Raw genomic sequence first — 52,516 nt, 5'->3', positions numbered from 1 at the left:
CCCGCGCAGCGGGCGGTATGCTCTTCTAGGTTTTGGTTTTTAATTATGCCGAACTACTTAATTATTTCAGCCTAAACAAATTTGGTAAAATTGTATTTAGACAATGCTACTGAAGGCTAGTCACGCTATGTATCAGCCAATTCATCCGCGATCGCCCCTAGAGACAATGCCAACGATGTACGATTTACCAAGTGAGTTGGTGGGAGAGTCTGGTTTTCCTGACGAATTTCATTGCATACAGGCGAATTTACTCAGTGAGACCTGCCAGCCTGTTGGCTATTCGCCAGAAGAGATGCTGCTCGCAAGCGATCTCAATCTCTATTACGACCCCAGACATACTCAATGGTACAAGCGTCCTGATTGGTATATGGTTTTGGGTGTACCGAGGGCTATTCAACAGCAGGAGTTGAGGCTGAGTTACTTAATCTGGCAAGAAGGTGTTACGCCTTTTTTGGTTGTGGAGTTGCTATCTCCAGGCACTGAAGAAGATGACCTAGGACAAAGGCTTAGAGAGGTCAATCAGCCCCCGACTAAGTGGGAGGTCTATGAGCGGATTTTGCGCGTTCCTTACTATGTTATTTACGATCGCTACGAAAATAATCTGCGCGCCTTTGAGATTTCAGTGAACGGATATAAGGCGATCCCATTAACCGAGGGACGTTTTTGGATTGAAAGTTTAGGGATGGGATTGGGACTCTGGCAAGGGGGTTATCAAGGAACCGAAGGGCTTTGGTTGCGGTGGTATAACCAAACTAGTTGGCTGCCAACCCTAGCAGAGAAAGCTGAGGCAGCTAGCCAACGAGCTGATAAGTTGGCTGCTTACCTGCGATCGCAAGGTATAGATCCTGATAATTTATAAGTAGCTACAATTAAATATAAAACCCAGAATCAAAAGCTATAGCGCACGCGCAACGTGCGCTATAGCTTTTGATTCTGGGTTTTAATTATGCCCAGCCACTTGGGATTTACAGCGCTTCGCGCTCAAACCCAAAGCAAGGAAATTTTTGAAAGCGTTGCGAAGCAACGCTTTCAAAAATTTCCTTGTGGTTCGTTTGAGTGGTAATTGCTGTAAGTTTACTTATGCTTAGATACTTAGCTATAGCCACTAGCCGTTCAGCACCTCGATCGCCGCTTTTACACCAGCGCCGTAGGTAAAATTACTATAGCCGAGGGCAGAGATGGAAGCTTCCAATGCACTAATCGCTGTTAAAATATCGCGATCGCCCACAAAGCCAAGATGTCCGATGCGGAAGATCTTGCCATTGAGATGATCTTGACCGCCTGCCATGACAATATCAAATTTCTTCTTGATCGTGGCGCGGATTTTTTCGGCATCAAGTCCTTCAGGGGGAACAACCGATGTGATCGAAGCGCTCGCTGCATCATCGGGAGCTAGTAGCCCCAAATTCAGAGCCTTGATCGCCGCACGAGTAGCATCACGATGGCGAAGATGACGCGCAAAAATATTTTCTAATCCTTCACGTTGCATGATTTCCAACGAAGCTTGTAAAGCCATCACCATATTCACCGAAGTGGTAAAAGGAGTGGAATTTTTAGCCGCATCTTTACGAGCTTTGCCTAAATCTAGATAGAACCTTGGCAAGTTGGCTGTTTTATAAGCTTCCCATGCCTTAGGGCTAACGGCAACAAATCCTAACCCAGGAGGAATCATGTAGCCTTTTTGCGAACCAGAACCAACGACATCCAGTCCTAATTCATCAATGGCGACATTCATTGCCCCCAAGCTAGTCACCGCATCAACGATAATCAAAGCCTTTTCATGGGCTTTCACGTGACGGTTAATCGCAGCTAAATCGTTAAGAACACCTGTCGAGGTTTCGCTGTGGGTGATGATAACCGCTTTGATTTCCTTATTGGTATCAGCTTCTAATTTAACGCGAAAATCTTCAGGATCGAGAGCTTTGCCCCATTCAGCCTTAATGACTTCAGCATTTACGCCATAGGCTTGGCAGACTTCTACCCAACGTTCGCCGAATTTGCCATTGTCTCCCACAAGGACGCGATCGCCTTTGCTTAAGAAATTAATGATGCCTGCTTCCATCGCCCCCGTACCACTTACGGTGAGAATTAATACATCATTAGTAGTTTGGTGCAGCCACTTGAGCTTGGCAGTCACATCTGCCATGACCTTGCTAAAATCGCCGCTACGGTGTCCGATGGGAGCTTTTGCCAGCGCCAACAGAGCCTGTTCAGGCACAGGTGTTGGTCCTGGGATCATTAACATCAACTTATCTTCCATGAGTCGAAATCTTGTAATGCTTGATTAAATACTAGATCTAGTATTGTAACCATTAAACTGTCCCTAGAACCGATTAAAATCTTTAGCGCTTAAATCTAGATATCTCAAAAAGAATGAGATGGTGCTAAACGCTACCTCATTCTTTTTAGATAAGCGTCTGAAATCCTTGCTTGCATTGCAATATATGGCTGTTGACAAACCCCAATATAGAGAAGGACGGCGCAAAGCGCCGCCCTTCTCTATATTGGCTTAGCCATAGCCGCATCACACTTTACCAAAGCGCCTCTAGGGAAAGAGGCAACAATTCGCACTTTTGACTCCTAACCTCACTGAAATAAGGAGATAAATAAGCTTCAAACTAAGCTTCAAACTGTTATGAAATCTAGTTCTTTGTTACAATTATTACTTGGAAATATTCGTAACAACAGATTTAAGGTTTCCGTTGTTACAAATACTCCGAATTTCTGTAGTAACCATACAAGCTCTGCTATGACTGACCTCCAAGTTGATTCTGCCAAACTCTATGAGAACTTGAGTGCAATTTATTTCAAGTTGTCATCTTTGGAGCGACAGATGATTCAAATATTTGCGATCGCCTATGCCCCAATTAATCGCAACGAGTACTTTGATTGCTTAATTCACCTTGGACTTAAGGATAAAGACAATAAACATTTCACAGCCATCAGTGTCAAAGGACATATTGATCGCTTTTTAAAGTTAAATCTACTCACATTGGATCGGACTCAAGGCACACAATGCCATAGTTGTCTGGTCGATATCGTCATGCGGGACGCAGTTAAAACAGGTGAATTTGAGAAAATTGTAAATGTGGTTGAAACCCAAATCCCTGTGCCAACTTATGGTCGCAATGATGCACGTACTTTCAGAAATGAATCCCAGTTTATCCGTGAAGTCAGAATTGGGATCTATCGGCAAGATATGGACTTTGTGCTCAAGCAGTTCGCAGACTTCTACCGCTATGGCTATTCCCAGCAGAAAATTACATTAGAAACGATTTTACATCAAGTTTGCAGTAATCCCTTTGACTATGAATGGTTTCAGACCTTAAAGCTAGAGTTTTATGAGGTCGGATTAGACACGATTTTGAGTAATGGAATGCTGAGGCTAAAACCAACGGAAGAAGCCTATAAGCTCTTACTTAGGGAATTTAAGGGAAATAGCGATCGCTGTACAGATACATTATTACTTGTTTTAGTAGAACAAAGTCTCTTACGTGCCGATTTGCAGACAGCGCAAGCCGCCTACGATCGCCTACCGATTTCTTTCAAAGAATCAAATGATGAACTCCTCGCTTGGTTATATTTCCTCAAAGGCGATCGCGAATTAGCGATCGCTAAGTTTCGCCAGTCACTCAAGATAATTAGAAAAGCCACGGGCAAGCGTCAGGTTTACTTGAGTGGCGAACCTGGACTGTTTTTTATACTGGCGCTGATTCAGGATGGCACAGCGGAGGCTATGCGCGAAGCTGAAGGATATGCCAGCATTATGAATAGACAGACTAACCATTGGTTGCAAACAACCTATAGCAGATTGCAAAAGGTTTTGAAATTTCAACTAGGTGATATCCCTCAAAAAGATCTTCTGAGCAGCGAATACATTCACAATCATACGGAAACTCACTGTTTAGAAGCCTTTTTTAGTACCCTCTGTCTCTATTGGGTCAATCCAGAGAAGGCTAGAATTGAATCACCCAAAATCCTAGAACCATTACTCAAACAAGCAGTCAATGCTGGATATCATTGGTTCTCCATGGAAGCGGCTGAATTACTAGGAGAGCTTGTACCTAATTCTATCCATCGAAAACACGCACAAAAGTTGAGACAGAGTAATCAAATTGCCACCATTGTGAACTTGATTCGACCTCAAGAGACTTGGGAACTAAGTTTGAATGCTTTGTTAAATCTTGGCAAAGCTCCACAGGAACAACCAAAATCAGCTAATGCCTCACCACAACGTTTGGTATGGTTGATTACTTTTAATAAGGGAACCTGTACGGTTCAGCCCAAGGAGCAAAAAATTAATGCTAAAGGAGTATGGAGTGCGGGAAGGAATATCGCCATAAAGCGGCTCAAGGAATCTATCCATGAGTTTCCTTATATGACACCACAAGATATTCTCGTTTGTGCCCATATCCAAGCTTATTCCTATCATGGGTATTACGGTCAAAGTCAATACGAATTTGATGAAGATACCATTTGTGCCCTTGTAGGACATCCCCTAGTGTTTTGGGAAGATTCGCCAACCACAAGGGTCGATATTGTCAAAGGAGAACCCGAACTGCTCGTGAAAGCGGGTCGAGGCGATCGCCTATTTTTAGAATTTTCACCCCAACTAAAAGACGGTCAAAATTTTGTCGTTGTTAAGGAAAGTCCCACCAGATTGAAGGTGACACAGGTAAATGAATCCCACCGGCGGATCACCGAAATTATCGGCAGAAAAAATCGTTTAGAAATCCCCGTCGCCGCTAAAGATCGCGTCCTTGCGGCAATTCATGGCATTTCCTCCATCGTTACCGTGCATTCAGATATTGGCGGAGGCGTGAGTGATGCGGAGGAAGTAGCATCGGATAGCAAACCCCATGTCCATATTTTACCCGCAGGCGATGGATTGAAAGTGGCTATATTAGCCCGTCCTTTCGCCAATGCGGGAGCCTATTATCGTCCTGGAACAGGTGGCACAACCGTACTTGCGGAAATTGACGGGAAGCGATTGCAAACGACTCGCAATCTGAAGGAAGAAAAAAAGCTTGCCAATGAAGTAATCGCCGCCTGTCCGACCTTGGGCAACTACGAAGATAGTGAAAGCGAATGGATAGTTGACGATCCAGAGTTCTGCTTGGAACTACTACTGGAATTGCAGGCTTTAGGCGATCGCATTATTTTGGAATGGCCAGAGGGCGAAAAAATGCGAATTAGCCATCGTGCGGACTTTAATAATTTTCGGATGTCGATCAATCAGAGCCGCGATTGGTTTGCCGCTGAAGGAGAATTACATTTGGGCGATGATAAGGTGTTAAATATGCAGCATCTTTTGGAACTGCTAGATAAAACACCTAGCCGATTTATTCCCATCGGTGATGGTCAATTTATTGCCCTGACCCATCAATTTCGCAAACGTCTAGATGAGTTTCGCCGACTGTCCGAACAACATGGTTCAGAGACAAGATTTCATCCCTTGGCTGCCTTAGCGCTTGAAGATTTTGTCGATGAAATTGACGATCTCAAAGTTGATAAGCATTGGAAGGCTCATGTCAAAAAAATCAAGGAAATGCGGAAGTTTGAGCCGCAGTTACCATCTACCTTGCAGGCGGATTTACGGGATTATCAGGTTGAAGGGTTTGCATGGTTGGCAAGGCTTGCCCATTGGGGTGTGGGAGCTTGCTTAGCCGATGACATGGGTTTAGGTAAAACGCTCCAATCTTTAGCCTTGATTCTTACCCGTGCGCCCCAAGGGGCGACATTGATTGTTGCGCCCACCTCCGTATGTATGAACTGGATTAGTGAAGCGGCCAAATTTGCGCCAACGCTCAATGTCATCGTGTTTGGTTCGGGCGATCGCCAAAAAGTTCTCGATAATCTCCAGCCATTAGATATTGTTATTTGTAGCTATGGTTTACTCCAGCAGGAAGAGGTTGCCGAAAAGCTCGCCAAAGTAGAATGGCAAACCGTCGTTCTCGATGAAGCGCAGGCGATTAAAAACACTGCCACCAAGCGATCGCAGGCAGCGATGAATCTCCAAAGTGGTTTCAAGCTAATCACGACAGGCACTCCAATTGAGAATCATCTCGGCGAACTCTGGAATCTCTTCCGTTTCATTAACCCAGGACTATTAGGTTCCCTCGATAATTTCAATACCAATTATGCCAATCCCATCGAGCGATCGCAGGATCGCGAAGCCCGCAATCAACTTAAAAAATTAATCCAACCTTTCATTCTCCGCCGCACCAAAAACCAAGTCCTACAGGAGTTACCATCGCGTACTGAAGTCACATTACAGGTAGAACTTACTAAAGAAGAACTTGCCTTTTATGAAGCCCTCCGTCGGGAAGCGATCGCCAAGCTCAATAACACCGAAGCCAATGCTGGGCAAAAGCATCTGCAAGTGCTAGCGGAAATCATGAAGTTACGTCGCGCTTGCTGCAATACAAAATTGGTTCGCCCCGATATTCCCTTGCCCAGTTCCAAATTGCAGCTTTTTGGTGAGGTGCTCAACGAATTGCTAGATAACAAACACAAAGCTCTGGTATTTAGTCAATTTGTCGATCATCTCCATCTCATTCGCGACTATCTAGATGCACAAAAAATTAGCTATCAATATCTTGATGGCAGTACTCCCGCAAAAGACCGCAAAAAGCGTGTCGAAGCTTTCCAAGCAGGCGAAGGTGATGTTTTCTTGATTAGCCTTAAGGCGGGTGGCACTGGGTTAAATCTCACGGCTGCGGACTATGTAATCCATATGGATCCTTGGTGGAATCCTGCGGTAGAAGATCAAGCGAGCGATCGCGCCCATCGCATCGGTCAAAAACGCCCCGTCACCATTTATCGACTCGTCGCCAAGGGCACTATCGAAGAGAAAATCGTCGATCTGCACCACCAAAAGCGCGATCTTGCCGATAGTTTACTGGAAGGCACGGATATGAGTGGCAAGGTGACTACCGATGCATTATTGCAATTGATTAATGAAATTTAGACGACGCTCTAAAATCTTCCAGCGCTTTGCGCTTTCAATTTACAGTAATTTTCGATCAAAAGAACCACAAGAAACTTTTTGAAAGTGTTGCTTCGCAACACTTTCAAAAAGTTTCTTGTTTTGGGTTTGAGCGCAAAGTGCTGTAAGTGATCGCCAACATAGGCGATCGCCAGTATATAAGATGGCGGGGACAGGAGGATTCTCCCCCAATCGCATGATTCCTATAAATTTCGCAATGGAGTTTCTTGACCGTAAATAAATTTTTGCTCCAAATTGTTGCCAAGAAACCATAGAGCGATCGCGATCGCCACGACAATCGAACCAATACCTATCACAGTTATATTAGCTGGGGCAAAGAAACTAAGTAAGGGAATAACCGTCCATGCGATCGCCGCGATCGTCATACTTGCGGTTTTGAGTCTGCGGACATTTCGCAAAGCTTGACTGCAACTCGCACATTTAGAAGTATGGGAATGATAGCGATCTAGGAGAACTTCCTTAACTAATGGAGCGGCTAGTTGCTGACCAGCAAATGGGTCGGCTTGATAGCGGCTGACCCATTTCCGTAATTCAGTCACATAGGTATCAGCTGAGGTAGAAAGATAAAAAGCTTTTGCATAATTGGCCCGATCTTCCATCTTGGCAAGGGTCTGTTCGAGATAGCGCTCTTGGTAATGCAAGAAGATCTGGTCATCCTCAAGGATTCCATTTTGTCCGATATGGGAATACCAACGAGGAGTAATTCCAATAAAGAATCGAGGAATAGCCGAACTAAATTGAAAAGGAAATCTTGCAAATAACCGACATTCTCCCTTACGGGTCGGTGTCGCATAGACAGCCGTGATCGTTCTCCCAAATTGTTTAGAAGTAAGATCGTGCCACATCAAAGAAGGCGCAATAAAAGTAGTATCTTGCCTTCCTAACTTCCCTCGTCTCGGTCCTTCTTCCCAAGTGCCTTTAAATCCATATTTTTCGGTTTCGAGAACTTCTAAAAACATCGGCGCGGCATTAGCCCGATTGCCAACGGACTTATGATGGGTAAAGGGAAGATGGCTGGCATCGAGAACATTTTCTAAAAGGGTAATCGCATCGTAGGGAAGATCACGAAAGGTTCCGAAAAGAGTCCATTTATCAGTTTCAGTTTCGAGGGGTTCGATAATGGGGATTTTGACTTGAGGTGCATTTTCGGGTTTACCCGCGTAGATAAATAGCAGTCCTTGTCGTTCCGCTGTCGGCAGGGATGACACACAGGCTCGCTTTGAAGTATGGGCGGTTCCACCTTCAGGTTGCTGCGGTATGCGATCGCAACTGCCATCACCCTTAAAGGCCCAGCCATGATAGGGACATTCTAGTAAGCCATCTTCGGCAATTCTACCTTCCGATAGAGGTACGAGGCGATGCGGACAGCGATCGTCGAAGGCTTGCCATGCATTACTATGGCGATCCCACCAAATGACGAGATCCCGTTCTAGCAAGGTAAACTTGGCAGGTTTGGTTTTATCTAAGTCTTCTAGATAAAAAACGGGATACCATACCTCCTGCCAATCAAAGCGATCTGGATCTCGTCCGCCTGCTGGCAATATTTGGGCGCAATTACTATTCAGGCTATTTAGGCTATTGCTTACAGGATTGGGATCGTCTATCAGTAAGGTATTTGCAGTCATGGTTACAGCCAAACTTTTAACTTCTTATTTTAACATTGTAAAGTTATGTATAGTTTAGCTTGCGATCGCCAATATATTGGGATGTTGGGATGAATTTCATATAAGCCATCCCCAGCATTTCTTACATATTCTTTCCAGATCTCCAAAATACCTCTTGAGAACCTATTAAGATTAAATCTTTATAAATTCTAAGTTTCAGAATTTCTCACAGACATAGCACTATAATCGGCAATAAGTCGTTGAATTATTGAGCATAGAGTCGAGTTGAAAGTCTTAAAATCTCAGAAAACAGATTTCTCACAGATTCTACATAGAAATAATTATGGAATTCCTATCAAATACAGTTGCATTGTCCCGAACGCAATTTGCTTTAACTGCTATTTTTCACATGCTTTGGCCGGTATTAACAACGGGTATGGGCATATTTTTAGTAATCGTAGAAGGACTATGGCTGAAAACTAAAGATCCAGATTATTATCGTCATGCGAGATTTTGGGCAAAGCTTTACGTTCTTAATTTTGGAATTGGCGTAGCCTCGGGGCTACCAATGGAATTTCAATTTGGCACTAATTGGGCTCCATTTTCGGAAGCAGTAGGAGATTTCTTTGGAAGTATTCTCGGCTTTGAAGGTGCAGTCGCCTTCATGCTAGAGGCAGGTTTCCTTGGCATTATGTTATTTGGATGGGAGCGAGTGCCGCCTGTGGTTCATTATTTTGCGACGATCATGGTTGCTTTTGGAGCAAACTTATCAACAGTATGGATTTTAGTGGCTAATTCTTGGTTGCAAACTCCAGCAGGCGGAGATTTCGTTGGCGGTAAATTCATCGTTAACGACTATTTTCAGGCAGTTATGAATCCTTTTGCGCTTAAGAGCATTTTACATATGTTCTTTGGTACTTTAGAGACTTCTCTATTTGTTATTGGTGGTATCAGTGCTTGGTATATCCTCAATCAACGTCAAGTGACTTTTTTTACAAAATCCTTCAAAATAGCTTTAGCGACAGCGATCGCTGTTGCTCCCTTACAAATCTATATTGGACATTTAAGCGCCGAACAGGTTTACCAATATCAGCCCAGTAAACTAGCAGCTATGGAAGCAAAATGGGAAACTTCACCAGCAGGAGAACCAGCCGATTGGAGTTTACTCGCCATCCCCAATAGTAAGACTGAAAGTAATGATTGGGAAATTAGAATTCCTAACGGACTAGGATATATTTTAGAATTCAAGAAAAATCTCGCTGAGCCAGTACTAGGATTAAAGGAATGGAAACCCGAAGATCGTCCGCGCATGGTGGGACTGGTTTATTATTCTTTTAGAATCATGAGTGGGATTGGGTTCTTTTTAGTAGGATTAATGCTATGGAGCGTCATCCAATGGCTAAGAGGTAAATTATCAATGAATGCGATCGCCTCACAGAAATGGCTAATGCGAGGATGGATTTTCGCTGCACCACTGGGATATATTGCCGTAGAATCAGGTTGGATCGTACGCTGTGTCGGCAGACAACCTTGGGTCGTCTATGGACAGATTCGCACCGCCGACGGTGTGTCTAACATACCTGCAAGTAATGTTTTGACTTCTTTATCAATTTTTACGGTCATCTATTCAATTCTCTTCATTTCCACACTTTATTTTGGTAGTCGCATTATTCGGAAAGGTGCAAACTTAGAATTACCAATCCCAGGAGAAGAAATAGTTCTTGCTCCTGCGGAACATATTGAAGATAGCCGCCCTGTGGAAGCAAAATAATAAAAAATCAAGAAAATCAAAAACACTTCAAAACCTATGGAAGCTCTTCAGCACTTTTTACCTCAGGTCTGGTTTGTTATTTTAGGATTATTTTTACTTTTGTATGTCTTACTTGACGGATTTGATTTGGGTGTAGGAATTCTCTCTCTAACTTCCTCTAACGAAGAACGTCGCAGTATGCTGATGACAAGCTTAGGAAATGTTTGGGATGCTAATGAAACTTGGCTAGTTCTAATGGGTGGTGCTTTGTTTGGCGCATTTCCCCTTGCCTACAGCACAATTCTATCTTCTCTTTACATTCCTATCATGGGGATGCTATTTGGGTTGATTTTTCGAGCTGTAGCCTTTGAGTTTCGTGAGCATTCAAATCGTAAATTCTTTTGGAATTTCGCTTTTGGTATCGGTAGTTTTGTAGCCGCACTTAATCAGGGATTTGCTCTAGGAAGTGTTTTACAAGGGATTAAGGTTGATACCAATGGACATTTTATCGGTGGTACATGGGATTGGTTAAGTTGGCAATCATTGTTAGTTGCACTCACTTTAATTCAGGGCTATGTTCTGATTGGTTCTACTTATCTAATTATCAAAACTGAAGGAGAGCTACAGGAGACTCATTACCGCACGGCAAAAATTGCAGCTTGGACTACGCTGGTTGGCGCTGTGATAATTACAGCGATCACGCCAATTTTTTATGAAAGTGCTAGAGCGAGGCTACTGGAGCCGCCACTACTCTATTTATTCGCACTCATTCCGATCTTAGGGATGTTACTGATTTGGCAGTTAATCAGTAGTTTAAATCATAAAGCTGAAGTTGCCCCTTTTGTATGGACTACCTTGCTATTTCTTTTAACATTTTTAGGATTGGGGCTAATCATATTTCCAATTATTATTCCTAATCAAATCACGATTTATCAAGCGGCAGCTTCTCCTAGCGCTTTAGTATTTATGCTAATTTTTGTCGGTTTTCTAATTCCGATTATGCTTTTCTACAACATTTACCAATACATTGTTTTTCGGGGGAAAGTAATAGGTAGTGCTTATCATGATTAAGTAGCTCAGCATAGTTAAAACTCAAAACCAAGTAATTAAAAAACAAAACCAGAGAGCGTGCCGCCCGCAATGTAGGCGGTGCGCTCTTCTAGGTTTTAGGATTACTTATGCTTAGCTACTTAATACTGTCTTGAAGTTATTGCCATGCTTTCATTTTGTCAGGATTCATTAAACCGTAAGGATCGACCATGCGCTTGAAGTTTAGCTGCTCATAGTCAACCGTTTTCATGCCACCATCTTCGAGAATATAGGTATGGGGATTGGCAATGAATACGCCCTGCGCCTCATGATATCGAATGATCTCGTTTAAGCGATCGCTAGTGGTAAAACGCACCACCTGAATCGCCGCAGGGATGACTACTCCATTCACCTTAATAAACTCTAAATGCATCAGCACTTCATCGCCAAAATACTCATGCATCCGTTGGACTAGTTCCAATTGCGGATCGTTCAAAAATAGGCTCTGAAGATAGGTGAGGGAAGAATCGGCGGCGCGAGCATGTAAGGTGGTGTGATTCCAAGAAAATTCGATCAGGCTGATTCCTTTACCTGCATCCCTTGCGCTTTTTTCGTAGCAAATTTCGCCCTTAAAGTCTCGTACGAGGCTCTGAAATGGTTCGCGATCGCTTTCCGCTACGAGCACTAGAGCGCAGTGGGAATCCTTGGGAATGTAGCTCTGGAGGGCATTGAAATAATTAGCAATCGGTGCTGTATGGACGCTAATCATCTTTTTGATAATGCCGTCACTATTGCCGAGGGCTTGCCCAAACCGAGCGGCTGTCATGAAGTCGGGGAAACTCACTACGAATTCATCCCATCCATAGGCTGGAGCTAGGGGAACTTCTAATTCGGTAATAATGCCGTTGGTTCCGTAGGCATGAGCAACCTTTTGGACATCATCGCCCCGCAATTCGATAATTCTGGGTTCATCTTCGAGGGTGACGACTCTTACGGCTCTTAAATTACCGCGATCGCGTAGTTGTCCGTAGAGCACGGAACCAATACCGCCACTACCTCCCGCGATAAATCCCCCAACCGTCGCGCTTCTAAAGGTAGAAGGAATCATTCGCGATTCCCAGCCAATTTCTTGGGCTTTTTTATCGAGGACTGCCATTTTTACGCCCGTTTCTACGCAGGCTAGTCCCGCTTTAATCCATTTGATTTCTTGCATTCGCAGGGTTTCTAAAATAATGCCACCTTTGAGGGGCGTGCATTGTCCGTAGTTGCCCGTGCCGCTGCCGCGCACCGTGAGGGGAATGTTATATTTCACGCAGGCTTTTGCTATTCTCAGTACCTCGTTTTCATTGGTAGGACGAACTACAGCATCGCCAACTTTGCCAGTTAGAAGTGGAACAAGGACTGGACTAAAGTGGGCGAAATCTTCTGATAGTTTCGCAACCTGTTCTGGATTTGTAATTACTTCAATTCCAGATAACTCTTCTAATAAATTTTCTAAAGATATTTGCATATGCACCTATTGTTTCCATCCCACTATTCTAAGCTTAGCAAAACTCAACGAAGATAGCGATCGCACTAAATTATCTCTACAAATGGCGATCGCTAATTTACCAAGGCGATCACCATTTATCTCAACTCAGACAGAGATAACATTCTCATCAGCGTACTTTTGCTTCCCATAACATCTGCATTACATTATCCTTTTGAGTTGTTTATAGACTTCATCGTCGTTCCGTTTGTCAATTAGTAAGATTTCTAGAGTTTCAGATTCAACATAATAAACTATCCGATATTCACCGATATCTGCTCAATGGTAGGGATATCCTTTTAACTTTAGAGAATCTTGGGGATAAGGATTAGAAGTCAATTCTTTGATTTTAGTGGCGACTTGTTTAGCGTGCTTATCTGGCAGGCTTTTTAAGCGTTTGACGGCTTGTCGCGATAGATTAATCTTAAGCATTTAAAATCTCTGATAGTAAAGCCTCGCTTTCTGTGATTCCGACAAAGCCTTCTTGTCTAGCTTGCTCTGCTTTTAAAGCCAAAAATTGATTTTCTAAATCTAAAAACCTTTCAAATTCTTCAATCGACATCATAATTGCGACACTACGCCCTTTTTTAGCTATTTGCACTGGCTCTCTACGGGCTAGGTCTAATAGTTCGCCAAAGCGGTTTTTAGCTTCTGATGCACCTAATGTTTTCATCTTTTCTGCTCCGCATAATGTTGTTAGCTATTATAACTATTTTAGCTATTTTAGCCATGATCGCCTATTACCATTATCAGAGTTAAGTAAGCGAGGAAGTGGCGATCGCTAAATAAATATCCCTTAGTATTCGCGAATGATAAATACTGGTGTGCTTGACTTGGGTTGATTTTGCTTTTGGATGCGAATTAGGCGATCGCTTTCTCTTGCTCGTATTGATGAGAGGCGATTGCGCGATCGATTTCTTCTTGATGCGTAGTGTAATAGAATCGGGCGTTGCTCAAGTCATCTGTTGTCAATGAGGGGAAGTTGCGTAAAAGCTCTGGGGTATCGGCTCCTTGTTGTTGGAGTGAGATGATTGTCCAAACGGGGATGCGGGTATTGCGGATTCTTGCATGACCTCCACATACGCCGATGGTTTTCTGGATTGCGCGAGATTTTAGTTTTTCTTGCAATAGGGCATATTCATCTGGTGCAAGGGATTCGATTACTTGGGCTAAGGATTCTACTAGTTTTGTATTCATAGTTTTACAAATCTCGTTAGATTTCAAGGGAATTTCTTATGTGATTGCCTTGAGCGTTGGCAATGTATTGTACTGGGAGTAGTAGCATAGGTTTAAGTGTTGATGAATTATCTGTGAGTTTTACCTATTATAAGGTTTACTCGTTTGAGGGAGATCGCACTTTTAACCCACCCCATATTGTCGAGTTAGACTATGGTGAAATAATATTTGTCTTGCCAGACAATTTTAGTTAAAGTAAGTAAAACTGAAATAAATCCCAAGGGTGTACATTTGTGCAAAACATTAAAGACTGGCCAATTTTCATTAAAGTTTGTTTTGGTTTAATTACTACAGCTCTTGTTATTGCTGGTGCTACAGAAATTCCTAAACTAAATAAACAACAGAAGGCAGAAGATAACACTTCTCAAAAAAATGCAACAGAACTACTGAATGTTGACATAGTTGTATTGTCGGATGAGGCTACCTCTAAACCTATAGAAAATGCAGAGATTCGGTTTATATCTAAAGGTTCTCCTGAAGTCAGAAGAACCGATACAAATGGATTTACTCAAATTGACATCCCTGTTAGACAAGACATCGAAATTACTATTAGTAAAGAAGGATTCAAGCAATCACGATATACTCTAAGTCTGAGTAATGATCCTAATCGAACTAGAAAGTATTATTTACAACCTCAAAAGAAACCATAGAAAAATGGGTTAATGAAGAATGACTTTTCGAGACTTTCCTCAAACACCTTTATCCCTAAGATATTTGTTGCTTGAACTCTTAGTAAAGCTATTTACCATAGGTATATTCTCAGTTGAAGAAGGTTTAAAAGCTTGGTTTGAACTTATTTTAGTTACTACTGCAATATGTGCTTCTGGTTACTTGCTATGGTGGCAAGTTCCATTATTACTAATAGTAGTCATTTTGAGTCCTATTGCAGCAGGAATGTTTTCTTTGTTAGCACCTGTATATATGAATTCTGAAAACTTTACGGCAAACAATCAATTTGCGTCAACTATCCAGTTCATATCTGAATATAACCTCAAAGAAATATTAAGACTTTCAGGAGATGACTTGGAACAACGATTAAAACAAATTCATGAAGTACAAAAAATTTTTAATGAAAATCCAAAGTTAGTTGAGCAAATCTCCAAACTTCAATTAGCCTTAGATAATATCAATCAAACTCATGATATAGCTGTTACTAAAGTCACACATAATAATAAGATCAAAGAGAGAAAGAGATACGAAGAAGCTGAGTTCAAGAGGAAGGAATGGGAAGATTATCAAGAAAGTTTAAAAAAAGCAGCAGAACTAAAGGCTAGACAAGAAAAGTGGTTAAATGAGCAGCGTAGAAAAGCACAATTTACAGGTGGATGTCCTCCATACAATAAAAAATGTAGGGATGGTTATCCAATTAAAGTAACCATAGACAAAAAAGAAGATGGGTTTGATGGAATTATTTGGAAGCCTTCTGATACAGAGTATGAGGGGATCGAGCCTAAATGGTGCTACGAATCTGTAGAAGAAGCAGAAAAAGAGCATGGCAAATATAAATTTAGGCGACCTAAGAATAGTAGAGGTAAGCCTAGAAAATAATGTTTAATTGTTAATTCTGTGATAATCAATCGTTTATATTCTAGAATAATTGATACATTTATAAAATATTTAACCTAAAGATAATTTTAGACATGAAAAAAGTAATTATCAAAGTAATCCAAAATGGTGATGGGATAGAAGAAACCTTAGAATTAATATTTAATAATCATGAACTTAGTACAGGACAAAAAATCAAAAGTAGAGCGCCAAAATCCATCGAAACCGTTACTAGGTAAGGCTTTAAAGCTTTTCGCCTCAAATCCTTGCTGGGAGAGGGTTTCAAGTTTTTTGTCCTGTACTTAGAATCATGAATTAGAACTTTTAGATTTGTTCCAAGAAAATTTTAAACGATTGAAATTAGCAAAATTACTTGAAAATGATCGTGTACCTATTTTTAAAGGTTTTAGTTGCAGTGAAGAAAAAGGACTTGATTTCGCCAATTCAAGGATGAAATGCAACGCCTAGCGATCGCCATATACCTGCCCTAATACTTATTCTCAAAATGGAGAAGCACTATGAACGAAGCCGATCGCAATCCGCCACAGATTACTCCAAATATCCAAGAAATAGCGCAAACAAGCAAATATCACCCGATTTACTGTTAAAAGATCCCTACATCCTAGACTTTCTAGATATTAGCGATCGCTACCTTGAAATAGCTAGGCATAACCTAGAAGAGCATACCGCCCGCGTAGCGGGCGGTATGCTCTCTGATTTTGGTTTTTAATTATGCCAAACTACTTAGTCATATTTAAATTGGTACTAGATTTGCAGAAAGACGCTTGAAGACAAGCCGTTCGTTCTCGATATCGACAAAAATTGTATCTCCATCCGTAAATTCGCCTCGTAGAATACCCTTCGCAATTTTCGTTTCCAGTTGACGCTGAATGATCCGCTTGAGTGGACGCGCCCCATAAACAGGATCATAGCCAACTTCAGCAAGAAAATCCAAGGCAACATCGGCAATTTTTAGAGTCATGCGACGATCGCTTAAACGTTTTTCTAAGCGCTGAACCTGTAGCTTGACAATCCGTCGCAATTCATCGCGACGAAGCGCATGGAAGATCACGATTTCATCAATGCGGTTGAGGAACTCAGGACGGAAGCTCGCTCGCATTGATTCCATAACCCGCTCGCGCATTTCTTCATAGCGGGAGTCATCGCCAGCAATATCGAGAATATACTGAGAGCCAACATTACTGGTCATGATGATAATGGCATTCTTAAAGTCTACAGTGCGACCTTGGGAATCAGTAACCCTTCCATCATCAAGAATTTGTAGCATGATGTTAAAGACATCGGGATGCGCTTTCTCAATTTCATCAAAGAGAATGACAGCATAGGGGCGACGACGCACAGCTTCGGTCAATTGACCACCTTCCTCATAACCGACGTAGCCAGGAGGTGCGCCCACCAAGCGAGAAACGCTGTGTTTCTCCATATACTCAGACATATCGATCCGCACCATCGACTCTTCCGTATCAAAGAGATAGGCGGCAAGAGCTTTGGCGAGTTCGGTTTTACCAACTCCCGTTGGTCCTAAGAAAATAAAACTAGCGATCGGACGGTTGGGATCCGCCAGTCCTGCCCGCGATCGCTGAATAGCATCGGCGATCGCCGTAACTGCTTCTTCTTGACCGACGACGCGATCATGAAGCACATTTTCTAGTTGGAGAAGCTTTTCCTTCTCAGATTCTACGAGCTTGCTCACGGGGATACCCGACCACTTGGAAATGATTTCGGCAATATCCTCTTCGGTAACTTCCTGACGAAGTAGCGATCGCCCAGAATTTTTCGCTTCCTCTAAATTGACCTCGGCAATTTCCAACTGACGTTGGAGGTCGGTCAGTTTGCCATATTTCAGTTCGGCAGCCTTGCTCAGATCGTAATCACGTTCGGCTTGTTGGATTTCCACATTCACATGGGCAATGTCTTCCTTGATCTTGCCGAGATTGTCAATCACCTGCTTTTCCGCTTCCCATCGCGCTTTGAGGGTAGTTTGTTCTTCTTTCAATCCACCCAGTTCTTTATTCAACTTTTCGAGACGATCGAGGGATTCGCGATCATTTTCCTTCTTCAAAGAAAGACATTCCATTTCCAGTTGAATCACTTTGCGATTGATTTCATCAAGCTCTTCAGGTTGCGAAGTGATTTCCATTTTTAATTTCGCAGCAGCTTCATCCACGAGGTCAATCGCCTTGTCAGGCAAAAAGCGATCGCTAATATAGCGATTAGAAAGGGTGGCAGCCGCCACTAAAGCCGTATCGGATATTTTGACATTGTGATGGGATTCATAGCGATCGCGCAGACCACGAAGGATCGAGATCGTATCTTCGACATTGGGCTGATCGACATAGACCTGTTGAAACCGTCGTTCGAGTGCGGCATCTTTCTCAATATATTTACGATATTCATCGAGGGTAGTTGCACCAATACAACGCAACTCCCCCCTTGCCAACATGGGTTTTAACAAGTTACCAGCATCCATAGCCCCCTGAGTCGCACCCGCTCCCACAACGGTATGAATCTCATCGATAAAGAGAATAAATTGACCGCTTGATTCGGTAACTTCCTTCAGAACCGCCTTCAGTCTTTCTTCAAATTCGCCACGATATTTCGCTCCCGCGATCAGTCCACCCATATCTAGGGCGATCAGCTTGCGACCTTGGAGAGATTCAGGAACATCACCACTCAAAATCCGTTGGGCGAGTCCTTCCGCGATCGCCGTTTTGCCGACCCCAGGTTCACCAATTAAAACGGGATTATTTTTGGTACGGCGCGACAAAATCTGGATCGTGCGGCGAATTTCATCATCGCGACCAATCACGGGATCGAGCTTGCCCTCACGCGCTAATTCTGTAAGATCGCGACCATATTTGGTCAATGCTTCATATTTATTTTCGGGAGTTTGGTCGGTCACTTTTTGATTGCCTCGGACTTGCTGAATAACATTGCGGAGCTTGGTTTCATCCAGTCCCATTTCTTGATAGAGCTGTTTGCCAAAGCGCTCATCTTGACAATAGGGTAAAAGGATATGTTCAATGGAAATAAAATCATCCCCAAAACTTTTGCGTTCCTTTTCAGCGCGATCGAGCAGTACATCTAAGTTTTTGCCTAGGTACACACTACTGTTAGAACTGGAAACCTTGGGCTGTCGATTGATAAACTCGTCAGTGCGATCGCGCAAACGTTGAATGTTTAGCCCTGCTTTAGTAAAAATACTTGCTGCTAGTCCTTCTTCATCTAGTAAGGCTTTGAGCAAATGTTCAGGTTCAATTTGCTGTTGCTGAGACGCTTTCACCACATCGGGTGTCCTTGCGATCGCTGCCCAAGCTTTTTCGGTAAACTGATTAGGATTTGTCGGTTGCATCGCGAGTTGCCTCCTGTGGTCGGGTTTAGAGATTATTTTAGAGATCGATAAATATCTATTGTGAATATTTTAGAGTGTCTCCCTTTTAAACAGGATCGGTTCTACATTGCGAAAGGGTGCGTGTTTCCGTACAAATCTCCTTTAGCACCACTTTTTAGCTCAAGATAAGTAGAGTCACAGGCAGTGGCTTGCGCCACTGCTTATGACTCTACTTTTTAATGGGGAGGTAGTAAGTAATTGTGCAAAATAAATCTGCCAAAGCCATAAGGTTGCGCCCCGCAGGGGCGTAACCTTATGGCTTTGGTGTAATTTCTGATTTAGCGATCGATTTTAGCGATCGATCCTGCTAAGCGCAATTCCTGCGGGGTGCAACCTTACGGGTTTGGATGTGTAATTACGCCTAGCTACTTATGTATTGGCGATTGTATTAGCGATTGTATTGGCGATTGTATTGGCGATCGCTGAAAAACAGATAAAATATTAAATATCTCTCACCAATAAGATTTCCCGATACTTGTCTTATGACCCTAAATAAAGTTCATCTCGTGGGACGGGCAGGGCGCGATCCCGAAGTTAAATATTTCGAGTCTGGTTCGGTAGTTTGCAAATTTACAGTTGCCATCAACCGAGTTACGAGCAACCGCGACGAACCGCCCGATTGGTTTGACTTAGAAGCTTGGGGCAAAACCGCCGAAATTGCTTCAAACTATGTCAAGAAAGGTAGTTTAGTAGGCGTTGTTGGCTCCCTTAAGTTCGATCGCTGGAACGATCGCTCTACGGGAGAAGAACGCCAAAAATCGGTAATCCTGATCGATCGCCTTGAGTTGCTGGGCTCGCGCAAAGACAATGAAGCTGCCAGCAACAGCAGCTATGACGATGACTTTTAGTAGGCATAATTAATTACAAACCAAAACCCTTCAAGTTGTGCCCCTTCGGGGCACAACTTGAAGGGTTTTGGTAATTTATTTTGCACAAGTACACTAAGTAGCTAGGCATAAGTAAACTTAAAACCTAGAAGAGCATACCGCCCGCTGTGCGGGCGGTATGCTCTCTGGTTTTGGTTTTTAATTATGCCTAGCTACTTAATGCGCGAATCTCGATCTAATCTCGATCTACCTTGACAAAGTTGTAGGGAGCCGTGAAATCGTTGTAGCGAATTCTGAGGCGGTTTTCAAATTGTTGATCGAGGGCTTCAACAGCCTTGGCAAATTCGGGTTCTTTGTCCCAATCGATGAGGAAAGATCCGTTATAAATCATGCTTTCCGTGAGTAGTTCGCCCTCAGCATATTCATGGGATAGGGGCTTAAGGGTATTTAAAAAGGCTGTGATAATTACTTGTTGGCGTTCTTCGATTGCGGATTCTAGTTCTTGACCGATCGCGATCGCTTCATCCATGCTCAAGACTTTACCCACTAAAGCTTCGCGCCTCTGGCGCAAGCCCGCATTTTCGGCAACAGCAAGGTTTAATTCTTCGGTTTGATTCCAAAATAATTTGACGCTTACCTCCCGCTTGCCAATTAGGTTGTGAATTAGCTCCTTAAGCTTGGTTTCGTAAGGGATGAGTAGGTCGCGTTGAACATCTTCCCAGTTTTCTACAACTAGCCCAAACTGTAAGGGGAGGGGAACGGCTTGATGCGGATCGATCACTTTCATCAGCGATTCTAAAACGGTTTCATGGGTGATGAGGTTGGCGCGACTTGCCAGATAGCGTTCTTGTTGGGCTTCACTGTAGGCGATTGCAAAGGGGGGGAGGGCATGAAACTGGACGGATTGAGCATTCATACCTTGAAGATCGAGATTTTGAATGAGATCCAGATTTTCAGCTTGCAAAATTGCGTACAGATATAAACTCATGGGATTAACAGATTAGTTAAGGATATCTATTCTAAGCTTTGCGATGCTTTGCCCTCAAGGTAATTATGGCTGGGATGCTAGAGGTGAATTATCGCTAAACCTTAGTGATGATCGCGCGATCGAAGACTTTGCCATCGGTAGCGATCGCTTTGGTGATGATTTTATCTTGATAGACATCAAAGGTCATGAAGCTATGCTGGGAACTCACAAAGGCGGTTTGAGGTAAGCCTGTAAATTTATATAAAGGTGCGCCACCGCCCCCATTGACAATGTAGGTCGTGCCATCGATCGGGTTGAACCGCTCATACCCGTGATCATGTCCGCAGAGATATATAGGCACTTTATGTTTGGCGAATAGAGGCGAGAGTTTGGCGGCTAGTTTGGGGTCGCTACCATGTCTGCCCGACGAGTAAAGGGGATGATGCCCATAGACAATTTTCCAAGGTGCTTTACTCTTGGTTAATTGGAGATCGAGCCAAGCAAGCTGCGTTTCCCAATCGGCATTGCCATTGGTATCGATCGCAAAAAATTCTACGGTTCCCTCCGCAACTTCGCCTTTGGTGAAAGTGTAGTAGCGATCGCTCATGTTAAAAGGCTTGTAATTAATCTGATCGAGTCCGTTATTAGTTTTGGCAATATCGTGATTGCCCAGCACGGCATAAAATTTCACGTTCTCTTTGAGCAATGGGGCATAGGGTTCTTCAAAATAAGCCTTGGCTAATTTGATCTCCCCATAGGAGTAGATATTGTCACCTGCCATTAACACAAAGGCATAGGGCTTTTGTTGATAGGTTTCCCACATGGACTTAGCCACCGCCATCTGATCGGCGCTACCAAATCCATTGTCGGCGATCGCGGCAAAGCGCAGTAATGGTTCCTCAGTGGTTTCTAGGGATATTTCTGCGTCTGAATTTACTTTTGAATTTACTTTTGCATCAGCGGTACTTGCCGATTTAGCTACAGGTGCTTTGGCTGCGGCTGGTTCGTAGGAGGTTTGGTTTTGCGTTTTTGATTTGGCGATCGCATCGTAAATTAAAGAACCAATAATGGGGATTCCTAATAAGGCTCCACCCAAGGTAAATAAAAGTTGACGGCGTTTCATAAATTTCTTTCCATAAACCCTAATTCAATTCTAATTATTTCCGATCCGATGATGTTTGAGGGGGCAATGTTTGAGGGGGCAATCTCTATAAGTTACAGCAACGATAGTGATTTATGGGTAAGATCTATATATTCGTCCCATTTGCCATGCCGCTATGACTGCCAATCCAATTCCTGCTTCTTCAAAAGTCCTACCACTATTGGGGCGATCGCAATCCGAACTTACGGAATGGGTAGTTTCGCAGGGGCAGCCCAGTTATCGCGGTAAGCAGCTTTATGCGTGGCTGTATGAAAAAGGGGCGCGGAGTCTTGACGATATTACGGTTTTTCCGAAGGCATGGCGCGAAGAATTTGCGCAAAACCCAACCGTCGAAATTGGGCGATCGCAGATTTATCTTCACAAACAAACTCGCGATGGGACGGAGAAATTTCTCTTAAAACTAGCCGATGGCGAAATTGTCGAAACCGTTGGTATTCCTACCAGTAAGCGCTTGACTGTCTGTGTCTCCACTCAGGTGGGCTGTCCCATGGGCTGTGACTTTTGTGCCACGGGCAAAGGTGGATTTCGGCGCAACTTAGCCAAGCATGAAATTATCGACCAAGTGCTGACCGTACAGGAAGTAATGCAGCAGCGCGTCAGTCATATCGTGTTTATGGGTATGGGTGAACCCCTGCTCAATTATGAAAATTTAGTTGGAGCGATCGGGGTGATCAACAAAGATATTGGCATCGGTCAGCGGAATATCACCGTCTCGACGGTCGGCATTCCCAATCAAATTCCCCGATTTGCGGAAGAACATTTGCAAGTCACGCTGGCAGTTAGCCTCCATGCCCCCACGCAGGAAGTTCGCGCCCAAGTAATTCCCTCAGCCGATCGCTATCCTCTGATCGCACTCATGGATGATTGTCGCGAATATGTAGAGATTACTGGGCGCAGAATTAGCTTTGAATATACGCTACTGGCAGGGGTGAATGACTCGGCGGAGCAAGCGCAGGAACTCGCCTATTTGATTCGTGGTTTCCAAAGTCACGTTAATTTGATCCCCTATAATCCCGTATCCGATGCCGATTACAAACGCCCCAGCGAGAGGGCAATTCAAACCTTTGTCCAGATCTTAGAAGACCATAAAATTGCCGTGAGCGTGCGTCGGACAAGAGGGCTAGAGGCTGACGCAGCTTGCGGACAGTTGCGCGGTCAACATGAAAAGGCTTTAGCGAAATAGCCGCACAGGATGAAAGGTAAAGTTTTTATTGTGGGCGCGGGAATTGGTGGCGTGGAGTTTTTGACGGTTCGCGCTAGGGATTTGATTAGTGTTGCGGAGGTAATTATTAGTGATGCGCTGGTCGATCGCACTTTATTAGATCTGGCTCCAGAGAAATGCGATCGCATTATTGCTGGTAAACGGGGCGGACAGGAGAGCGTCAAACAAGCCGAAATCAATCAAATGTTGGTGGAATATTGCTTAAAAGGTAAGCGCGTGGTGAGGCTCAAAAGTGGCGATCCTTGGATATTTGGGCGATCGCTACCTGAGATACTTGCTTTACAAGAGGCAAATTGTGAATGGGAAGTCGTGGCAGGGATTTCGAGTGCGATCGCCGCGCCGATGCTAGCGGGGATTCCGCTAACGGAAGTAGATGCAAGTTCTTGCTTCGCGGTAATGACGGGGCATGATTTGGATCGGTTACCTTGGGAAGCGATCGCTCAAATCCCGACGCTGGTAATTTTGATGGGAACCAATAATCTGGCGAGATTATTGGCAAAATTGCAGGGAGGAAAATCGGCGGATACCCCAATGGCGATCGTGCGCTGGTGTGGAAGAGTCGAACAGCAGGTATGGACAGGGACTCTGGCGGATATTCAATCCAAATTACCAGATGGATCCCTATCGCCTGCGGTGATTGTTATTGGTGAAGTCGTAAAATTTCATGAGCAATTGTCGATGCAGGGTGAGCGATCGTTGGAAAATTTTGAGCAGAGTCCAGAAAAGGAAAATTTTGCGTTGCAAGGGAAAACTATTTTAGTAACGAGGTCTGCGGGGCAGGCTAGTCAGTTTACGGATTTGCTGATCGGTCTTGGTGCAAAGGTGATCGAGATGCCTACTTTAGCGATTTTGCCGCCGACCAGTTGGGAAATGCTCGATCGCGCGATCGCCGATCTCGCCAATTATGATTGGTTGATTTTGACTTCCGCAAATGCGGTGGAGAGCTTTTTTGGGCGCTTGCAAAAATCTGGTCAAGATAGTCGTGCTTTGTATTCCCTTAAAGTAGCCGTAGTAGGGCGCAAAACAGCCGAAGTTCTAGCAAATTATGGAATTACACCCGATTTAGTACCCGTAGATTTTATAGCTGATTCCTTGATCGATGCTTTTCTGACAGGCAATCATGTTTTAACAGGCAAAAGGTTGTTATTTCCGCGTGTTGAATCGGGTGGGCGCGAGATTTTGGTGGAGCAGTTGCAGCAACATGGGGCAGTGGTCGAGGCGATCGCGGCCTACGAGTCGGGATGTCCTGAAGCGATCGATCCCTTAGCCCTAGAAGCCATTCAAAATCAAGATCTAGATGCGATCGCCTTTGCCAGCTCGAAGACGGTGAGACATTTTTGTTTGTTACTAGATCGGGTTGCTAGTCGGGAAACTTGGCAGTCTTGGCTAGCCTCGGTAAAAATTGCCTCCATTGGTCCTCAGACTTCTAGCACTTGTCACGAGTTGTTGGGGCGTGTCGATTGTGAAGCCGAGGAATATACCCTAGATGGACTGGCGGAGGCGATCGCGAAAAAACTTAAAACCTAAAAGAGAGATGCGGCGCGCCGTATCTCTCTTTTAGGTGGTCTTTGCATAAGATGACAAGCAGGAGCCATAGATTTGATTCGGGTAATTTGGGTATAAAAAACAGCAATTTCTGACATTTACTTGTTTTTTCCTTACAATAGAAATATAGGCAAATATATCGTCTCTGTTAAGCATGTAGTTTAAGCATGTAGTTTAAGTATGTAGTTTTAAGGCGGCAATTCATCGGTCGCTTTGCGGAAGATGAGTCCTCTCAAAATTTGAAATTACATAAGTAGTTCAGCATAATTAAAAAAACAAAAACAGAGAGCGTACCGCTTGTGTAGCGGGCGGTACGCTCTTCTAGGTTTTAAGTTTACTTATGTTTAGCTACTAACTTTACGAATGCTAAAGAGTCAATTGATAAGCCTAATGGCATTTTTTATTGAGGCTGAACTGTATGGAACTTGTTGCTTATCTTCATGGTGAAATGCTTTGCGAACGCTTAGAGCAAGGCGAATCTATTGATCGGAATGTGGATTGTCAATTGTTGAACTCGATCGCTCAATCTTCACAGCAAGCTAAGTCGCTCCTCTGTGTAGGGCTAGCCGCCAGCGCGATCGCGATGAATATGCCTAGCGGTGCTTTTGCTTACCAGCCTGAGGTGGCAAACATTCAACAGTTACTAGCCAAGCGCGGCTTTAACCCAGGTGCGATCGATGGGGTAAAGGGACCTACCACTACAGAAGCAATTGTTGCCGCGCAAATATTTTATAAATTAAATGCCGATGGTGTCGCTGGCGCTCAGACCCTAGCCGCTTTGCAAGCAGATACCTACGAAGCTAATGCCGCGAATACGGTTCCAACTACGCCAATTTCGGACGTGAAACCTGCGGTTGATAGTCCTAATAAATCCGACGCTATTAAAAATCTACAGCAGCTACTCAGCGATCGCGGTTTTTATGGTGGTGCGATTGATGGCATTAAAGGTCCAATGACCCAAGAAGCAGTTATTCTGGCTCAAAAGACCTATGGTCTAATTCCTGATGGAGTTGCGGGATCGCTCACCCTTGCGGCTCTAGAAGCGGGTAGCAATGTCGTGCCTATTAGTTATAAAGACCCTGCCAGTCAGCCAACCGCTAGTAATTCCGATGATGTGATTAAGAAGGGACAAGTCCTATTAAGCAATCTCGGTCTGTATGACGGTGCGATTGATGGCATTCAGGGAGCCCAGACTACGGCGGCGATTAAAAAAGCGCAAGCCCTCTATGGATTACCTGTTGATGGCGTGCTTGGCGCTCAGACCTTAGCTGCTTTGCAATCTTAATCAGATTGCTTGAGGTCAAAATAACTCCAAAATTAAAGGTGGTGCTTTGCACCACCTTTAATTTTGGAGTTATTTTGGAGTTATTTTGGAGTTATTTTGGAGTAATTTTGGAGTTTGAATTTGTCCTAGGATATGCGGCGATCGCTCTATCATAGCTACAGTCACTTGACTTACAGCGCATTGCGCTTAAACCCAAATCAAGGAAATTTTTGAAAGCTTTGCAAAGCAAAGCTTTCAAAAATTTCCTTGTGGTTCGTTTGATCGATAATTGCTGTAGGACAAATCCAACCCCAAGAATTGATTGGCGGCGCGAAGCGCCGCTAGTCAATTCTTGGGGTTTATGTCCCAATAAACTTGGCGACAGCTAGACTAATTTATGAATTCTGTTATCGATCTGAATATCCCCAAAATGGTGATCTCACTGGGGTTGGTTGCGATCGCCATTGGGTTTTCGATTTGGCAAAAGCTCGCGATCGAGCGCAGCCTATTGATTGCGACCTTTCGCAGTGTGATTCAGCTAATCGTTGTTGGTTTCTTGCTAGATACGGTATTTGCCATTAAACAACCTGTCGCGATCCTCTTCATTATTATCTTGATGAGTCTGATGGCAGCCCGTGAAGCTAAAAACCGCATCCGTGAAAAATTGCCTTACGCTTTGCCGATTATGTGGGTTTCCGTAATCGTAGGAACGCTCACTATTCTTGCTTACACCACATTTTTAGTCGTCCAGCCTGATACTTGGTATGCACCACAATACTTGATCCCATTGGCAGGAATGATCTTGGGTAACTCCATGAATGGAGCTGCGATCTCAGCGGAGAGATTTACACAGGATCTAGTCAAGCGATCGCGAGAAATCGAGACGTATTTGTGTTTGGGCGCTACGCCGCAACAGGCGATCGCCAATTATCAATCCGACGCAATCAGAGCGGCAATGATCCCCACGATTAACGTGATGATGGTGGCAGGCGTAGTGTCATTACCAGGAATGATGACAGGACAGATCTTAAGTGGTGTTTCCCCTCTATTGGCAGTGCGTTATCAATTGGTAATTTTATTTGCGATTACTACCGCTAATCTAATCACGGCTTTGATCTTAACTAATCTTGTGAGTCGGCAATTTTTTACATCTGCTCAACAATTGAAATTGCCGTAAAGGTGTCTGAAAAAGCTATAACGCAAGCGCCGCTTGCGCTATAGCTTTTGACTGAAATATAGAGCTACAGTCACTTGCTTTAGGACAAATCAAAGCCCAAGATGACTGGCGGCGCGGAGCGCCGCCAGTCATCTTGGGCTTTATGTCCTAGTACAATTGGCGACAGCTATAGATACTCAAAATAGACATCAAAAACCAAGGATTAGACGTTGCGGCGCTTTGCGCCGCAACGTCTAATCCTTCACTGGGAATGGAGTAAGCCCTATTCAAAAAACTACTGGATAGCGATATTTGTTTGATTTAATTGCTTAAATTTGCGGCGGACAAACCTCAGAAAAGTTAACCATTTCTGAGCAGGAGAGTCATAGAAGGCAAAGATATCACCATAGGCGGCAAAGGCATTTTGATGATGCAACCAATGTCTTTCGGGAGTCGTAATATAGAACCATTCACAAATGGATTTAATTGGTTCTGGAGTCTTCCACTCAAGGATCGATACATGTCGCCACACCACATGAAACTCACCGATTAATAGACCGATTACAGTACCCACTGCCGATAACTGCCATAACCAAGGCGTAAAGATAAAGTAAGGAACTGCTCCTAAAATGCCATCAAGCAATACGAGAGGATTTCTGGTCAAAACTGCATAGTGAAGAAAACTGCGGTTTTTGCCATGATGCACGATGGAGTGAAACTTACCAAATACATGTTCGGGAACATGATAAAAAAACGTTGAAAAGAAGTCGCCTAGCAGAAGTAGCAATGTTGTTGCTGCGATCGCTTTAACCAATTCTAAAGTAACTTCTAAAATAACTTCCAAAGTAAACCCTCACAACTTGGATTAAGCCTAAGAGATGAAGTTAAAGTTGCGTTTATACCGAGGTTAAGAAAAGATTTGTGATGAGTAAATGTACTTGAAGTGCCCTTAAATCGTTAATTTATTCTTTAGCTAGTTGTGGGTTTGCTTAATAAAACTTAAGAATTTAAGGGTTGTCAGAAGCGGCTAGGCGATCGCTCAAAAAGCGATACCATCCAGCGGCAATATCAACATCTGTAAATCTGATGCTGGGCATTTCCCCCGTTTTTAGGAGTAACTCCACCGAGATTTGTTTGGCATTGATGGGGAATTCCGCATCTTTCTCATCAAAGAACTTGCTATCAATCCGAAACCGAATGCGGGCAATATCTTGAAAGGTGACCGTCTGGAGATGGCTAGGTTCTTTGCGAGTGGGCTTTCCCCATGTTAGGCGGTCGCCCTTTTGACCTAAAACGGCATAGATATCATATTTGTGTCGTTCAAACTGTTCCGCCCAACGTTTATAGGACTCAATTTTTTGGTATTCATTCCAGCCTGACCATGCTAGCCAAAAGAATACAGCCAAAAGAGGCAACCATAATAATCCACGTTCCATAGATCAGAATTTACTCTATTAATCTTGCTTGATATCGCGCTACAAGCCTTTACCCTTACGATCGCTTTGAAACGCTATAGTTACGAGTATGGAGGGGCTCGAACCCCCGACCCTCAGAACCGGAATCTGATGCTCTATCCAACTGAGCTACATACCCAAGCAGGATTTGATTATACCATAGGTTTATCCTTGGCAGGCACTTTCCCGTAACCCTAGGAATTAAAAGAAAATCGACGTACGGCAAGCAAACTGCCTAATACACCGATCGTCGCGCCGAAAATTACTAATACTACGGGCAAGAGGAACTGTACCCGTAAATCCGTAGTTAAACCGAGCGTAAGGGATTTAATCAGTTCGGGTTGATTGACGATCGCCCCACCTAAAAGATTGAGGCTGAGCATCAGCATTACGTAGGCGGTAGCCGCACCCATGATCCCAAAAAATACACCTTGGAGTACAAACGGGAAGTAGATCCATGCTGCCGTTGCCCCGACTAATTGCATGACCTCAATTTCTCGCCGCCGCGCCAATACAATTAACCGAATCGTCGTGGTAATTACGGCGATCGCAATTACCGTAAAAATCGCCACAATTGCCACGCTGCTATTGCTCAAAGCGCGGCGTAGTTGCCCAATTCTTTCGACAACTTCGTTCGTATACCAAACCTCATTAATTCCCTTCAAACCAGAAATACGTTTAGCTACATCGGGCACGCGATCGCTAGAAGTAGCTCGCACTTTAAATTCGTCAACCAGAGGATTGCCTCCCAGTTGTTGGGTTGCTTGGCTGAGATCGTTCTTGCCTAGATCCTTCATCAAATTTTGCCATGCGTCTTCCTTGGGAATGAGCTTAGCGGCGGCAACTCCATCCACCAAAAGCAAACGCGATTGCATCGACTCACCCACGGTATTCTCATCTAGATAGACCGAAATCTCTAGTTGACTGCCCAACTGACCCAGCACATTTTCTAGCTGCCACGAAATTTGGAGGCTAGCCCCAAATAGGAACAACAACACCGCCACTGTGCTAATTGCGGCCCAGTTCATCCAGCCACCACGCTTTAAACCTAAAAAAGTCTCGCGCAGCAGATAGTCAATTTTAGTAAAGAAGCGAACGAAACCCTGCACCATTACCAATTACCAATTACCAATTACCAATTACCAATTACCAATTACCAATTACCAATTACCAATTACCGATTACTAATTACCAATTAATTACTAAAACCTAATTCCCGCAACATAATTAAAATCTAAGGCTAAAACCTGTGGCGTACAAGCAGCTTACGCCGCAGGTTTTAGGGTTTTATATTTAATTAAGCTCACTTACTTAAACAATATATCCGTTCTGTAAATGTAATACGGGATGATTGGCGGCTCGGACTAACTGCTCGTCGTGGGTTGTCAATAGTACGGTTACTCCAAAGGAATTTAATTTTTTCAAGATCTTAATGACTTGCCAAGCATTGTCAGGATCGAGATTTCCTGTCGGCTCATCGGCTAGGACGAGAGGTGGCGTATTGACGATCGCGCGGGCAATGCTCGTCCGCTGCTGCTCTCCTCCCGAAAGCTCTTCAGGAAAACAGTTCGCCTTATGCATTAGCCCCACCATCTTGAGGGCTGGCTGAACCCTTCGCTGAATTTCCTTGTAGGTATAGCCCTGAGCCATTAATACAAAGGCAACATTCTCAGAGACCGTACGTTTAGGTACGAGTTTGTAGTCTTGAAAGACAATACCGATCTTGCGACGCAGCATCGCCAAATTATTACCTTTTAAACCCTTAAGGTTAAATCCATTCACAATTACTTCGCCATCGGTTGCTTGTTCTGCTCCATAGAGTAACTTTAATAAGGTCGATTTCCCCGATCCTGAATGCCCCGTAATAAATTTAAAATCCCCTTTGTAAAGCTCGATATTGACATCGCGTAATCCAACTGCGCCATTGGCATAGGTCTTACGAACATTTTCTAATTTGACGATCGTTGACTTTTGGCTTTGGTTATTTTGACTTTGGCTATTTTGGCTTTGGTTATTTTGACCATGGCTAGCATTGTCGTCAGGCTTATTCTTGTTGGCGTTAGTTGAAGTGGGGTTGGGTTTGGTTGGCAGTTTTAGCATGGGCGATCGCTTAAATATTCTGAAAAACCAGAGCATAGTTGCACCATGCCCGATCTTTGTACTTGAGATTATACAGACCCAGTCAAGGGATCGACATCAGCTATTGTTGCCATCTGCAAATTAAAGGCGATCGCTTCTAATTTTTGGGTAGCGATATGCTAAATTATTGCGGGTTTAAGAGCTAAAACTGACAAAAGCTAGTAAGCTTTTATTTACTTGTTAGGCTTCTAATTTACGTAAGCTCTAATCAATCCCTAATTAAATCAGAATATGCTTGCTATCATTGTCGTTTAGAATTTTTACTATCCTGTCAGTGACAGTAATCTAATCGCCCAGAAAATTGGCTAATCAAGCTAAATCTCTATTCACCAAAATAACTGAGGGGTTATCAGCAGTGGCAGCTCACAAAATATTAGTAATTGATGATAGTCGCGTAATCCGTAATATGGTTCGTGATATGCTCCCGCCAGCAAACTTTGAGGTGCTAGAGGCAGCTGATGGTATTAAGGGGCTAGAAATGATCCAACAGCAAAAGCCTTGGATGATCATGCTAGATTTTCTATTGCCTCGGATGAGCGGCTTTGAGGTTTACGAGACTTTGCAACAGAGCCCAGAATTGAGACGGATCCCCCTAGTTTTGATGTCTGGTCGCAAAGAGGAAGTAACTAGCAAAATTGCTGAGCCGTTTGAAGACAAATACCTTGTATTTATTGAAAAGCCTTTTGAACAGAAAGAACTGATCACAGCAATTAAAAAAGCGATGGTTTTGGTACAGAAGATGCCCCCCATCTCTGTCGTTACCCCAAGTACCCCCGTTGCCGATGCTGTACCTCAAGAAAGAGCGGATGATGGTTTACTGCAACGTATTGAAGAGCTAGAAGCTAAACATAAGCTTTTAGAACAGCAAGTGGCTTCCCAACAGAAGCAATTCCAACAACTGGTTGATTTTATCAAGAAAAAACTAAAATAGTCTGAAATTAGCCATTATCGATAGTTATTTCGCTATAACCCCACAAAAAACGCTAGGAAAAGCAAAGCTTTTCCTAGCGTTTTTTTGTGTGAGTTCGGGATGATTTGCAACGGGCTGTGAGAAAGGGTTTGCGTAGCAAACCCTTTCTCACAGCCCGAAAGTAAAAGCCTTGCTTAGCAAGGCTTTTACTTTTTAGGGATGAATGGAACCATCGGGCATAGTTGCTCCACTTAAATTTGTATGATCGAGTTTCGTCAAGCTAAGGTCAGCTTTGAGGAGATTGGCTTCGCTTAGATTGGCATGATTGAGATCGGCGCGAGTTAAAATTGCTCCTCTTAAATCGGCTTTTGTGAGATTTGCTTGACTGAGATCTGCCCAGCCGAGATCGGCTCCGCGTAGGTCTGCGCCGCTCAAATTAACGTGGGTTAAGATCGATTCGCTAAGGTCAATCCCATGCAGCGAGACTCCCTGCATATCGATGTCATGCAGATGGGTTTGCTCGAAGTTGCGATCGCCTTTAGCATAGCGATCGAGTAGTTCGTTCTTAGTTAGCGCGGCATGGGAGGGTAATGTCATAGGTTTGGGCTAAAACCGCTAAAATTCGGTTTTACAATCATAACAACAAACAGATGAATAGGAGAAATGGCACTTTGAGCAGGCTCTTTGTTATAATCTGATTTTTTGTAATGACAGATTGGTTACAACGAACGGAACTGCTGATTGGTGCAGATGGATTGAAAAAACTCCAACAGGCTAACGTCCTAGTTGTAGGAATGGGAGGTGTGGGCAGTTTCGCGGCGGAGTTTTTATGTCGAGCGGGGATCGGTCGCATGACAATTGTGGATGGCGATCGCGTCGATCCCTCCAATAAAAATCGTCAGATTGTCGCTCTCGATAGCACTGTCGATGTTCATAAAGCGGATGTCATGGCGGTGAGAATGCGTGATATCAATCCAGAGATGCAATTGACCGTCATTAAGGAATTTTTAACTCCCGATCTGATGATGGAGTTAGTTACGACTAAGTTTGATTGGGTACTAGACTGCATTGATAGTTTGCAGCCCAAGCTTTATTTTCTGGGGGCAGCGGCTACGAATGGGGTAAAGGTAGCCAGTAGTATGGGCGCTGGCGGCAGGATCGATCCGCAAAAGGTGAAAATCGCGCCAATTTTTGAAACTGATTGTTGTCGGTTTGCTTACAAAATTCGTAAAGGGCTAAGACGTAAGGGTTTCGCTCAGGCAAATATTATTGCTGTTTATTCTGAGGAGTTAGTCAATCGGAATTCATTGCAGTTAACTGATGGCAGTAACTTTAAGCGATCGTATTACGGCACAATTTCCTACTTACCTGCCCTATTTGGTTTAAACCTTGCCAGTATCGTCATTCGCGATTTAATCGCATAGCTTTAATCGCATAGTGTAGCTGTCATCATCAGGACATAAAACCTAAATATTGCCGCGCGGAGCGCGGCAATATTTAGGTTTTAATTTTGTGCTAATAAGACTGGCGGTAGCTATAAAAGCGAATGGCGGGAATCGAACCCGCAACATCTGCTTGGAAGGCAGAGGTTTTACCACTAAACTACATTCGCATATAGATATTCGCAAATAGGAATTCACTAGATGCAGTTACTTATTGTAGCAGCGATCGCGCAATTGTCAAAGATTTTTCTGACAAATCTATGGCGAATTGCGGTTGACCCGAACGACGGATCTATTTAGAATTCGCAATAGCCTTGATCCATTTCAATTCGCTCAAGTACCTTTAAACCACGGGGATCTCCCAGCTTCCGTAGAGCATTTCTCGCATCAGTTTGGACGCTCAGATCGTCGTCATCGAGGGCATCGATCAGTGCGTCTAACGCATTTTGATAGATTTCGTCTTGGGTGTGAAAGTTTCGGTGCATTGGCAAAATCAATTTACCCAGTGACCAAGCACAGTTGCCCCGCACGGCTGATATGGTGTCACTGATCAAGGCATCGGTTAAGGGTTCGATCGCCTCTGCATCGCCTAATTGACCTAAGGCACTTGCTGCCCATAGACGTACCGCAGTAATGTCATACTTCAAGGCTGAGATTAAGGGCTGCAATCCCAAGGAGGCGCGGCAGGTTCCCAACGCCCAAACGATGCCTTTGCGGACATATCCATTCCAGTCTTGGTTGAGTTGACTAATTAAGGGGGCGATCGCCTGCTCGCTTTTATTTCTGCCTAGAGCATAGGCGGCACTCACCCTAACGAGGGGACATTCATCTTGGAGAAGCTCGATGAGGCGGGGGATTGCTCTTAGGTCTTCTAATTCACAGAAAGCTCTCGCCGCTTGCATTCTCTCTAAAATTATGTCCGAGTTGAGGAAGGCTAACATCTCATCAGGATCGGGAAGAGGTATTGCCTCTTCGGGTGGCAAATCCAATGGACTGAGTGGAGATGCGTCAATGTCTAAAATATTTAAGTCGTCATTGCGTGTCATGGCGATCGTCATGGCAAAAAATTGAGCAAAATTGGATGCCCCAAGGTGTAGTTGTTATCTTACAGTATTAAAGCCAAAAAATTAGAGAGGTTACTTTCTGTCTCCCTTGGATTTCTGGCTGCTTAAAAAGGTTTCCAGTCGGGCGATCGCAACATTTTGAAATGCTCGAAACGCTGATGGAAATAACTATCATCAAGTTTGCTGTGATTGTGAACGATCGCTGATTTGACACTGATTGCCCATGACCAGATCTGCGCAACTTGAATCAGTGGTTGCATACATTTCAACTCAATCTCTTCCAGCGGTTCTGTTGACTGATAACCTTGCAAGAAGGCTTTGCGAACGCTGGGACTAATGCCTGCTTGCAACGTAACTTGTAAAAATTTAGCAATATCAAAGGCTCGCCAACCATAGCCACATTGATCGAAATCAAAAAGGGTGATTTCATTGGTTTCGGTAAAGTGAACGTTGCCACTATGGGGATCGCCCCAGCAAACGCTCCAAATTGGTAATTCTTTGGGTAGATGGCGGAGTTGTTCTTTAATTTGAGCGATCGCTTCATTTATGTACGAACGTGCGGAAATCTTTAAAAATGGTGCGAGCTCTCGTAAGGAATCATCTAATAAATAGTTAACTGTGAGATGAGGGCGATCGGCAGGACAGTGAAAATTTTGGGCGGTTTTATGGAGTCTTGCTAAGGTTTCGCCCAATCTTTGAGCTTGCAATTTATTAAGATCACCAACGGCAACTTGACCTGCGGCGTAGCTAAAGAGAGAGGCATAACGTTTGCCTTCGAGGGCAGAAATTTCGATCGCTAGTTTGCCATCGAGGGTGGAAAGGGGATGGGCAACGGGAATATGATTTTTATGTAAAAATGCTAATAGTTCTAACTCAAACTCGATTTCGGCGCGCGATCGCCAATGGGCATGGGAAACACGTAAGACATAGCGGCGATCGCCTGCTTCGACCAGATAGATATCACTTAGTCCCCGCATCCAAAATACACAACTGGTAATTTCGCCCACAGCATAGCGAGATAAAACACGATCTACCAAAGCCTGTGGCGCGAGGGTGGAATAGGTGATGGGGAAATGTTGGTCAGACATATTCTGAACATGCTTTAAAGACCAATCCGCGACAGGCATGGCGATCGATATGTTGGTGAATTTTTGCTGTTAAATTACATATATCGCAGAGTCGCCATCAAAATTGTTTGTCAAAAACCAAAAGTTATTTTTATGACCAAAGCCCAAATAATACCAAAGCTCAAAATGGCTACGCCATTTTGAGCTTTGGTATTATTCGGCTTTGGTTTTTAATTCATATTTTAAACTACATTTTCTATCTGGGGTATTCTTAAATACTATGACAAACTCCCCAAATCCCCAACCCAAAACAACCGCAAACGAAATCATTGTCAATGTTAGCAATGAAAATGTCTCGCGCCGAGCGCGTGTCCGCGAACATGTTAATCCATTAGCCAAGAAATATAGTGTGGCGATCGCACCGCCGATCTGGACAGAAATTTATACTGACTGGTCAAAGCCCCTGAGTCTGGATATAGGTTCGGCGAGGGGACGCTATATTTTGCAGATGGCTCAACTGAAGCCTGATTGGAATTTTTTAGGCTTAGAAATTCGGGAACCCCTCGTCGATCGCTGTAATGAAGTGCGTGACGAACTGGGCTTAAAAAATCTGCATTATATTTTTTGCAATGCCAATGTATCTTTGGCTGGACTATTATCTAAGGGCTCATTGCATGAAGTCACCATTCAATTTCCCGATCCTTGGTTTAAGCGTCGCCAACAAAAGCGCCGTGCCGTTCAGCCCGAACTAGTCGCCACCTTAGCGGAACTACTCGTACCCAATGCCGATGTGTTTGTGCAATCCGATGTCTATGATGTTGCCCTAGATATGCGCCAACATTTTGAGGTAAATGAGAATTTTGTCAATTTAGCGGGAGCAGAAAACTTTGCCGATGATTCGATTTTTCCTGAACATATTCCCACCGAGCGCGAAAGTTCGGTAATTTCGCAAGGTCTGCCAGTTTATCGCGCTTATTTCAAACGGAAATAGACTGTTTCTCATAAAAAAGCGGTGCTTCACACCGCCTTTTTTGTTATTCAGTTGGTTTCGGTGCATGAAGCCCAATGGAATTCCCTTCGGTATCGAGAATTAGTCCAATAAAACCTGGGTCACCAATATCGGTTGTGGACATACAAATTTTGCCGCCACTGGATTCTACCCGTTCGAGTGCTTGCTCTAGGTTCTCAACAGTACCCAAATTTAGGTAGATCAAAGCACCAGTCGCGGAAGGTGTTAAGCGATCGCTCTTGACAATCGCGCCACCAACACCTTGGAGATCGTTAGGGAATATCGCTTGTGGTTCTCCCATGAATTCCGATTTATGGAACTCTGTTGCCAACACTGTGCTGTAAAAGTTTACCGCCCGATCAAAGTCAGTTGAGGGGATCTCAAACCAGTTAATTACGTTATGCATTTAAAATCCTCTTAAATATTAGGTCTTATACAGGTTAAGGCAGCTTGTTGGGAGTAACAAGTGTTCGCAATACAATTTAATGTTTGAAAAATGTACAAATATCGTTTGATATTGTGGTAAGTAGCTAGGTGCAATTAAATATAAAACCCAAAAACCTGTGGCGAACGCGCAGCGTTCGCCACAGGTTTTTAATCTGGATTTTAATTATGCCCAGCTACTTATACCAATTCACGAAAGTGTGACAACAATTTTGTGAATTAAAAACTAAACCTAGTAATGGTTTTCAAGTTAAGAAATGGCTACGCCATTTCTTAACTTGGTATTAAAAGGGTTGGAGCAATTATTGCTCTAACCCTCTCTTCCCATCTCTTTCTTAGTGGAGGTAACTTTAAAATGGTAAGTAGCCCATTGCATCTTTGACAGCTTTTAATGTTTTAAAAGCTGTCTCAGCGGCTTTTTCGCGCCCATCACGTAAAACACCATCAAGATATCCTGATTCTTGGATGACTTCGTCATATTTAGCTTGAATGGGCTCAAGATGCGCGATCGCAGCATCAGTCAGCACATTCTTAAAATCGCCCCAACCGCGCCATGTCGCTGCCTCAGCCTGCACTTGTTCCTTAGTTTTATTCGCAAAAATCGCGTATAGCCCAAGTAAATTATTTGCTTCAGGGCGATCTCGATCGTCAAAGGCTAACTCGCGGACGGCATCGGTTTTACATTTTTTGATTTTCTTAGTGATTTCATCGGGCTTATCTAGCACATGAATCCGACTCATTTCTGAGGGATCCGACTTAGACATTTTTTTGGTGCCATCGGTGAGGCTCATCACCCGCGCCCCTTCCTTCCGAATTAAGGGATCAGGCACTTTCAAAACTGGCGCAAACTGATCGTTAAATCTTCCCGCAATATCTCGCGTCAATTCCAAATGTTGCTTCTGATCTTCGCCAACTGGCACTAAGTCCGCTTGGTACAGCAAAATATCCGCCGCCATCAGCACAGGATAGTCCAGCAGACCCACGCCCACATTTTCCCCCTGTTTGACTGCCTTCTCCTTAAACTGAATCATTCGCTCTAACCAATTTAGAGGCGTGATGCAATTGAGCAACCACGTTAACTCCGCATGTGCCGAAACATGGGACTGCACAAAAATCGTGGAAATTTTGGGGTCAATACCACAGGCAATATATAAAGCTGCAATATCGCGAGTATTGCTAGCTAAGGTTTTCGGATCGTGAGGGACAGTAATTGCGTGCAGATCGACAACACAAAAGAAGTTTTCGTAATCAGCCTGAGTCTCCACCCAGTTGCGGATTGCCCCCAAATAATTGCCGATATGGAGGTTGCCAGTTGGTTGTACGCCAGATAGAACTCGTTTTTGCATGGAAAGTGATTTATCAATAGATTTGCAACAAGGTTTTGAAGCTCTTTGGCTATCGTATAAGTAAGTGAGCTAAGTAAGTGCGCTTAATTAAATATAAAAATCTAAAAGTTGCGGCTCACGCTGCGCCTGCGCCGCAGCTTTTATACCAAGTTAAGAAATGGCTACGCCATTTCTTAACTTGGTATTATGTACTTAGGCTACAGGTCGAGAGAGTATTTACTGGAACTGGAGAGGGAAAAACGATCACTCGACAGAAGGGCAAGCTCGACTTTCCGAAATCCCGTTCAAAAACCTTTGGTATTGTACCAATTAGCGTTTCGACTATACTCTTATGCGGATCCGATGGAGCGACTTGGTAGAGGACGCTTAGGACATCATCTGGAAACCAAGCTCTCACAAGATTGAGTAATTCGGTGCTAGTAAGGGGGCGATCGCGGTTATCGGTGGTTAACCGAATTCCAACTAAGCGATCGCTTTCAAAGTAAATATTTGCCGTAAAACCTCTGACATAGACTAATTTGCGTTCAGGTAAGGCATACAACCCTTCACCTCCAGGTTGCAACTGATGCATGGTGAATTCATTGCGATGGATAGTAGCGATCGCCGCCCAGTTATTATCTTTGGCGTATTCAAAAAACTGTGTTTCCAACATCCCGATATGCAAAGTCTCAGGCTGTAAAGGTGGACGCGCCCTAGTTTGGAGGCTGGGTAATGCGCGCACCGTTCCCAGCTTTTCACTGCCTGCATCATGGGATTGGGCTACAGGTATATAGGCGATCGCGTTAAATATGCTGGCGGCGATCGCAAGACCCATACATACTTGAAAATCAAATTTAGTCGCCATACATGCACCTATAGGATATCAACCACAAGGCATCAATTTTGCTGCTTCTACCTTATCAAAAATTCTTGTTTTGTGACTGCTGGCAATAAATTGGGCATAATTAAAATCCAGATCTACAAGCTGCGCGTCTGCCGCATCTAAGAAGAGAAGGTTGGCGCGAAGCGCCAACCTTCTCTTCTTATTGCCATTGGTATTAATTCGAGATCGAGTGGTGTGGCGGTTTCATGCTATAGGTAATACTTAATAGTTTCTTTGCAATTTTTTTAGCTTATGTCCCTTAACCCAGAGCCAGATTTGTCTCGCGGTAAAAATAAAGCTTCCTCTAAAAGTTTTGAGGCAATGCGAAAATTTTCCGAAAAGTACGCAAAAAATACAGGCACTTTTTTTTGTGTCGATCCTAGCGTAACCAATGCCGTTATTGAAGGGTTGGCTAAGCACAAAGAAGAACTAGGATCTCCCCTCTGTCCCTGTCGCTATTACGAGGATAAGGAAGCTGAAGTTAAAGATACCTACTGGAACTGTCCTTGCGTGCCAATGCGCGAACGCAAAGAATGTCACTGTATGTTATTTCTCACTGAAGACAATCCCTTTGTGGGCACGAAACAAGAACTCGAAGTAGTTGATGTGGTTTACGATGCTTAAAAGATAAAATTATCCTACAAGTATCTTAAAAATATCTTGAAAAATCTTAAAAATAAAAGTGGTCATTGCACCATTTTTATTTTTAAGATTTTTTTATCCCCTCATGCTGTGGCGATCGCACCCAGCAGACTTTACCCGATCTCGCTAAATCTAAAGAATCAGTTACGACCTCGCGTAAATTTTGCCACTTTACATCCTGATTCAATAAATTACTCACTTTAATTAAAGCCTGCTCTCTTTCGTAACGAATTTTAGAGAACATTAAGGGATCGATTTTTTGATAGCTGGCATTGCGAACTGCGAGCATCGATTCATGGACGAGGATGGCCACTTCAGAACCAATATTCATTTGTGCATAATGCCGCAAATGCGCTATTCCCTTGGCTGATGTAGCGTATAAAGGTGGTAATTGATTTAAGGTTTGTGCCACGACATCTTCGAGACGAATAAACCGCAAATCAGATTTGGGAAAGCTTTGGGCACGGTTTTGCGCCATTCTAATTACCAGTCTTTCTAAGACGTGAACTAGTTGTCGCGATTCTATCATGTAAATATCGTATTCTTTTTGCTTAGACTCAGGGGCAACGCTGATTTTGTTGTGAGACTTTCCTAAATACATTTGGGAATTGATCTGCCTCGAACCTAACGCACCATACTTACTAACGCGAGGTGAAAGGTTTCCTGAATTATATTTAGCGATCGCATTTTCCAAGGCATCTTCTAAAGCCTTCGGCAAGTCGCACCACATGAGATTTTGCCACCCCAAACTGCTTTGAACGTTTAGCAATACATAGGGGGCATTGGCTAGCTCAACATCCTCCAAGGGTTGAGGCTCTCGCAATGGGTCGCGCCGCACGCCTAACAATGCTTGTCGGGTAATCTTCGTAATATCGGCATGGATTGCCAGACATTCTTGTCTTTTGATATGCAATCCAGCATCCGTCGATGCGAACATTACTGGCAATCGGTTTAAGGCAAAGGCAATTACTTCATCAATATTATATTTATGCCTAATTCCTATGCCTAAGTTCTGAATTTGAGCATTAGCCTCCCTATACACAAATTCAAGCAGAACATTACGACAGGATTCCATGAAATTGCTGGCTTCGTATTAGTATTATTTTTCTAAAAATCAAAGAAATAATCATGAATGTGATTACGAATGAAGTATGGTTGATCTAACAATACTTTCAGCTTTCATTAAGTAAGAAAATTCGCCCCCTTCATTAATATAGCCTTTAAGATATGGTCTGAGTGTTGAGGTTACAGAATTAATGTTTTGATCGAAGCGATCGCTAGAAATGCGAACAACTCCTAAAACTTTAGGCACAATTAAAGCTAGAGAAAGTTCATGTACGGATATCAGAATTACTTCGTAAAGTTTGATGTTCTGATCTAGAGGTTGTAATCCTAATAACATTGCCAAATCGATTGCCCAATAAACCCGACGACGACGGCTTAAGATCCCTAAAATACATGATGGTTTGTTGGGAACGGGTATGACACGATCGGCTTTGATCGTTAAAACCTCTTGCGTAAATTCACTTTCAAGTAAGCCGATGGTCTGCGGATCGATCGCAAATTTTAAGCAGGTATTAAGCCCTGACTCTAACTCTGAATTTATATTCGCATTTATATTCGTATTGATATTTGTAATTGCATTTGTAATTGCATTTGTAATTGCATTTGCCTCTTGAGACTGATAACTATTTTCTGCAAGTGTGGTCATGATTAGTATGTCGACCTTGGTAAATATTAACCATGTATAGCGATCGAGGCGATCGTTTGTATACAGCATGAATGCTGATATTTAGCTTGCCTTTGAATTTAACGGGTGACTTGCTTTAATCCTTATTAAAACCCAAAAACTTGTAGCGCACGCGCAGCGTGCGCTACAAGTTTTTGGGTTTTATATTTAATTGCGCCTAGCTACTTAATGATTACGATAGAATTAAATCAGCTGGGATCGATTTTCTGGTTTAAACGCTGCATTGCTTTACCAGATGGTTTCGATGAATATTTCACTAATCTGTACAATCACTAAAGCATAGAAAAAATATGAATCTGAATCGCCGTAAGTTACTTTCTTGGTTTGGATTGGGATGGCTGGCTAGTCTTTTGCCCCCATCTTTGGTTGGTTGTAGTGATACTAAAGCCCCTGAAGCTTCGGTTACGCCAGCCGCATCAGCACCTGCTGCTCCACCTACAAGCGTTGCAGCCTCTCCCAGTGGTAAATTTAAGGTGATTGGTACAGTTGCCCAACTCGAGAAAGATGGACAGCTAATATCTGACAAAATTGCAGTGGTGCGCGATCCTAAAAATGCCAAGAATGTATTAGCGGTAAATATTACTTGTACCCATAAAGGTTGTGACGTGAAATGGAAATCCGCAGACAAAAAGTTTGTTTGCCCCTGTCATGACGCTGATTTTGCCCCTGATGGTAATGTCCTTGAAGGACCTGCCAAGAAACCACTGCAAACTTATACTGCCAAAATCGAGAAAGATCAGGTGCTAGTTAGTGCCTAAGTTGTAGGACAGAAAAAGCGGTACTTTGTACCGCTTTTTCTGTCTATATCTGTCTATAAAGGAGGTTTTGCCGACTCTCCGAAATAATGATAAAAGTACTGACTAGGGACTTAGGATTGAGGTCTTAGAGTTATGAAAAAATTTCTGCTCTCTTGCTTGTTTTTGGTAGGTTTATTCTGGGCACTCTCTAACTATAAAGGGTTAGCAGTCGAAGGTAAGTTCGACTCAATGGTATTAAACTTCATGGATAGTTTGTCCCCCGCCCAAGTCGATCTAGAACTCAAGTCGATCGCCTCAAAGTATGGGATCGAGCCAAAGTTTAATAGTGCCTTCTCAAAGACTGACAAACTATACGTTGTCAAAGGTGATGCCCAAGTTATTGAGAAACTAAAGCAGTCCGACGAACTGCGTAAATTGACTGAATATGTCGAAGAAAATTACGTTTATTCGATGGAGTTTATCGGTGACACAGCGCCCAACGATCCCATGTATAAAGAACAATGGAATCTAAAGGCGATCAATATCGAGAAGGCTTGGCAAAAAACTAAGGGTAAGGGTATTACGATCGCGGTTATCGATACTGGTGTTAGCCGAGTTGCCGATCTCAAGAATACTAATTTTGTGAAAGGGTATGATTTTGTCAATGATCGCGAAGATGCTAGCGATGATAATGGTCATGGAACCCATGTAGCAGGGACGATCGCCCAATCGACAAACAATAATTTCGGAGTGGCAGGTATTGCCTATGAAGCTAGTATCATGCCCCTCAAGGTTCTGTCTGCCTCTGGTGCTGGCACGATTGCGGACATTGCCGAAGCAATTATCTTCGCGGCGGATAATGGTGCAAATGTCATCAATATGAGTCTCGGTGGTGGCGGTGAAAGTAAGCTTATGCAAGATGCGATCGATTACGCCTATAAAAAAGGAGTAACAATTGTCGCAGCGGCAGGTAATTCCAATCGCAATGCTGCCTTTTATCCTGCCCGCTATCCGAAGGTAATCGCTGTATCGGCGACAGGGATTACGGGTGATAAGGCTCCCTATTCTAACTATGGTGCAGGGATTGATGTAGCGGCTCCTGGTGGCTCGATCGCCAGAAGCAAAACGGGCGAAACGGGCGATACATCTGGTGGAATTTTACAAAATACCATCGATCCCAAAACGAAGGAATCAGTCTTTCGCGCCTTTCAAGGAACGAGTATGGCTGCGCCCCATGTATCAGGGGTGGTCGCCCTGATCGAAGCGTCAGGTGTAAAAGATCCTCAGAAAATTGCCCAAATCTTGAAGCAGTCTTCCCGCAAAGTCGCTGATGATACTCTTAATTACTATGGGGCTGGTCATCTGAATGCTGCTGCCGCCGTCAATTTAGCCTCTGAAGGACAATTAGGAATTCCTGATTTCTTGAAATGGGCGCGAGATAATGGCTACTTGAGTCCTCGTTTCTGGGTGGATGGTGGGGCGATCGCCTTAATTCCGAAATTGATTATGGTGATTGGTTCCTATCTGCTTGCATGGTTTCTCAATCGCTGGTTTCCCTTCCGCTGGAACTGGTCATTTTCAAATGGAGTGTTTTTTGGTGGTGCAGGGTTGTTTTTTCTCCGTGGTTTCTACTTGTTTGATGTTACCCAAATTCCCTTTCGCATTGCAGGCAGTTCTCTTCCTGAGTTAGGGAATGCTTTTAGCGATACCAATGCTCTCAATCCCATTACGGCGAGCGTATTGCTCCCCCTAGCGTTATTGCTGGTTTTGCTAGGACATCCGCAATGGAAGTGGTTTGCGATCGGTTCATCGATTGGAACTTCTGTCTGTTTGGCGACAAGCGCCATCCTCGCCCCCCAGATGATGTGGATTGGGTCAGGATTTCCCGCGATCGCCTTTCTTGTGGTCAACTCAGGGCTATGTTTTGGTTGTGCCTATCTATCGATCAAATCTGAAACCGCAACTATATAAATAATACCAACTCCCAAAAGTGTGGCTACACTTTTGGGAGTTGAAAACCAAACCCAGTAAGGGTTTTAAAATTACAAAATGGCGTAGCCATTTTGTAATTTGGTATAATACACAGCAATTATTGAGCAAACGAACCACAAGGAAATTTTTGAAAGCGCTGCGAAGCAACGCTTTCAAAAATTTCCTTGGTTTGGACTTGAGCGCGAAGCGCTATAGAAAATGGCTATATACAGGCTATATACAAGGGATATTATGGATATTAAAATTGTTGGCACGGTAGAATATATTGATATTGGTACGGGGGCTTGGGCGATCGCTACTGATACCCAAGAGCAATATGAAATTTGGCAGCCCGCACCTGAAGGGATTTTACAAGATGGACTGAAAGTGAGCGTTACGGCAAAAGTCCGCGAAGATGTGATGTCATTTACAATGATTGGCGATGTTGTAGAAGTCGAAGATTTTCAAATAAGTAGCTAAGCATAATTAAAAAAACAAACCAGAGAGCGTGCCGCCTGCATAGCGGGCGGTACGCTCTCTGGTTTTAAGTTTACTTATGCTTAGATTAACGTGAGTTCAGGATAATTTGAAGTAGGCTTTGAGAAAGGGTTTGTTACACAAACCCTTTCTCAAAGCCCAAAAGTAAAAGCCTTGCGTAGCAAGGCTTTTACTTTTGGGCTTTGAAAATTTGCCAATTTAACCCGAACTGACGTTAATTATGCACTGGGAACAGCGTAGCTTAATACAAATAGCGTAATGAGCATCGCGATCGCAGGATTACAGATTTCCAAGACATCTTTTAGGTTTTTAGTCGGGCGTAATCCCTACACTTCACATTTTTGGGAATTCTATTTATAATATGGGTAGATACCCATTAAGTATTATTACTGTCTCGGCTTTCAAATTTATCGCACAAGCATGAGACTGAAATGTGTCCTACCTACATTGCATACTTGCAAACACTTTTCCCTTAATGCGCAAAACTTAAACCCTGCGATTATCCGAAATCATAAATTAATTCCTATAGGAGGCAACCAAATCTATGGCTACCGAAACTGTTACTCGTCCTGAAACCATACGCAAAATTGCACCAAGATATCGCGTGCTCTTACATAATGACGATTACAATTCTATGGAATATGTAGTGCAAACCTTAATGCAAGTTGTCAATGGGTTAACCCAACCCCAAGCGGTAGATATTATGATGGCAGCCCATGCCAGTGGTTGTGCCCTAGTAATTACTTGTGTACAGGAACATGCTGAGTTCTATTGTGAAGGGTTACAAAGTAAAGGTTTAACTAGCACAATCGAGCCAGAGTCATAGGTAAGGGCAATTCATAAATTTCCCTATAATGTTTTCCTATATTTTCCTATATAAGCAGATAGGCGCAATTAAATATAAAACCCCAAAACCTATAGCGCACGCTGTGCGTGCGCTATAGGTTTTGACTCTGGATTTTAATTATGCCCAGCTACTTATATCTGTAGCCGATCCCATTAGAACAAAATCCATAGAAGATAAGGGCAGCGTTTCACGCTGCCCTTATCTTCTATGGATTTTAGGATTTGAATATAGCTCTCAGCAATGGATAGAGAACAGGTAGGATTGGTAATAACCATCCTACCTGTTCTTTTATTGTGAATCGCGATCGCCTCAATTCCTATCCAGCCCCAATCCGTATCCTACTTTTTTTAATAACTTTATTGCTGCTTTGGCTACCAATCGCAGCTCCGATGTATTTAATTTGGGGGGAATCCGTCGGCGTTGGTTTGACAATTTTGTTGTACTGCGGATTTTTGGGATTAATTTGGGGATGGGGGCGTAAAATCGCCAAATATTTACATCCTTACCGCTATTACGGACTGTTATTTACGAAAGAAAATGGGCGGGATTTTTTGCTGGGATTAGGATTGGGCTGTGTAACCCTTATTATTTTTTTTAGCTTGCAAGTGAGTCTGGGATGGCTGGTGTCTCAAAGTGTCGATTGGCGGCATCCTTTACCTGCAAGGCTATTACCAGCGATCGGATTGTATTTTGTGGATTGGCAAGGAGCGATCGCCCCTGGGTTATTAACTTCAGTGGGGGTAGGATTTGCAGAAGAAATGTTGTTTCGGGGTTGGATTCTATCAGAGTTAGAGCGGGATTATTCGCCAAAAGCCGCCTTAATCGGTTGTAGTTTCGTATTCGCAATCTTGCACTTTATCAAACCCCTAAGCGTAATTTTGGCGACATGGAGTCAGTTTCTAGGTTTAGTCATGCTCAGCATTGCTCTTGTCCTCGCCAGACGTAGATGTAACGGCAGACTAGGAATATCCATAGGTCTACATGCGGGTCTAGTCTGGTGTTACTACATTGTTAATACGACGCATTGGCTAGCGCCGACAGGGATAGTTCCTGAGTGGGTTACAGGCATTAATGGCAATCCGATCGCAGGGATCATGGGGATTGCATTTCTCAGCGCGATATCGCTGGGATTTGCCAGATTTCCCCAAAAAATATCGCTATAGAGCGCTATAGCAGATTAAACCTTGCCTATAGCAATGCCAATCTCCACCTACGGCTACATTGAAAATTTTTTGACCCGATTTTAATTTTTTTTGAAATAGCTATTGCAAGTAATGCAATAAGTGTATATGATTAGATTCGCTTGGAAAACAAGCCAAGGGTCGATGCCCGAGTGGTTAATGGGGGCGGACTGTAAATCCGCTGGCTACGCCTACGCTGGTTCAAATCCAGCTCGGCCCATCAAAAAAAAGAGAGTGAAATAATTCACTCTCTTTTTTTGTTAAGCTAAGTGAACTTACAGCGCATTGCGCTCAAACCCAAACCAAAGAAATTTTTGAAAGCGTTGCTTTGCAACGCTTTCAAAAATTTCTTTGTGGTTCGTTTGATCGATAATTGCTGTAATTAAGTATAAAGCCCTAAAACCTGCGGCGTACGCTGCACTTGCGCCGTAGGTTTTAGATCTGGATTTTAATTATGCTGAGGTACTTACTCCCTTCCCAGTGAAGAATTAGACGTTGCGGCGCAAAGCGCCGCAACGTCTAATTCTTGGTTTTGTCTGTCTATTGCTTTGGTGGGAAGGGAGTAAGAAAAAATATTAAGCAAATATTAAGCAAAAATATTAAGCAAAAATTTGCCCTAAGGCTGAATCAATATCAGGATATCGGAAAGCGAACTTATTAATCTGGGCTTTATGGGGCACAACGCGCTGACCATCTAGTAAAACCGTTGCCCCTTCACCAAACACCAAAATCAATGCTGCCGCAGGCACAGGTAAAAAGGCTGGACGTTTAATCGCTTTAGCAAAAGCAACGGTAAAGTCTTCATTGGTAACTGCTTGCGGAGCTGTCGCATTTAAAGCACCAACGATCCGATCATCTTGTAAAGCATAAATGATCAGATTAACGAGATCATCTCGATGAATCCAAGAAAACCATTGTTTACCACTACCGATTTTGCCCCCACCACCAATCTGAAAAATCGGTAGCATCTTGGCGATCGCGCCACCCAGCCCCAATACAATTCCCGTTCTCAGCTTAACTAACCGTACACCTAAGCCAGTTACGGCATCCGCCTCAGCTTCCCAATCTTTGCAAACATTAGCAAGAAAGTCATCGCCTGCATAGCTATATTCATCAAAGGACTTATCAGGGCTCGTGCCGTAATAGCCGATCGCCGAACCACTGATGAGGACTCGTGGTTTTTGATCGGATTTCGCGATCGCTTCAACTAACTTTTTCGTCGTTAAAATACGACTATCGCGGATCTGCTGTTTGCGATTTTCTGTCCAGCGCACCCCCGCAAGGGGTTCTCCTGCGAGATTAATTACGGCATCACTGCCAGATATCACCCTTGTCCATTCCCCAAGCTCCAAGGGGTTGTAGCCAATTACTTCCACATTGGGGAAATCCGCCTGAGGAAATTGTAAGCTTGCCTTTTGATAATTGCGAGCTAGGACAATAATGCGATCGCCCAAAGCCTGTAGACGCTCGACCAATTTTATCCCGATAAATCCAGTAGCACCCGTCACTACAATTTGCATCATATTTTTTTGCTTAAATTATAAAAAAATTAACTCTAGTGTTTTCCAGTCTACTGAAATAAACGGTCGAGTCTCTGCTTTTGGCAAGGACACAAACCCTTCACCCCTTCCATGGGAAGATTGCTGTCAGAAATATTTGATTGATTCAGTTTTCATTATAAAAATTTGGTTTACAGAAAATCTGCTGTTGGGGGACTTTCTACCAAAAACTATTTTCAGGTTTGCCACATCACAAGTGCCATAAATCTTGAAATTGGTTCCATAATGAGAATTGTTGTAGGCGCTTACCTTAATGCGAAAAAAACCTTGTAACCACATACATGTATAGCTCACAAAAAACCAAATTATTGATTGTTGATGATGAAGCAGATAACTTAGATCTACTTCAGCGCATTTTTCATCGAGGCTATCAAGTCCTACGAGCTAAAAATGGATTTGATGCGTTAGAAATTTTAGCAAACGAGCCAGATATCGCCGTGATTGTCTCCGATCAGCGGATGCCGATGATGTCTGGCACGGAGTTTTTAAGTCAAGTTGCTGAGCTGTATCCCGATACTCTACGGATTATCTTAACTGCCCATGCAGATATTAAGGATTTGGTCGAGGCAATCAATCAATCAAAGGTTTTTCAATACATTACTAAGCCCTACAAGGTCGAGGAGTTAACGAAGGTCGTCCAACAGGCAACGGAAATTCATAAACTATTAAAATCGAGAACATCCCAGCTTCGCAACGATCTAGAAAATGCTGAAGCTAAATATACGAGTATTTTTGAGAATGCGGTTGAGGGGATTTTTCAGACAACGATTGATGGACGCTACTTAATTGCGAATCCCATGTTGGCGCAAATTTATGGGTATCCCTCTTCAGAATCCCTAATTAATAACGTCACCAATATCGCCAACCAAATTTACGTCAATCCCAATCGTCGTCAAGAATTTATTAATATTTTACGAACCCATGACACAGTTTCTAATTTTGAGTCACAGGTTTATCGACGCGATGGTACGAAAATCTGGATTTCAGAAAACGTCCGCGCCGTAAGAGATTTTGATGGGGTTTTGATTGGTTTTGAAGGAACCGTACAAGATATCTCTCAGCGAAAGAGAGCCGAGGAAGAATCGCAATTATTGCAGAGCTTAACGTTAGAAATTAGTGCGGTTAATGATTTTCAAACCGCTTTAGAAATTGCCCTGCGGAAAATTTGCCAGTTCACAGGATGGGACTATGGCGAGGCTTGGGTTCCAGCGGGAGACGAAAAACAAATTTTGGTATGTAGCCCTGCTTGGTACAGTAGCCTTGAAGGCTTGGAAGAATTCCGCCAACTGAGTGAGAGAATTTCATTCCCTTCGGGCATTGGCTTTCCAGGAAGGGTTTGGGAATATCAGCGTCCCGAATGGATTTGGGATATCTCTTTAGAAACGGAATTAAATTTTCTTCGTAAATATCCTGCTTTGGAATGTGGGTTACAGTCGGGGCTGGCTATTCCCGTCAGTGCTGACACTAATGTGGTAGCGATCATCGCTTTTTTCACCCGCAGTCCCAATGATGGCGATCAACAATTAGTAGGATTGATTGGGGCGATCGCAATGCAGTTAGGAGCCTTAATGCGTCGCAAACGCGATGAGGAATCCCTAAGGCTGATGAATGAGGAATTGTCCCTAGCCCGCGATCGCGCCTTAGAAGCCAATCGGACGAAAAGTAGCTTTATTGCCAATATGAGCCATGAATTACGCACTCCTTTGAATGCGATCATTGGCTATAGCGAGATGTTGCAGGAAGATGCGGCTCTATTAGGATTAGATGATTTTGGTGAAGATTTACAAAAGATCTATCGATCTGGCAAGCACCTGCTGGATTTGATTAATGATATTTTAGACATGACCAAAATCGAAGCGGGTAAATTGGAAATTTACTATGACAACTTCGATTTACCGATGCTGGTATGGGAAACCTGTAAAACGATCGAACCCTTACTCAGCAAAAACAGCAATCAAATCCATATCGAATGCGATCGGCAGCTTGGTTCCATTCGCACCGATATGACAAGACTGCGTCAAGTTCTATTAAATATTTTAAGCAATGCCTGTAAATTCACCAAGTCTGGAGAAATTACCATCAAAGTGAACCGTCTCAATTCCCTGCAAGGCGAGATTTTCTATTTCACAATTACTGATACTGGCATCGGCATTAGTCCAGAGAATTTACAAAACCTATTTCAACCCTTTAATCAAGCCGACAGTTCGACGACAAGACAATATGGCGGTACGGGCTTAGGGCTTGCCATTAGCAGAAGACTATGCCAAATGATGGGTGGAGATATTCACGTAGAGAGCGAGTTAGGCAAAGGATCAACCTTCACGATTTGTCTACCTACCGATTGTGAAAAGTTAACCCAATCACCGTTAAAACCCCCTCTGGATCAATTGGCGGCAACCATATTGCCTGAATATTCCGTACTGAATCCTGCCAATTCAGATGAGTCTTATCCATCGATTTTGATCGTTGCCGATGATTTGATGTTACATCAATGCACTCAATCCTATCTGAGCTATCTAGGAGTTAGGATTTATTCATCTCTAAATATTACTGATGGGCTGGAGTTAGCGCATCAAATCCTTCCTAGTGCAATTATTCTCGATATGCAAACCTCATCTATCCATAGTTGGGAGTTGCTAAGGGATCTAAAATCGCAGCCTTTAACCTCAGGAATTCCCATTATTTTACTGACAGTCAATGATGAGACCCATGAGAGGTACGAAATTGGCGCAAATGATTATCTATTTAAACCCATCGATCGCGATCGCCTCATTACCACCATTGACAAGTATCGCCCTGAAGTAAAGACTCAGTTATCAGTATTAGTAGTGGAAGATGACCTCAATGTCAGAGCCATGCTAAAGCGAATGTTGGAGAAGGAAAACTGTCTGGTGGTGGAAGCTCAGGATGGACATGAGGCTTTAGAAATTATGACTAAGCAGTTACCGCAACTAATTTTGCTAGATCTGATGATGCCGAATATTGATGGGTTTGAATTTATGCATTTGCTAAGGCTGCGCTATGATACGCCCTTAATTCCGATCATTATTATTACGGCAAGGGATCTAAGTGATGATGAATGTATTCGCTTGAGCGGTTCGGTGCAAAAAATCTTGCAAAAGACTAATCACAGTTATGCTCAACTGCTTGAGGGCATCGTACAGAGACTGCATAAGTTTGGCATTTTAACCAAAAGCAAGAAGCCATAGTTTCTTCTAAAAAACCTAGAAGAGCGTACCGCCCGCTACGCGGGCGGTACGCTCTCTGATTTTGGGAATTGGTATTATGCAGTTAGTGAGCGATTACGATAAACTGTTGCTTGTTCTCTATTGCCCGAAGTTATAGATTCCTATTTCCATGCCAAATACCAAGCCAGATAACAAGCCAGATAACAAGCCAGATACTGAACCAAATACTAAACCAGATAGAAATATTACAATTCACCCAAGGGCGATCGTTCATCCCAATGCCAAGATTGGCGAGGGGACATCGATCGGGGCTGATGCTATTGTTGATGAGTTTGTGGAAATCGGCGATCGCTGCGAGATCCGCGCTAGAGCAATTGTGACGGGACATACAAAAATTGGCAATGATAACCAAATTGGCTATGGGGCGATCGTGGGCTCGGAGCCACAGGATACTTCCTACAAAGGCGCGATTAGTTTTGTAGAAATCGGCGATCGCAATATATTGCGGGAATATGTAACGGTAAATCGTGGCACAAAAGAAGGCTCAGCAACCAAAATCGGTAACGATAATTTGTTATTTACAGGCGCACATATTGCCCATAACTGCGAGATCGGTAATCGCGTCATCATTGTCAACAATGTTTTACTCGCGGGCTATGTGGAAGTCCACGACCATGCCTTTATGGGCGGCGATTCGGTAGTACATCAATTTACGCGCATTGGCTCCTACGCCATGATTCGCGGACAAACTCGTCTGGGCATGGATGTCCCGCCCTACTGCATGGCTGTTGATACAAATATGGTCTTTGGGCTAAATCGCTTGGGCTTGCGTCGCAATGGATTTAACCATGAACGCCGCCGTGCCATTCTCTCAGCCTATGAGGTTATTTATAAGTCCAGTCGCAATCGTTCCCAAGCGATCGCATTTTTAGAAACCGCACCCGAATTTATCGATAATCCCGATATTCAAATGTTCTGTAGTTTCATTAAAAATAGCCGTCGTGGTATATGCAAACTCTATGAAAAGGGAGCAAGTCGCATTGAAGATGATCGCGAATAGCCTCAAGCGCTAACCTTCATCCCTTTGGGCTTTACAGCGCTTTGCGCTCAAACCCAAACCAAGGAAATTTTTGAAAGCGTTGCTTCGCAA

The 52,516-nt window shown here is 43.4% G+C and carries 46 protein-coding genes and 3 tRNA genes; 26 read left to right on the top strand and 23 right to left on the bottom strand.

The features are described 5' to 3' along the window. The first annotated feature begins 127 nt into the window (after positions 1-127). Positions 128-859 carry a Uma2 family endonuclease gene (locus tag PSE7429_RS01895; RefSeq protein WP_040686976.1) on the top strand — a complete coding sequence of 244 codons (732 nt, stop codon included), beginning with the start codon at positions 128-130 and terminating at the stop codon, positions 857-859. Between the two features lie 246 nt (positions 860-1,105). Here the strand turns inward: PSE7429_RS01895 and PSE7429_RS01890 are convergent, their stop codons facing one another. After that, a complete protein-coding gene (locus PSE7429_RS01890) occupies positions 1,106-2,260 on the bottom strand; it encodes a pyridoxal-phosphate-dependent aminotransferase family protein (protein WP_040686975.1) in 1,155 nt (384 codons plus the stop codon). A 375-nt stretch (positions 2,261-2,635) separates the two neighbouring features. On the opposite strand from PSE7429_RS01890, the gene PSE7429_RS01885 reads away from it, so the two are divergent. Further along, entirely contained in the window at positions 2,636-6,970 is a 4,335-nt protein-coding gene (locus tag PSE7429_RS01885) for a DEAD/DEAH box helicase (protein WP_009625346.1), read from the top strand. 221 nt (positions 6,971-7,191) lie between these two features. On the opposite strand, the gene PSE7429_RS01880 is transcribed toward PSE7429_RS01885, so the two are convergent. Beyond that, positions 7,192-8,634 (bottom strand): aromatic ring-hydroxylating dioxygenase subunit alpha, encoded by a 1,443-nt coding sequence (locus tag PSE7429_RS01880; RefSeq protein WP_009625344.1) that lies wholly within the window; start codon positions 8,632-8,634, stop codon positions 7,192-7,194. Positions 8,635-8,956: 322 nt separating this feature from the next. Between PSE7429_RS01880 and PSE7429_RS01875 the strand changes: the two genes are divergently transcribed. Together PSE7429_RS01875 and cydB are read left to right on the top strand one after the other, a co-directional pair. Continuing rightward, positions 8,957-10,384 carry a cytochrome ubiquinol oxidase subunit I gene (locus PSE7429_RS01875; RefSeq protein ID WP_009625343.1) on the top strand — a complete coding sequence of 476 codons (1,428 nt, stop codon included), beginning with the start codon at positions 8,957-8,959 and terminating at the stop codon, positions 10,382-10,384. A gap of 36 nt (positions 10,385-10,420) precedes the next feature. Next, positions 10,421-11,434 carry a cytochrome d ubiquinol oxidase subunit II gene (cydB, locus tag PSE7429_RS01870; protein ID WP_009625342.1) on the top strand — a complete coding sequence of 338 codons (1,014 nt, stop codon included), beginning with the start codon at positions 10,421-10,423 and terminating at the stop codon, positions 11,432-11,434. A gap of 136 nt (positions 11,435-11,570) precedes the next feature. Here the strand turns inward: cydB and PSE7429_RS01865 are convergent, their stop codons facing one another. The 3 genes from PSE7429_RS01865 to PSE7429_RS01850 form a co-directional block, all read right to left on the bottom strand. After that, positions 11,571-12,902, bottom strand: a complete 1,332-nt coding sequence (locus PSE7429_RS01865; protein ID WP_009625341.1) for an FAD-binding oxidoreductase — start codon at positions 12,900-12,902, stop codon at positions 11,571-11,573. A gap of 442 nt (positions 12,903-13,344) precedes the next feature. Next, complete coding sequence (locus tag PSE7429_RS01855; RefSeq protein WP_009625339.1) at positions 13,345-13,593, bottom strand: type II toxin-antitoxin system Phd/YefM family antitoxin; 249 nt, start codon at positions 13,591-13,593, stop codon at positions 13,345-13,347. Positions 13,594-13,781: 188 nt separating this feature from the next. Next, the gene (locus PSE7429_RS01850) at positions 13,782-14,117 is read right to left on the bottom strand and encodes a DUF433 domain-containing protein (protein WP_009625338.1); all 336 of its coding nucleotides are present in this window, start codon (positions 14,115-14,117) and stop codon (positions 13,782-13,784) included. Between the two features lie 62 nt (positions 14,118-14,179). Here PSE7429_RS01850 and PSE7429_RS26155 point away from each other — a divergent pair, with 62 nt between their 5' ends. The 5 genes from PSE7429_RS26155 to PSE7429_RS26560 all read left to right on the top strand — a co-directional run bounded on the left by PSE7429_RS26155 (position 14,180) and on the right by PSE7429_RS26560 (position 16,431). After that, on the top strand, positions 14,180-14,350 hold the full coding sequence (locus PSE7429_RS26155) for a hypothetical protein (protein ID WP_009625337.1): 171 nt from the start codon (positions 14,180-14,182) through the stop codon (positions 14,348-14,350). 39 nt (positions 14,351-14,389) lie between these two features. Further along, the gene (locus tag PSE7429_RS01845; protein ID WP_009625336.1) at positions 14,390-14,806 is read left to right on the top strand and encodes a carboxypeptidase regulatory-like domain-containing protein; all 417 of its coding nucleotides are present in this window, start codon (positions 14,390-14,392) and stop codon (positions 14,804-14,806) included. Positions 14,807-14,825: 19 nt separating this feature from the next. After that, positions 14,826-15,704: a hypothetical protein gene (locus tag PSE7429_RS01840; protein WP_009625335.1), complete on the top strand. Its 879-nt coding sequence runs from the start codon at positions 14,826-14,828 to the stop codon at positions 15,702-15,704. Between the two features lie 92 nt (positions 15,705-15,796). Beyond that, a complete protein-coding gene (locus PSE7429_RS26150; RefSeq protein WP_009625334.1) occupies positions 15,797-15,940 on the top strand; it encodes a hypothetical protein in 144 nt (47 codons plus the stop codon). Positions 15,941-16,206: 266 nt separating this feature from the next. Continuing rightward, complete coding sequence (locus PSE7429_RS26560; RefSeq protein WP_009625333.1) at positions 16,207-16,431, top strand: DUF1016 domain-containing protein; 225 nt, start codon at positions 16,207-16,209, stop codon at positions 16,429-16,431. Between the two features lie 24 nt (positions 16,432-16,455). Here the strand turns inward: PSE7429_RS26560 and clpB are convergent, their stop codons facing one another. Then, positions 16,456-19,074: an ATP-dependent chaperone ClpB gene (gene clpB, locus PSE7429_RS01830; RefSeq protein ID WP_009625332.1), complete on the bottom strand. Its 2,619-nt coding sequence runs from the start codon at positions 19,072-19,074 to the stop codon at positions 16,456-16,458. Positions 19,075-19,595: 521 nt separating this feature from the next. Between clpB and PSE7429_RS01825 the strand changes: the two genes are divergently transcribed. Next, positions 19,596-19,961 (top strand): single-stranded DNA-binding protein, encoded by a 366-nt coding sequence (locus PSE7429_RS01825; protein WP_009625331.1) that lies wholly within the window; start codon positions 19,596-19,598, stop codon positions 19,959-19,961. Between the two features lie 214 nt (positions 19,962-20,175). On the opposite strand, the gene PSE7429_RS01820 is transcribed toward PSE7429_RS01825, so the two are convergent. Together PSE7429_RS01820 and PSE7429_RS01815 are read right to left on the bottom strand one after the other, a co-directional pair. Then, positions 20,176-20,928 carry a GvpL/GvpF family gas vesicle protein gene (locus PSE7429_RS01820; protein ID WP_009625330.1) on the bottom strand — a complete coding sequence of 251 codons (753 nt, stop codon included), beginning with the start codon at positions 20,926-20,928 and terminating at the stop codon, positions 20,176-20,178. A 94-nt stretch (positions 20,929-21,022) separates the two neighbouring features. Beyond that, positions 21,023-22,030 (bottom strand): metallophosphoesterase, encoded by a 1,008-nt coding sequence (locus PSE7429_RS01815; protein WP_009625329.1) that lies wholly within the window; start codon positions 22,028-22,030, stop codon positions 21,023-21,025. Positions 22,031-22,184: 154 nt separating this feature from the next. Here PSE7429_RS01815 and rlmN point away from each other — a divergent pair, with 154 nt between their 5' ends. The 4 genes from rlmN to PSE7429_RS01790 all read left to right on the top strand — a co-directional run bounded on the left by rlmN (position 22,185) and on the right by PSE7429_RS01790 (position 27,277). Next, positions 22,185-23,252, top strand: a complete 1,068-nt coding sequence (gene rlmN / locus PSE7429_RS01810) for a 23S rRNA (adenine(2503)-C(2))-methyltransferase RlmN (RefSeq protein ID WP_009625328.1) — start codon at positions 22,185-22,187, stop codon at positions 23,250-23,252. Between the two features lie 9 nt (positions 23,253-23,261). Next, on the top strand, positions 23,262-24,818 hold the full coding sequence (gene cobA / locus PSE7429_RS01805) for a uroporphyrinogen-III C-methyltransferase (RefSeq protein WP_009625327.1): 1,557 nt from the start codon (positions 23,262-23,264) through the stop codon (positions 24,816-24,818). A gap of 436 nt (positions 24,819-25,254) precedes the next feature. After that, the gene (locus PSE7429_RS01800) at positions 25,255-26,121 is read left to right on the top strand and encodes a peptidoglycan-binding domain-containing protein (protein ID WP_009625326.1); all 867 of its coding nucleotides are present in this window, start codon (positions 25,255-25,257) and stop codon (positions 26,119-26,121) included. A gap of 376 nt (positions 26,122-26,497) precedes the next feature. Beyond that, the gene (locus PSE7429_RS01790) at positions 26,498-27,277 is read left to right on the top strand and encodes an ABC transporter permease (RefSeq protein ID WP_009625325.1); all 780 of its coding nucleotides are present in this window, start codon (positions 26,498-26,500) and stop codon (positions 27,275-27,277) included. 274 nt (positions 27,278-27,551) lie between these two features. On the opposite strand, the gene PSE7429_RS01785 is transcribed toward PSE7429_RS01790, so the two are convergent. The 5 genes from PSE7429_RS01785 to ftsE form a co-directional block, all read right to left on the bottom strand. Next, positions 27,552-28,100: a hypothetical protein gene (locus PSE7429_RS01785; protein ID WP_009625324.1), complete on the bottom strand. Its 549-nt coding sequence runs from the start codon at positions 28,098-28,100 to the stop codon at positions 27,552-27,554. 163 nt (positions 28,101-28,263) lie between these two features. Next, positions 28,264-28,692, bottom strand: coding sequence for a hypothetical protein (locus PSE7429_RS01780; RefSeq protein ID WP_009625323.1), 429 nt, complete (start codon positions 28,690-28,692; stop codon positions 28,264-28,266). An 83-nt stretch (positions 28,693-28,775) separates the two neighbouring features. Next, positions 28,776-28,849, bottom strand: a tRNA-Arg gene (locus PSE7429_RS01775). Positions 28,850-28,904: 55 nt separating this feature from the next. After that, positions 28,905-29,822, bottom strand: a complete 918-nt coding sequence (locus tag PSE7429_RS01770; protein ID WP_009625322.1) for a cell division protein FtsX — start codon at positions 29,820-29,822, stop codon at positions 28,905-28,907. A gap of 199 nt (positions 29,823-30,021) precedes the next feature. Continuing rightward, complete coding sequence (ftsE, locus tag PSE7429_RS01765; RefSeq protein ID WP_009625321.1) at positions 30,022-30,810, bottom strand: cell division ATP-binding protein FtsE; 789 nt, start codon at positions 30,808-30,810, stop codon at positions 30,022-30,024. A 394-nt stretch (positions 30,811-31,204) separates the two neighbouring features. On the opposite strand from ftsE, the gene PSE7429_RS01760 reads away from it, so the two are divergent. Continuing rightward, positions 31,205-31,780, top strand: a complete 576-nt coding sequence (locus PSE7429_RS01760) for a response regulator (protein WP_009625320.1) — start codon at positions 31,205-31,207, stop codon at positions 31,778-31,780. A gap of 192 nt (positions 31,781-31,972) precedes the next feature. Here the strand turns inward: PSE7429_RS01760 and PSE7429_RS01755 are convergent, their stop codons facing one another. After that, entirely contained in the window at positions 31,973-32,356 is a 384-nt protein-coding gene (locus PSE7429_RS01755) for a pentapeptide repeat-containing protein (protein WP_009625319.1), read from the bottom strand. 110 nt (positions 32,357-32,466) lie between these two features. Between PSE7429_RS01755 and PSE7429_RS01750 the strand changes: the two genes are divergently transcribed. After that, the gene (locus tag PSE7429_RS01750) at positions 32,467-33,183 is read left to right on the top strand and encodes a tRNA threonylcarbamoyladenosine dehydratase (protein WP_009625318.1); all 717 of its coding nucleotides are present in this window, start codon (positions 32,467-32,469) and stop codon (positions 33,181-33,183) included. Positions 33,184-33,300: 117 nt separating this feature from the next. Here PSE7429_RS01750 and PSE7429_RS01745 read toward each other — a convergent pair. The 3 genes from PSE7429_RS01745 to PSE7429_RS01735 all read right to left on the bottom strand — a co-directional run bounded on the left by PSE7429_RS01745 (position 33,301) and on the right by PSE7429_RS01735 (position 35,392). Further along, a tRNA-Gly gene (locus tag PSE7429_RS01745) sits at positions 33,301-33,371 on the bottom strand. A gap of 126 nt (positions 33,372-33,497) precedes the next feature. Further along, complete coding sequence (locus tag PSE7429_RS01740) at positions 33,498-34,247, bottom strand: HEAT repeat domain-containing protein (protein ID WP_040686994.1); 750 nt, start codon at positions 34,245-34,247, stop codon at positions 33,498-33,500. Positions 34,248-34,369: 122 nt separating this feature from the next. Further along, the gene (locus PSE7429_RS01735) at positions 34,370-35,392 is read right to left on the bottom strand and encodes a homoserine kinase (RefSeq protein WP_009625316.1); all 1,023 of its coding nucleotides are present in this window, start codon (positions 35,390-35,392) and stop codon (positions 34,370-34,372) included. Positions 35,393-35,612: 220 nt separating this feature from the next. On the opposite strand from PSE7429_RS01735, the gene trmB reads away from it, so the two are divergent. Then, positions 35,613-36,323, top strand: coding sequence for a tRNA (guanosine(46)-N7)-methyltransferase TrmB (trmB, locus tag PSE7429_RS01730; protein ID WP_009625315.1), 711 nt, complete (start codon positions 35,613-35,615; stop codon positions 36,321-36,323). Positions 36,324-36,366: 43 nt separating this feature from the next. Here the strand turns inward: trmB and PSE7429_RS01725 are convergent, their stop codons facing one another. The 3 genes from PSE7429_RS01725 to PSE7429_RS01715 form a co-directional block, all read right to left on the bottom strand. After that, complete coding sequence (locus PSE7429_RS01725; RefSeq protein WP_009625314.1) at positions 36,367-36,747, bottom strand: VOC family protein; 381 nt, start codon at positions 36,745-36,747, stop codon at positions 36,367-36,369. Positions 36,748-37,135: 388 nt separating this feature from the next. After that, positions 37,136-38,131, bottom strand: a complete 996-nt coding sequence (gene trpS, locus PSE7429_RS01720) for a tryptophan--tRNA ligase (protein ID WP_009625313.1) — start codon at positions 38,129-38,131, stop codon at positions 37,136-37,138. Positions 38,132-38,315: 184 nt separating this feature from the next. Continuing rightward, positions 38,316-38,975 (bottom strand): hypothetical protein, encoded by a 660-nt coding sequence (locus tag PSE7429_RS01715; RefSeq protein WP_009625312.1) that lies wholly within the window; start codon positions 38,973-38,975, stop codon positions 38,316-38,318. 270 nt (positions 38,976-39,245) lie between these two features. Here PSE7429_RS01715 and PSE7429_RS01710 point away from each other — a divergent pair, with 270 nt between their 5' ends. Further along, entirely contained in the window at positions 39,246-39,617 is a 372-nt protein-coding gene (locus PSE7429_RS01710; RefSeq protein ID WP_009625311.1) for a ferredoxin-thioredoxin reductase catalytic domain-containing protein, read from the top strand. Positions 39,618-39,699: 82 nt separating this feature from the next. On the opposite strand, the gene PSE7429_RS23225 is transcribed toward PSE7429_RS01710, so the two are convergent. Next, entirely contained in the window at positions 39,700-40,710 is a 1,011-nt protein-coding gene (locus PSE7429_RS23225; protein WP_009625310.1) for a late competence development ComFB family protein, read from the bottom strand. A 63-nt stretch (positions 40,711-40,773) separates the two neighbouring features. Then, positions 40,774-41,415 (bottom strand): chemotaxis protein CheW, encoded by a 642-nt coding sequence (locus tag PSE7429_RS01700; RefSeq protein ID WP_009625309.1) that lies wholly within the window; start codon positions 41,413-41,415, stop codon positions 40,774-40,776. 260 nt (positions 41,416-41,675) lie between these two features. On the opposite strand from PSE7429_RS01700, the gene PSE7429_RS01695 reads away from it, so the two are divergent. The 6 genes from PSE7429_RS01695 (at position 41,676) to PSE7429_RS01670 (ending at position 46,839) form a co-directional block, all read left to right on the top strand. Continuing rightward, entirely contained in the window at positions 41,676-42,143 is a 468-nt protein-coding gene (locus PSE7429_RS01695; RefSeq protein ID WP_009625308.1) for a QcrA and Rieske domain-containing protein, read from the top strand. Between the two features lie 132 nt (positions 42,144-42,275). Beyond that, positions 42,276-44,093, top strand: coding sequence for a S8 family peptidase (locus PSE7429_RS01690; protein ID WP_009625307.1), 1,818 nt, complete (start codon positions 42,276-42,278; stop codon positions 44,091-44,093). A 252-nt stretch (positions 44,094-44,345) separates the two neighbouring features. Next, a complete protein-coding gene (locus PSE7429_RS01685) occupies positions 44,346-44,573 on the top strand; it encodes a hypothetical protein (protein ID WP_009625306.1) in 228 nt (75 codons plus the stop codon). A 562-nt stretch (positions 44,574-45,135) separates the two neighbouring features. Next, positions 45,136-45,417 carry an ATP-dependent Clp protease adapter ClpS gene (clpS, locus tag PSE7429_RS01680; protein WP_009625305.1) on the top strand — a complete coding sequence of 94 codons (282 nt, stop codon included), beginning with the start codon at positions 45,136-45,138 and terminating at the stop codon, positions 45,415-45,417. A 410-nt stretch (positions 45,418-45,827) separates the two neighbouring features. Continuing rightward, positions 45,828-46,601, top strand: a complete 774-nt coding sequence (locus PSE7429_RS01675) for a CPBP family intramembrane glutamic endopeptidase (protein WP_009625304.1) — start codon at positions 45,828-45,830, stop codon at positions 46,599-46,601. Positions 46,602-46,757: 156 nt separating this feature from the next. Then, positions 46,758-46,839: transfer RNA gene (locus PSE7429_RS01670), tRNA-Tyr, on the top strand. A gap of 379 nt (positions 46,840-47,218) precedes the next feature. Here PSE7429_RS01670 and thyD read toward each other — a convergent pair. Further along, the gene (gene thyD, locus PSE7429_RS01665; RefSeq protein ID WP_040686980.1) at positions 47,219-48,139 is read right to left on the bottom strand and encodes a thylakoid membrane protein ThyD; all 921 of its coding nucleotides are present in this window, start codon (positions 48,137-48,139) and stop codon (positions 47,219-47,221) included. A 320-nt stretch (positions 48,140-48,459) separates the two neighbouring features. Here thyD and PSE7429_RS01655 point away from each other — a divergent pair, with 320 nt between their 5' ends. After that, complete coding sequence (locus PSE7429_RS01655; protein ID WP_009625301.1) at positions 48,460-51,387, top strand: response regulator; 2,928 nt, start codon at positions 48,460-48,462, stop codon at positions 51,385-51,387. A 148-nt stretch (positions 51,388-51,535) separates the two neighbouring features. Then, complete coding sequence (lpxA, locus tag PSE7429_RS01650) at positions 51,536-52,426, top strand: acyl-ACP--UDP-N-acetylglucosamine O-acyltransferase (RefSeq protein WP_009625300.1); 891 nt, start codon at positions 51,536-51,538, stop codon at positions 52,424-52,426. The last annotated feature ends 90 nt before the right edge of the window (positions 52,427-52,516 follow it).

The organism is Pseudanabaena biceps PCC 7429, from assembly GCF_000332215.1.
Classification (GTDB): domain Bacteria; phylum Cyanobacteriota; class Cyanobacteriia; order Pseudanabaenales; family Pseudanabaenaceae; genus Pseudanabaena; species Pseudanabaena biceps.
Note: the sequence above shows the minus strand (reverse complement) of the source record. Positions and strands in the feature narration are given on the sequence as shown.

Bases quoted from the DNA above. Each gene is read 5' to 3' on its own strand.
- PSE7429_RS01895 (WP_040686976.1), top strand. From the start codon at position 128: ATGTATCAGCCAATTCATCCGCGATCGCCCCTAGAGACAATGCCAACG.
- PSE7429_RS01890 (WP_040686975.1), bottom strand. From the start codon at position 2,260: ATGGAAGATAAGTTGATGTTAATGATCCCAGGACCAACACCTGTGCCT.
- PSE7429_RS01885 (WP_009625346.1), top strand. From the start codon at position 2,636: ATGAAATCTAGTTCTTTGTTACAATTATTACTTGGAAATATTCGTAAC.
- PSE7429_RS01880 (WP_009625344.1), bottom strand. From the start codon at position 8,634: ATGACTGCAAATACCTTACTGATAGACGATCCCAATCCTGTAAGCAAT.
- PSE7429_RS01875 (WP_009625343.1), top strand. From the start codon at position 8,957: ATGGAATTCCTATCAAATACAGTTGCATTGTCCCGAACGCAATTTGCT.
- cydB (WP_009625342.1), top strand. From the start codon at position 10,421: ATGGAAGCTCTTCAGCACTTTTTACCTCAGGTCTGGTTTGTTATTTTA.
- PSE7429_RS01865 (WP_009625341.1), bottom strand. From the start codon at position 12,902: ATGCAAATATCTTTAGAAAATTTATTAGAAGAGTTATCTGGAATTGAA.
- PSE7429_RS01855 (WP_009625339.1), bottom strand. From the start codon at position 13,593: ATGAAAACATTAGGTGCATCAGAAGCTAAAAACCGCTTTGGCGAACTA.
- PSE7429_RS01850 (WP_009625338.1), bottom strand. From the start codon at position 14,117: ATGAATACAAAACTAGTAGAATCCTTAGCCCAAGTAATCGAATCCCTT.
- PSE7429_RS26155 (WP_009625337.1), top strand. From the start codon at position 14,180: ATGTATTGTACTGGGAGTAGTAGCATAGGTTTAAGTGTTGATGAATTA.
- PSE7429_RS01840 (WP_009625335.1), top strand. From the start codon at position 14,826: ATGACTTTTCGAGACTTTCCTCAAACACCTTTATCCCTAAGATATTTG.
- PSE7429_RS26150 (WP_009625334.1), top strand. From the start codon at position 15,797: ATGAAAAAAGTAATTATCAAAGTAATCCAAAATGGTGATGGGATAGAA.
- PSE7429_RS26560 (WP_009625333.1), top strand. From the start codon at position 16,207: ATGGAGAAGCACTATGAACGAAGCCGATCGCAATCCGCCACAGATTAC.
- clpB (WP_009625332.1), bottom strand. From the start codon at position 19,074: ATGCAACCGACAAATCCTAATCAGTTTACCGAAAAAGCTTGGGCAGCG.
- PSE7429_RS01825 (WP_009625331.1), top strand. From the start codon at position 19,596: ATGACCCTAAATAAAGTTCATCTCGTGGGACGGGCAGGGCGCGATCCC.
- PSE7429_RS01820 (WP_009625330.1), bottom strand. From the start codon at position 20,928: ATGAGTTTATATCTGTACGCAATTTTGCAAGCTGAAAATCTGGATCTC.
- PSE7429_RS01815 (WP_009625329.1), bottom strand. From the start codon at position 22,030: ATGAAACGCCGTCAACTTTTATTTACCTTGGGTGGAGCCTTATTAGGA.
- rlmN (WP_009625328.1), top strand. From the start codon at position 22,185: ATGACTGCCAATCCAATTCCTGCTTCTTCAAAAGTCCTACCACTATTG.
- cobA (WP_009625327.1), top strand. From the start codon at position 23,262: ATGAAAGGTAAAGTTTTTATTGTGGGCGCGGGAATTGGTGGCGTGGAG.
- PSE7429_RS01800 (WP_009625326.1), top strand. From the start codon at position 25,255: ATGGAACTTGTTGCTTATCTTCATGGTGAAATGCTTTGCGAACGCTTA.
- PSE7429_RS01790 (WP_009625325.1), top strand. From the start codon at position 26,498: ATGAATTCTGTTATCGATCTGAATATCCCCAAAATGGTGATCTCACTG.
- PSE7429_RS01780 (WP_009625323.1), bottom strand. From the start codon at position 28,692: ATGGAACGTGGATTATTATGGTTGCCTCTTTTGGCTGTATTCTTTTGG.
- PSE7429_RS01770 (WP_009625322.1), bottom strand. From the start codon at position 29,822: ATGGTGCAGGGTTTCGTTCGCTTCTTTACTAAAATTGACTATCTGCTG.
- ftsE (WP_009625321.1), bottom strand. From the start codon at position 30,810: ATGCTAAAACTGCCAACCAAACCCAACCCCACTTCAACTAACGCCAAC.
- PSE7429_RS01755 (WP_009625319.1), bottom strand. From the start codon at position 32,356: ATGACATTACCCTCCCATGCCGCGCTAACTAAGAACGAACTACTCGAT.
- PSE7429_RS01750 (WP_009625318.1), top strand. From the start codon at position 32,467: ATGACAGATTGGTTACAACGAACGGAACTGCTGATTGGTGCAGATGGA.
- PSE7429_RS01740 (WP_040686994.1), bottom strand. From the start codon at position 34,247: ATGACACGCAATGACGACTTAAATATTTTAGACATTGACGCATCTCCA.
- PSE7429_RS01735 (WP_009625316.1), bottom strand. From the start codon at position 35,392: ATGCCTGTCGCGGATTGGTCTTTAAAGCATGTTCAGAATATGTCTGAC.
- trmB (WP_009625315.1), top strand. From the start codon at position 35,613: ATGACAAACTCCCCAAATCCCCAACCCAAAACAACCGCAAACGAAATC.
- PSE7429_RS01725 (WP_009625314.1), bottom strand. From the start codon at position 36,747: ATGCATAACGTAATTAACTGGTTTGAGATCCCCTCAACTGACTTTGAT.
- trpS (WP_009625313.1), bottom strand. From the start codon at position 38,131: ATGCAAAAACGAGTTCTATCTGGCGTACAACCAACTGGCAACCTCCAT.
- PSE7429_RS01715 (WP_009625312.1), bottom strand. From the start codon at position 38,975: ATGGCGACTAAATTTGATTTTCAAGTATGTATGGGTCTTGCGATCGCC.
- PSE7429_RS01710 (WP_009625311.1), top strand. From the start codon at position 39,246: ATGTCCCTTAACCCAGAGCCAGATTTGTCTCGCGGTAAAAATAAAGCT.
- PSE7429_RS23225 (WP_009625310.1), bottom strand. From the start codon at position 40,710: ATGGAATCCTGTCGTAATGTTCTGCTTGAATTTGTGTATAGGGAGGCT.
- PSE7429_RS01700 (WP_009625309.1), bottom strand. From the start codon at position 41,415: ATGCTGTATACAAACGATCGCCTCGATCGCTATACATGGTTAATATTT.
- PSE7429_RS01695 (WP_009625308.1), top strand. From the start codon at position 41,676: ATGAATCTGAATCGCCGTAAGTTACTTTCTTGGTTTGGATTGGGATGG.
- PSE7429_RS01690 (WP_009625307.1), top strand. From the start codon at position 42,276: ATGAAAAAATTTCTGCTCTCTTGCTTGTTTTTGGTAGGTTTATTCTGG.
- PSE7429_RS01685 (WP_009625306.1), top strand. From the start codon at position 44,346: ATGGATATTAAAATTGTTGGCACGGTAGAATATATTGATATTGGTACG.
- clpS (WP_009625305.1), top strand. From the start codon at position 45,136: ATGGCTACCGAAACTGTTACTCGTCCTGAAACCATACGCAAAATTGCA.
- PSE7429_RS01675 (WP_009625304.1), top strand. From the start codon at position 45,828: ATGTATTTAATTTGGGGGGAATCCGTCGGCGTTGGTTTGACAATTTTG.
- thyD (WP_040686980.1), bottom strand. From the start codon at position 48,139: ATGCAAATTGTAGTGACGGGTGCTACTGGATTTATCGGGATAAAATTG.
- PSE7429_RS01655 (WP_009625301.1), top strand. From the start codon at position 48,460: ATGTATAGCTCACAAAAAACCAAATTATTGATTGTTGATGATGAAGCA.
- lpxA (WP_009625300.1), top strand. From the start codon at position 51,536: ATGCCAAATACCAAGCCAGATAACAAGCCAGATAACAAGCCAGATACT.